Source organism: Alteromonas infernus (genome assembly GCF_902705815.1).
Window position 1 is genome coordinate 1 of record NZ_CACSIG010000063.1, and the last position, 57,457, is coordinate 57,457.

53 protein-coding genes and 1 pseudogene (1 of these 54 cut by a window edge) are annotated in these 57,457 nt (G+C 44.5%); 27 read left to right on the forward strand and 27 right to left on the reverse strand.

From position 1 onward, the window contains the following. The first annotated feature begins 308 nt into the window (after positions 1 to 308). Complete coding sequence (locus ACX5J7_RS15270; protein ID WP_475370045.1) at positions 309 to 1,196, forward strand: WYL domain-containing protein; 888 nt, start codon at positions 309 to 311, stop codon at positions 1,194 to 1,196. Positions 1,197 to 1,357: 161 nt separating this feature from the next. Here ACX5J7_RS15270 and ACX5J7_RS15275 read toward each other — a convergent pair whose 3' ends face one another. Continuing rightward, a complete protein-coding gene (locus tag ACX5J7_RS15275; RefSeq protein ID WP_498707423.1) occupies positions 1,358 to 3,238 on the reverse strand; it encodes an ATP-binding protein in 1,881 nt (626 codons plus the stop codon). 523 nt (positions 3,239 to 3,761) lie between these two features. On the opposite strand from ACX5J7_RS15275, the gene ACX5J7_RS15280 reads away from it, so the two are divergent. Then, positions 3,762 to 5,627 carry an alkaline phosphatase PhoX gene (locus tag ACX5J7_RS15280; protein ID WP_498707425.1) on the forward strand — a complete coding sequence of 622 codons (1,866 nt, stop codon included), beginning with the start codon at positions 3,762 to 3,764 and terminating at the stop codon, positions 5,625 to 5,627. Positions 5,628 to 5,692: 65 nt separating this feature from the next. Further along, entirely contained in the window at positions 5,693 to 7,435 is a 1,743-nt protein-coding gene (locus tag ACX5J7_RS15285) for an Aq_1262 family (lipo)protein (RefSeq protein ID WP_498707426.1), read from the forward strand. A 40-nt stretch (positions 7,436 to 7,475) separates the two neighbouring features. Here the strand turns inward: ACX5J7_RS15285 and ACX5J7_RS15290 are convergent, their stop codons facing one another. From ACX5J7_RS15290 to ACX5J7_RS15300, 3 genes are read right to left on the reverse strand one after another with little or no spacing between them, the layout of a single operon-like run. Further along, positions 7,476 to 8,069, reverse strand: coding sequence for a DUF1989 domain-containing protein (locus ACX5J7_RS15290; protein ID WP_012518808.1), 594 nt, complete (start codon positions 8,067 to 8,069; stop codon positions 7,476 to 7,478). Positions 8,070 to 8,086: 17 nt separating this feature from the next. Further along, positions 8,087 to 8,761, reverse strand: a complete 675-nt coding sequence (gene gntA / locus ACX5J7_RS15295) for a guanitoxin biosynthesis heme-dependent pre-guanitoxin N-hydroxylase GntA (protein ID WP_498707429.1) — start codon at positions 8,759 to 8,761, stop codon at positions 8,087 to 8,089. Positions 8,762 to 8,784: 23 nt separating this feature from the next. After that, positions 8,785 to 9,768, reverse strand: coding sequence for a glycosyltransferase family 2 protein (locus tag ACX5J7_RS15300; RefSeq protein ID WP_012518806.1), 984 nt, complete (start codon positions 9,766 to 9,768; stop codon positions 8,785 to 8,787). 433 nt (positions 9,769 to 10,201) lie between these two features. On the opposite strand from ACX5J7_RS15300, the gene ACX5J7_RS15305 reads away from it, so the two are divergent. After that, complete coding sequence (locus ACX5J7_RS15305; protein ID WP_015067470.1) at positions 10,202 to 10,750, forward strand: hypothetical protein; 549 nt, start codon at positions 10,202 to 10,204, stop codon at positions 10,748 to 10,750. A gap of 33 nt (positions 10,751 to 10,783) precedes the next feature. Here the strand turns inward: ACX5J7_RS15305 and ACX5J7_RS15310 are convergent, their stop codons facing one another. Beyond that, a complete protein-coding gene (locus ACX5J7_RS15310; protein WP_024016475.1) occupies positions 10,784 to 11,761 on the reverse strand; it encodes an endonuclease/exonuclease/phosphatase family protein in 978 nt (325 codons plus the stop codon). 455 nt (positions 11,762 to 12,216) lie between these two features. Here ACX5J7_RS15310 and ACX5J7_RS15315 point away from each other — a divergent pair, with 455 nt between their 5' ends. Further along, the gene (locus ACX5J7_RS15315; protein ID WP_015067469.1) at positions 12,217 to 12,816 is read left to right on the forward strand and encodes a BON domain-containing protein; all 600 of its coding nucleotides are present in this window, start codon (positions 12,217 to 12,219) and stop codon (positions 12,814 to 12,816) included. A gap of 94 nt (positions 12,817 to 12,910) precedes the next feature. On the opposite strand, the gene ACX5J7_RS15320 is transcribed toward ACX5J7_RS15315, so the two are convergent. Together ACX5J7_RS15320 and ACX5J7_RS15325 are read right to left on the reverse strand one after the other, a co-directional pair. After that, positions 12,911 to 13,174, reverse strand: coding sequence for a hypothetical protein (locus ACX5J7_RS15320; RefSeq protein WP_498707430.1), 264 nt, complete (start codon positions 13,172 to 13,174; stop codon positions 12,911 to 12,913). An 8-nt stretch (positions 13,175 to 13,182) separates the two neighbouring features. Then, positions 13,183 to 13,407: a hypothetical protein gene (locus ACX5J7_RS15325; protein ID WP_043959879.1), complete on the reverse strand. Its 225-nt coding sequence runs from the start codon at positions 13,405 to 13,407 to the stop codon at positions 13,183 to 13,185. 622 nt (positions 13,408 to 14,029) lie between these two features. Here ACX5J7_RS15325 and ACX5J7_RS15330 point away from each other — a divergent pair. After that, positions 14,030 to 14,407 (forward strand): hypothetical protein, encoded by a 378-nt coding sequence (locus ACX5J7_RS15330; RefSeq protein WP_020743794.1) that lies wholly within the window; start codon positions 14,030 to 14,032, stop codon positions 14,405 to 14,407. Between the two features lie 55 nt (positions 14,408 to 14,462). Here ACX5J7_RS15330 and ACX5J7_RS15335 read toward each other — a convergent pair whose 3' ends face one another. From ACX5J7_RS15335 to ACX5J7_RS15345, 3 genes are all read right to left on the reverse strand, one after another. Continuing rightward, positions 14,463 to 15,368, reverse strand: coding sequence for a 5'-methylthioadenosine/S-adenosylhomocysteine nucleosidase (locus ACX5J7_RS15335; protein WP_498707431.1), 906 nt, complete (start codon positions 15,366 to 15,368; stop codon positions 14,463 to 14,465). A gap of 181 nt (positions 15,369 to 15,549) precedes the next feature. Continuing rightward, positions 15,550 to 16,986 carry a pyruvate kinase gene (gene pyk / locus ACX5J7_RS15340; RefSeq protein WP_012518798.1) on the reverse strand — a complete coding sequence of 479 codons (1,437 nt, stop codon included), beginning with the start codon at positions 16,984 to 16,986 and terminating at the stop codon, positions 15,550 to 15,552. A 239-nt stretch (positions 16,987 to 17,225) separates the two neighbouring features. Further along, positions 17,226 to 18,083, reverse strand: a complete 858-nt coding sequence (locus ACX5J7_RS15345; protein WP_498707432.1) for a MurR/RpiR family transcriptional regulator — start codon at positions 18,081 to 18,083, stop codon at positions 17,226 to 17,228. Between the two features lie 280 nt (positions 18,084 to 18,363). Here ACX5J7_RS15345 and zwf point away from each other — a divergent pair, with 280 nt between their 5' ends. Genes zwf through ACX5J7_RS15370 form a run of 5 tightly spaced genes read left to right on the forward strand, consistent with a single transcriptional unit; the run spans position 18,364 to position 23,988 of the window. Continuing rightward, positions 18,364 to 19,857: a glucose-6-phosphate dehydrogenase gene (gene zwf / locus ACX5J7_RS15350; protein WP_020743792.1), complete on the forward strand. Its 1,494-nt coding sequence runs from the start codon at positions 18,364 to 18,366 to the stop codon at positions 19,855 to 19,857. Between the two features lies 1 nt (position 19,858). After that, on the forward strand, positions 19,859 to 20,551 hold the full coding sequence (gene pgl / locus ACX5J7_RS15355) for a 6-phosphogluconolactonase (RefSeq protein ID WP_012518795.1): 693 nt from the start codon (positions 19,859 to 19,861) through the stop codon (positions 20,549 to 20,551). Positions 20,552 to 20,560: 9 nt separating this feature from the next. Beyond that, entirely contained in the window at positions 20,561 to 22,387 is a 1,827-nt protein-coding gene (gene edd, locus ACX5J7_RS15360; RefSeq protein ID WP_498707437.1) for a phosphogluconate dehydratase, read from the forward strand. Then, positions 22,387 to 23,340, forward strand: a complete 954-nt coding sequence (glk, locus tag ACX5J7_RS15365) for a glucokinase (RefSeq protein ID WP_498707439.1) — start codon at positions 22,387 to 22,389, stop codon at positions 23,338 to 23,340. Before edd ends, glk begins: the two co-directional genes overlap by 1 nt. A 3-nt stretch (positions 23,341 to 23,343) precedes the next feature. Beyond that, positions 23,344 to 23,988: a bifunctional 4-hydroxy-2-oxoglutarate aldolase/2-dehydro-3-deoxy-phosphogluconate aldolase gene (locus ACX5J7_RS15370; RefSeq protein ID WP_012518792.1), complete on the forward strand. Its 645-nt coding sequence runs from the start codon at positions 23,344 to 23,346 to the stop codon at positions 23,986 to 23,988. Positions 23,989 to 24,133: 145 nt separating this feature from the next. On the opposite strand, the gene ACX5J7_RS15375 is transcribed toward ACX5J7_RS15370, so the two are convergent. Then, a complete protein-coding gene (locus ACX5J7_RS15375) occupies positions 24,134 to 24,985 on the reverse strand; it encodes a D-hexose-6-phosphate mutarotase (RefSeq protein WP_012518791.1) in 852 nt (283 codons plus the stop codon). Positions 24,986 to 25,208: 223 nt separating this feature from the next. Then, positions 25,209 to 26,204, reverse strand: a complete 996-nt coding sequence (gene gap, locus ACX5J7_RS15380; RefSeq protein WP_498707441.1) for a type I glyceraldehyde-3-phosphate dehydrogenase — start codon at positions 26,202 to 26,204, stop codon at positions 25,209 to 25,211. A 236-nt stretch (positions 26,205 to 26,440) separates the two neighbouring features. Here gap and malQ point away from each other — a divergent pair, with 236 nt between their 5' ends. The 5 genes from malQ (at position 26,441) to msrB (ending at position 35,529) form a co-directional block, all read left to right on the forward strand. Beyond that, positions 26,441 to 28,639, forward strand: a complete 2,199-nt coding sequence (malQ, locus tag ACX5J7_RS15385; protein ID WP_498707443.1) for a 4-alpha-glucanotransferase — start codon at positions 26,441 to 26,443, stop codon at positions 28,637 to 28,639. A 162-nt stretch (positions 28,640 to 28,801) separates the two neighbouring features. After that, positions 28,802 to 30,994, forward strand: coding sequence for a 1,4-alpha-glucan branching protein GlgB (glgB, locus tag ACX5J7_RS15390; RefSeq protein ID WP_498707445.1), 2,193 nt, complete (start codon positions 28,802 to 28,804; stop codon positions 30,992 to 30,994). Between the two features lie 71 nt (positions 30,995 to 31,065). After that, on the forward strand, positions 31,066 to 33,111 hold the full coding sequence (gene glgX / locus ACX5J7_RS15395) for a glycogen debranching protein GlgX (RefSeq protein WP_414631241.1): 2,046 nt from the start codon (positions 31,066 to 31,068) through the stop codon (positions 33,109 to 33,111). Between the two features lie 319 nt (positions 33,112 to 33,430). Further along, positions 33,431 to 34,984, forward strand: a complete 1,554-nt coding sequence (gene gnd / locus ACX5J7_RS15400; protein WP_012518786.1) for an NADP-dependent phosphogluconate dehydrogenase — start codon at positions 33,431 to 33,433, stop codon at positions 34,982 to 34,984. Positions 34,985 to 35,100: 116 nt separating this feature from the next. Continuing rightward, positions 35,101 to 35,529 carry a peptide-methionine (R)-S-oxide reductase MsrB gene (gene msrB / locus ACX5J7_RS15405; RefSeq protein WP_498707447.1) on the forward strand — a complete coding sequence of 143 codons (429 nt, stop codon included), beginning with the start codon at positions 35,101 to 35,103 and terminating at the stop codon, positions 35,527 to 35,529. A 162-nt stretch (positions 35,530 to 35,691) separates the two neighbouring features. Here msrB and ACX5J7_RS15410 read toward each other — a convergent pair whose 3' ends face one another. Next, positions 35,692 to 36,576 (reverse strand): DUF2989 domain-containing protein, encoded by an 885-nt coding sequence (locus ACX5J7_RS15410; protein WP_498707448.1) that lies wholly within the window; start codon positions 36,574 to 36,576, stop codon positions 35,692 to 35,694. Positions 36,577 to 36,769: 193 nt separating this feature from the next. Between ACX5J7_RS15410 and ACX5J7_RS15415 the strand changes: the two genes are divergently transcribed. The 8 genes and pseudogenes from ACX5J7_RS15415 to ACX5J7_RS15450 all read left to right on the forward strand — a co-directional run bounded on the left by ACX5J7_RS15415 (position 36,770) and on the right by ACX5J7_RS15450 (position 45,315). Further along, the gene (locus ACX5J7_RS15415) at positions 36,770 to 38,215 is read left to right on the forward strand and encodes a glyceraldehyde-3-phosphate dehydrogenase (protein ID WP_012518783.1); all 1,446 of its coding nucleotides are present in this window, start codon (positions 36,770 to 36,772) and stop codon (positions 38,213 to 38,215) included. Positions 38,216 to 38,408: 193 nt separating this feature from the next. Next, a complete protein-coding gene (locus ACX5J7_RS15420) occupies positions 38,409 to 39,548 on the forward strand; it encodes a M14 family metallopeptidase (protein ID WP_024016467.1) in 1,140 nt (379 codons plus the stop codon). A 112-nt stretch (positions 39,549 to 39,660) separates the two neighbouring features. Beyond that, the gene (locus tag ACX5J7_RS15425) at positions 39,661 to 41,319 is read left to right on the forward strand and encodes an alanine/glycine:cation symporter family protein (RefSeq protein ID WP_012518781.1); all 1,659 of its coding nucleotides are present in this window, start codon (positions 39,661 to 39,663) and stop codon (positions 41,317 to 41,319) included. A 260-nt stretch (positions 41,320 to 41,579) separates the two neighbouring features. Beyond that, positions 41,580 to 41,907: pseudogene (locus ACX5J7_RS15430) on the forward strand (zinc-ribbon domain-containing protein). Then, the gene (locus ACX5J7_RS15435) at positions 41,908 to 42,201 is read left to right on the forward strand and encodes a YeaC family protein (RefSeq protein WP_012518778.1); all 294 of its coding nucleotides are present in this window, start codon (positions 41,908 to 41,910) and stop codon (positions 42,199 to 42,201) included. Continuing rightward, a complete protein-coding gene (locus ACX5J7_RS15440) occupies positions 42,191 to 42,439 on the forward strand; it encodes a hypothetical protein (RefSeq protein WP_498707450.1) in 249 nt (82 codons plus the stop codon). Before ACX5J7_RS15435 ends, ACX5J7_RS15440 begins: the two co-directional genes overlap by 11 nt. 95 nt (positions 42,440 to 42,534) lie before the next feature. Next, entirely contained in the window at positions 42,535 to 45,096 is a 2,562-nt protein-coding gene (locus ACX5J7_RS15445; RefSeq protein ID WP_498707451.1) for a DUF349 domain-containing protein, read from the forward strand. Next, positions 45,097 to 45,315, forward strand: a complete 219-nt coding sequence (locus ACX5J7_RS15450; protein ID WP_012518776.1) for a hypothetical protein — start codon at positions 45,097 to 45,099, stop codon at positions 45,313 to 45,315. It abuts the gene before it with no gap. A 66-nt stretch (positions 45,316 to 45,381) separates the two neighbouring features. On the opposite strand, the gene ACX5J7_RS15455 is transcribed toward ACX5J7_RS15450, so the two are convergent. Both ACX5J7_RS15455 and ACX5J7_RS15460 read right to left on the reverse strand, forming a co-directional pair. Next, positions 45,382 to 45,576 carry a hypothetical protein gene (locus tag ACX5J7_RS15455; RefSeq protein WP_012518775.1) on the reverse strand — a complete coding sequence of 65 codons (195 nt, stop codon included), beginning with the start codon at positions 45,574 to 45,576 and terminating at the stop codon, positions 45,382 to 45,384. Between the two features lie 45 nt (positions 45,577 to 45,621). After that, positions 45,622 to 45,798 carry a DUF1328 domain-containing protein gene (locus ACX5J7_RS15460; protein ID WP_012518774.1) on the reverse strand — a complete coding sequence of 59 codons (177 nt, stop codon included), beginning with the start codon at positions 45,796 to 45,798 and terminating at the stop codon, positions 45,622 to 45,624. Positions 45,799 to 46,054: 256 nt separating this feature from the next. Here ACX5J7_RS15460 and yfbR point away from each other — a divergent pair, with 256 nt between their 5' ends. Further along, positions 46,055 to 46,708 carry a 5'-deoxynucleotidase gene (yfbR, locus tag ACX5J7_RS15465; protein WP_012518773.1) on the forward strand — a complete coding sequence of 218 codons (654 nt, stop codon included), beginning with the start codon at positions 46,055 to 46,057 and terminating at the stop codon, positions 46,706 to 46,708. 35 nt (positions 46,709 to 46,743) lie between these two features. Here yfbR and ACX5J7_RS15470 read toward each other — a convergent pair whose 3' ends face one another. The 9 genes from ACX5J7_RS15470 to ACX5J7_RS15510 form a co-directional block, all read right to left on the reverse strand. Further along, positions 46,744 to 47,319: a CC0125/CC1285 family lipoprotein gene (locus ACX5J7_RS15470; protein ID WP_474369495.1), complete on the reverse strand. Its 576-nt coding sequence runs from the start codon at positions 47,317 to 47,319 to the stop codon at positions 46,744 to 46,746. A 26-nt stretch (positions 47,320 to 47,345) separates the two neighbouring features. Further along, complete coding sequence (locus tag ACX5J7_RS15475) at positions 47,346 to 47,603, reverse strand: hypothetical protein (RefSeq protein WP_012518771.1); 258 nt, start codon at positions 47,601 to 47,603, stop codon at positions 47,346 to 47,348. A gap of 59 nt (positions 47,604 to 47,662) precedes the next feature. After that, on the reverse strand, positions 47,663 to 48,175 hold the full coding sequence (locus tag ACX5J7_RS15480) for a hypothetical protein (RefSeq protein ID WP_498707454.1): 513 nt from the start codon (positions 48,173 to 48,175) through the stop codon (positions 47,663 to 47,665). Positions 48,176 to 48,178: 3 nt separating this feature from the next. Then, complete coding sequence (locus tag ACX5J7_RS15485; RefSeq protein ID WP_012518769.1) at positions 48,179 to 48,508, reverse strand: hypothetical protein; 330 nt, start codon at positions 48,506 to 48,508, stop codon at positions 48,179 to 48,181. A 188-nt stretch (positions 48,509 to 48,696) separates the two neighbouring features. Beyond that, complete coding sequence (locus ACX5J7_RS15490) at positions 48,697 to 50,805, reverse strand: response regulator (protein WP_012518768.1); 2,109 nt, start codon at positions 50,803 to 50,805, stop codon at positions 48,697 to 48,699. 12 nt (positions 50,806 to 50,817) lie between these two features. Then, positions 50,818 to 51,270 (reverse strand): response regulator, encoded by a 453-nt coding sequence (locus tag ACX5J7_RS15495; protein ID WP_012518767.1) that lies wholly within the window; start codon positions 51,268 to 51,270, stop codon positions 50,818 to 50,820. Then, positions 51,260 to 52,771, reverse strand: coding sequence for a sensor histidine kinase (locus ACX5J7_RS15500; RefSeq protein WP_474369496.1), 1,512 nt, complete (start codon positions 52,769 to 52,771; stop codon positions 51,260 to 51,262). The genes ACX5J7_RS15495 and ACX5J7_RS15500 overlap by 11 nt, the downstream gene beginning before the upstream one ends. 4 nt (positions 52,772 to 52,775) lie before the next feature. Further along, a complete protein-coding gene (locus ACX5J7_RS15505) occupies positions 52,776 to 53,000 on the reverse strand; it encodes a hypothetical protein (RefSeq protein ID WP_012518765.1) in 225 nt (74 codons plus the stop codon). A gap of 19 nt (positions 53,001 to 53,019) precedes the next feature. Continuing rightward, positions 53,020 to 54,351 (reverse strand): sigma-54-dependent transcriptional regulator, encoded by a 1,332-nt coding sequence (locus ACX5J7_RS15510; protein ID WP_012518764.1) that lies wholly within the window; start codon positions 54,349 to 54,351, stop codon positions 53,020 to 53,022. 487 nt (positions 54,352 to 54,838) lie between these two features. On the opposite strand from ACX5J7_RS15510, the gene ACX5J7_RS15515 reads away from it, so the two are divergent. Next, the gene (locus ACX5J7_RS15515; protein ID WP_012518763.1) at positions 54,839 to 55,444 is read left to right on the forward strand and encodes an exopolysaccharide biosynthesis protein; all 606 of its coding nucleotides are present in this window, start codon (positions 54,839 to 54,841) and stop codon (positions 55,442 to 55,444) included. Positions 55,445 to 55,466: 22 nt separating this feature from the next. Here the strand turns inward: ACX5J7_RS15515 and ACX5J7_RS15520 are convergent, their stop codons facing one another. Together ACX5J7_RS15520 and ACX5J7_RS15525 are read right to left on the reverse strand one after the other, a co-directional pair. Further along, a complete protein-coding gene (locus ACX5J7_RS15520) occupies positions 55,467 to 56,390 on the reverse strand; it encodes a LysR family transcriptional regulator (RefSeq protein ID WP_020746124.1) in 924 nt (307 codons plus the stop codon). A 51-nt stretch (positions 56,391 to 56,441) separates the two neighbouring features. After that, positions 56,442 to 56,795: a rhodanese-like domain-containing protein gene (locus ACX5J7_RS15525; protein ID WP_012518761.1), complete on the reverse strand. Its 354-nt coding sequence runs from the start codon at positions 56,793 to 56,795 to the stop codon at positions 56,442 to 56,444. Between the two features lie 197 nt (positions 56,796 to 56,992). Between ACX5J7_RS15525 and ACX5J7_RS15530 the strand changes: the two genes are divergently transcribed. Next, positions 56,993 to 57,304: an ArsR/SmtB family transcription factor gene (locus ACX5J7_RS15530; RefSeq protein WP_015067442.1), complete on the forward strand. Its 312-nt coding sequence runs from the start codon at positions 56,993 to 56,995 to the stop codon at positions 57,302 to 57,304. An 86-nt stretch (positions 57,305 to 57,390) separates the two neighbouring features. Here the strand turns inward: ACX5J7_RS15530 and ACX5J7_RS15535 are convergent, their stop codons facing one another. Further along, positions 57,391 to 57,457, reverse strand: partial view of a PRC-barrel domain-containing protein gene (locus ACX5J7_RS15535; protein ID WP_012518759.1) — the final stretch only. The gene runs 683 nt beyond the window's last position; only the last 67 of its 750 coding nucleotides appear in the window; its start codon lies beyond the right edge, outside the window — the gene reads right to left on this strand; the stop codon is at positions 57,391 to 57,393.

The following is a 57,457-nucleotide window of genomic DNA, read 5'->3' on the forward strand; positions in this document are numbered from 1 at the left end:
GTGCAAAATAAGTAATTGTAGTCAAATTTGGTAGATTGCCTCAGTGCTAGAACGCCAAACCCTGCAATGAAAGTTACCACAATGTTAGAAAATGAACGATGTCCATAGGGCGCACGATACTAGATTGCAAATTAGCATTGTGTCACTTAGCAAGTGATATGAAGTATGCAGGAGCCGTATACGAGGCCCGTACGTACGGTTCTGTGAGAGGGATGAGGCGCAAGCCTCACCCTACTCGATATTTCTTTTGCTATTTACATGCGGCTTTAAATGAACCACACTGAATAAAATTACAATAAGTGCGCACCATGTTAGAAACTATTTCTTTTTCTCAACGTCAGCGACTGGCGTATATCGATTTTTGCCTATTGTTTAAAGGGGCTATACATCGACAGGACTTAATAAATCGCTTTGAAGTCGGGTTATCGGCCGGTTCTCGCGACTTTACGCTCTACAAAGAACTAGCGCCCGATAACTTAATCTACGATCCAAGGGAAAAGCGTTACTTTCAAACAGAAAACTTTATTCCAGTTTTCGAGCACGATGCCAAACGTACCTTGGTAAAGCTTGCCAACGACATATCAGACGGGTTTGATGCCATTGGCGATTTGCACTTTCCGGTAGAAAGTGCGTCTTCGCTGAACGTACCTGATATTTTTGTGGTAGCGAAAGTAGTACAAGCCATAGTTAACAAAAAAGCGATGAGCGTTATTTACACGTCGTTATCTAGCGGCAGTGGCGCACGTGAACTTGTGCCCCATAGTATTGTTGATAATGGTCAGCGATGGCATGTTCGCGCATTTGACAGAAAGTCGCAGAGCTTTCGAGACTTTGTATTAACCCGCATTAGCAAGGTAACGGTTAAAGCAGAGCCTGAAGTGCATGAGTGCATTGAGCAGGATGAAGAGTGGGGAAGGTTGATCCCTCTTGAGATTGTGCCTCACCCTAAAAACATTAAATTCCCTACCGCCATTGAGCTTGATTATGCGATGGAAGAAGGCGTACTCACCTTAGAAGTGCGCGCCGCTATGGCGGGCTATTTATTGAGGCGCTGGAATGTAGACTGTACCAAGCATGCAAGTTTGCGTTCAGGTGAATATCAACTTTGGCTTAAAAACCGCCAAAGCCTTGCTGATACGGATAATCTTGCTATTGCGCCAGGGTATACTGCAGAACAAGCTGCCTATACGGCATAGCAGGCCTCGGGGTATGAGTAACGACTATCCGTGCACTCCATGCCCCTTAGCTTGCTAAGTGTTTTCTAATACAAGATAAAAGGGTGTCTTTGTCTATTGGCTTCGCCATAAAGTCAGTCATTCCCGCGGCCAAACACTCTTCTTTATCTTCTGCAAACGCATTAGCCGTAAGGGCCACTATTTGGCGTTGTAATATCCAAAGCGTTCCGCAAAATAGAAGACGCTTCGATGCCGCCCATTATGGGCATATTACAATCCATTAAAATGAGATCGAAGTTATGGCGTTTAACCACGTCAATGGCATCTTTACCATTTTTGACGTGCAGAAACTTATAGCCTTCAGACTGCATGATCGTTTTAACAATTTCAGCGTTAATTTCGTTATCTTCTGCAAGTAAAATACGTTTCTTTTTGTTAGCTGCTGCGGTATCGGTAGTTACCTGAGGCGTTGTATCAACAAGCTTATTTAGGTCGTGTTCTAGCTCTCTACGATTAATCGGTTTCACGTGAGTTCGCCAAATTAGCCCGATTATTTCATCGTCGCTTTCCTCTTCTAATCTTTCGAGCTCCGCAGATATTAAAATAACCTTCGGAAATGGTTTGGGGTTTAATGTCTTTAATTGTTTGAGTAAATCAACACCGCTCATTTCCGGCATGGATAAATCCAAAATGATAACGTCAAAACTTAACGGAGTGTCTGACAGAAACGCTTTTGCACTACCGTAGCATTTAGATCTGATAGACATTGCATTGACCACGTGCTCAAAATATTCGCGACTGGTCTGCAAATCATCTACAACAGCGCAGCGCACGGAAGAACCTGGCTGTACGGTTATCTCAGGCAGGTGGCACTCTTTTGCGGCCATTGTAAAACTAAACGTGCTGCCTTGACCGATAAATGAGGTGACAGTGATATCGCCATTCATTAATTGAGCAAGTTGTTTTGCGATGCTTAAACCTAGCCCGGTACCGCCAAAGTCTCGGGTTGTCGTTTTGTCTGCTTGTTCAAATTTTCTAAAAATATTGTCTAGTTTCGATGACGCTATACCTATACCCGTATCGATGACATCAAAGGACAAGAAGTTGCCGTTTGGATGTTTGGTATATCGCACTTTAAGCTTTACCGAACCACGTTCGGTAAACTTAATAGCGTTGTTCAATAAGTTATGTAAGATTTGCGAAATCCGCGTTATATCACCTTCCACGACATGTGGTAAATCTGGGTCTTTCAAATAGATAAATTCAAGACCTTTTCGTTGACAGTACACACGTTGTAGTGACACCACGTCATCGAGTATCTGCAACAAGTCTACTGGTGCTTGCTCTATTTTTATTTTGCCCGCTTCAATTTTAAATACATCTAATATGTCGTTGATCAGTACCAGCAGTTGACGCCCCGCTGTTTTGGCTTTTTTTAGATAGATACTACTTTTTTCAGGGTTATCAATGGCTAGCTCTATCATGCCGAACAGCCCATTCATCGGGGTACGAAGTTCGTGGCTCATGCTAGAAAGAAACTCAGATTTTGCTTTACTTGCTTTTCGTGCTTTTTCAGCCGTTTCTTCTGCTTCTGCCTTCAAACGCGTAAGTTTCGAAAATGCCTGTTTTACGGTTTGTTCCATGGGGGAAAAGATAAAAACCGCTTCTATGCAAAGCAGTGCTAGCGTGGCTAACCATAAGTAAAACTCTATGGATAAGACCGTATCTACTTGGTTCGACGCATCTTGCTCGAAAAGCGTTACCACGTAATCGAGTTGCTTCAATAATTCGGTGAGTGCCTGAATATCTAACGGCGCAATGGTTTGACAATTGGTGGCTGTTATAGCGCGTTCGACATTTTTGATGTACTGGTTAACGCTTCTATCTAATTTCCCCTCGACGAAATACACATTGAAAATAGGAAGGGGAAGGTTGTTTTTCGAGACTAGCTGCTGGTGGTTTGCTTTAAATTGTGCCAGTGCTTGTTCTAGATACTCCCGCTCCGGGCCGCTGCTACACGTTTTGCCGGTAGATAGCATTAGCGCTATACGCTGAGAAAGCATACGCTGTTGACCCGCAACATTAATAGTCTAAGCATCTTGTTTTTGCTCGCTAATCAAGTCGTCCATCACTATAAATGAAAGCGTGACAAGTGTAGCTATAAGCACGAGGGCAGCGATGTAACGGACACGTATAGACATAAAAGTAAGTTTGGCGCAGTGGTAACTAAAAGATAATAGATACCAAGTAGTTACGCAATGTAACTACTAAACTAAATAAAAGGTTCCCCTTTTAACTCCAATATCGTGGTTAGCAATAAAAAATTCACAAACTGACCGAATGGTTCAGCTTTATTGAATGTCTATTCAATAACCTCAGTAACCTCGCTGGCTGCAAAGGCATTTTTCTTCACGATTTTCTATTTTTCTATCGGGCTGTCAACAAATCGTCATTTTCGTGTCAAGACTATGTCACTGAAGTGTCACAAATGTCATCCACACTTTTGGCCGCTAAGACCGTTTACAGAGGTAAGTCTTCTGCTTTCCTCCACTCAAATTAGAAAACAAATATAAGCAAGGAACCATAATGAAAAGCGAAACTCTTCGTGGGATAAAGTATTCAGCGATTGCATTAGCGGTAACAGTGGGTATATCAGCCTGTTCACTGGAAGGTGATGACGGTGAAGACGGCGCACAAGGCGCTCAAGGCCCAGTAGGTGAGCAAGGCCCAGTAGGCGAACAAGGTCCAGTAGGCGAACAAGGCCCAGAAGGCGATACTGCGGGAACGCTTACCCGTATTGCTACGGTGCCCCTTGGCGCAGAAGTAACGGGTATTTTTCTCACTGACGAAGGCGATTTGTTTTTTAACGTACAGCACCCGTCGGGCACGAATGCGGCAACAACAAGTGTAAACGAAATGCCAATCAACACGGGTACGGTAGGAGTGTTAGCAGGCGCAAATTTCAACAATTTACCCGTTACTTTACCCAACTCTCCAGTACCTAGCTCTGACGAAGAAAAAGAGTTGGTGGTTTCTGCCATTGGTCAATACCAGGTACTCGGCCAAACAGGCGACACTTTTGGTACAGATTTACCTGAAGGCCTTGGCCACATCTACACCCTTGATGGCGAAGAGTTAGTGCTTGAAAACGATATGCCAGACTTCAATGGCTTCATTTCAACAGCAGAAGGTGAGGGTTACCTTTTTTCTAACTGGGAAGAGCTTCCCGGTGGCATGAGCCGCATGAAGGTAGTAAAAGATGAATTTGGCATGTGGGAAGTTACAGAAGCCATGATGCTAGACTTTTCGCCAGTATGGGGCACTGCGGCAAATTGCTTCGGTTCTATGTCGCCTTGGGGCACGCCACTTACCTCGGAGGAGTGGGTCGTTAACTCTTCTGTAGATTCAACCACATCACCTAGCTGGAACAATCCTGAAGCGGTATCAACTGACGCTCGCTTAGGTCGTATGTGGCAGATGACCGCGCCTGATGCGCCAAACCCATACAACTACGGTTATATCGCAGAAGTGACCGATCCGCTTGCCGACGAGCCAGTAATTGTTAAGCATTTTGCCATGGGTCGCTACGAGCATGAAAACTCAACGGTGATGCCCGATGGAAAAACGGTTTATCTTTCACAAGATGATACCGGCGGCGTGCTGTTCAAATTTGTAGCAGACACAGCAGAAGACTTATCAGCAGGTACGCTTTACGGCGCTAAACTTACCCAAGATGCGGGTCAAAACGACCCAGCGACAACGGGCTTCGCTGTTGAGTGGGTTGAATTGGCAAGTGGCGATAATATGACAATTCGCGCGTGGATTGACGAATACAACGGTATTGGAACGGACGACTACGTGGACGGCCAAAGCTCGTATATCACCTTGGCTGACGTTCAAGCATGGGCAGACGGCGATGCGACTTACCCCACAGTAGAAGAGGGTGGTTCAAGCGTAACTGCGGGAGAGCCAATGGATAACCGTGTTGCTTTCCTTGAAAGCCGCGCCGCAGCGCGACTTAAAGGAGCAACGGCAGAGTGGAGAAAGCTGGAAGGTATCTCTATTAACCAGAAGCGCGCAAAAGAAGCGGTTGAGGGGGTCGATACCATTGAAGGTGAAGTTGTCGAGAATGCATACCTTTACATTGGCATTGCAGATATCGACAACACGATGGTTGACGGTGAAGGCGACATGCAGCTATCTGCCCGGGTAAAAGACTGCGGTGGTGTATACCGCGCTAAGCTTGAAGCAGGCTATAACATTACGCGTATTGAACCTGTTGTAATGGGCGGTACTTACCGCTCAAGCCTAACTGGTGCAGAGCGTTGTGACGTTGAGCAGCTTTCTCAACCAGATAACGTTGTAGTCATGAACGACGGCCGTATTCTTATCGGTGAAGACGGTTTCCAAGAAAACAACACGCTGTGGATGTATGAACCAGCAGATAAGTAAGTTTTCTTTTTAATTTAAAATACGCCGGGTGTTTACGCGCCCGGCTTTTTTCCGTTGTGACGATTATGAAAATACTAAAAATAATTCCAGGTGCAGGCATTCTGCTTTCACTACTTATCAGTGCAGGATGCACTGAAAGCACAAGTGCTGATTTAAGCAATCAATCAAATACCGGAGTAAGCGCAAGTACTTACTCTGCCAATGGAGACGGGCCTTCATCGGCTCAAAAAGATGCCGATAGCGCACATTCCTACCCATACCGAGAAGGGGACGATATTCCCGCTCTTGCGTATATTGAGCATAATGAAGTGTATAACCCTGAATCTGTGATCCCTCCCCAGTGCTATACCAAGACCGACGGGGTTAACAACCCGTGCTATGCATGTCACCAAAGTTACGATTCGATAGAGAAGCGTCCTAATCAAATGGGTGATGGTACGCTACAGGGTAATTATGAATTTTCCGATGTGGGGTTAACGAATAGCTGGAAGAACCTGTTTATTGACCGTACGTCGCTTATAGCGGGTATTGACGACGCAACGATCAAAAAATATGTAAAAGAAGATAATTATACGGCGTCGTTAGAAAAAGATGTCATGCCTGATTATATGCGCATTGAAAACCTCAGTTCTGCTGACAACGCGTTTGATAAAGACGGCTTCGCGAAAGATGGAAGCGGGTGGGTGTCTTATAATTACAAGCCTTTCCCAAGTACGTTTTGGCCGACTAATGGTTCGACAGGCGACGCCATGATCAGGCTTCCTGATGACTTTCAAACGCTAAATGGGGAGTACAACAAGGCTATCTATACATTGAACCTAAGCTTGGTTGAAATGGCGCTTAAAGAGCTTGATACATTAACTGTAGCGCCGGTCAATGAATTAGTACTGAACATTGACGTAAACCAAGACGGTAAGCTCACAAAATCAGTGACTGAAATTGCCCGTTCCTCTCATTATGTTGGCGATGCAAGAGCAGTTCCGCTCGCCCATATGCTTTACCCTGAAGGCACAGAATTCTTACATACCGTGCGCTATATCGGTGTCGATGAAGATGGCACTATATACAATGCACCGCGTATGAAAGAAGTACGCTACATGAAAAAGCACATGTTTAGAAGCCGTGAGAGCCTCGCTTCTGCCTATTATGCTGAGGCAAAAGATAAGCACTTTGAGAAGCTGCCTCAAACCCGTTATTTAGGTGAAAAAGGTATTGATAATGGCTTTGGCTGGACCATCAATGGTTTCATCGAAAACGAACAGGGCGAGCTTCGGGCCCAACACGACCAAGAACTCGCGTTTTGTAATGGCTGTCACAAGACTGTGGGCTCTACCTTCGATCAAACTTTCTCCTTTGCTCGAAAAGTACCAGGCCAAGCAGGGTGGGGTTACATTAACCTTAAAGAAATTGAAGACGTGCCGAATATCAATGAAGAAAAAGGTGAGTTTTTGACGTATATGGAGCGGGTCGGTGGTGGTGATGAATTCCGTCAAAACGGCGAGATGCTTGCTAAATGGTTTGATGAAAAAGGCATGGTGAAAGTCGAAGAAGTACAGCGTGCCAAATCAGTGTACGACATCATTACGCCTTCACCAGAGCGCGCTTATGCGCTTAATAAAGCCTATTTAACTATCGTGAAAGAGCAAAGCTATTTGTTTGGTCGTGACGCAACGCTCACTGAAGCGACGAATGTACTCAGCACGATAGATGCAGAGCAGCCCCCGCTTAAGCCTGAACACCGTTTTAAGTGGGATATGCGTCTTAACTGGCAAGCTGAAGCGCCTAGCGCTATCGCAGAAACGCGATAGCGCTTAAAGTTCAGTCTAAAAGTGAGCGTTTGCTCGTGAACTAAAGTGTGTTCGCGGGCAAAATTTCAAATTGGATAGGCTTATACCTGAAGTTGTTCGATTCACCGGCTGAGCATGCGGTAAGACCTACAATCATATCCATTTTCGCTTCAAATACGGTATAGTCGCCAGCTTTACTTTTCGGTGGTAACACGGCAATTTTCCCTGCACTGTCTACCTCTACATTCATAAACGTATTGAAGGTAGTACACACATGATGTTCAGGAATATCGAACTCTGAGAACGCTGCAACGAGGTTACCGTGACAGCCTGGCACAGGTGCTTCATCTGGGTAAAAGTGTTTGAACGTGTCAACGCTGCAAGGGGTTAAAAGGAAATCGTGGTCCTCTACCGTGTCCTCTACAATTTCAAACATCACATTACTTCGATTCGAATAAAGTTTGCTGCTTTTTTTAAATTGAATACTTTCGTTGTAATCTAGGCTTCGACCCGAAGAAATAAACTCTTCTTTGTCATGCTCATTAAATGCATAAAGGTCGGCCACTTGTTCCCCTTCTGGGTCGATTACTTTCAGCAGTTCGCCTTTTTTAATCGTAAATGCTGTACCGCTTCTTGGCTGAATTGTTTGTCTCATACTGGACCTTTTTGTCTTTATGAAGATTGATGTTTTACCTGTTTAAACGGGCATTCCCAATTTTCTGAATGTTTCTTTCCACTGTACTGGTAAACTTCTGAGCTATCGCCGTGGTTTGCTAACAACGTGTTTTTACTGCCGCAATAGGCGGCATCACGCTTCCTGATATGATCTCTAAATGCTTCAAAGCGCTTTTGATCTCGCAATAGCTCAAACTGTTCGTGTAAGTTAAATACAATAGCGGGGTTGGAAAAGCGTCGACTTTTACGCGACGCATTTGGGTGTAAGCCGATAACGAAAAAACCTTTTCCGCCTAAACTTAAACTAAATTGCGCACTGTGTGGATCGCTGGAAACTTTACTATCCCAAGACTTTAAACAGGCATCCACTTCGTGCAGGCGTTGTAGTTTTTCCCAGAGCACTTTATCAAATTCGCTCTCGCTAATCGTATCAGGCTGCTCAAAGGTAACAACAAGTGAAGAGTACATATCGCGCTTTAACGTAAACGTTTCTACGAATTTGTGGATGGACGCCAAAATGTCAGTTTCGTTGGAATCACAGCGAAAATCATCATACTGATTTATATGAATTTGTTGCTTAGTAAGCGCGCTTTTAGCCCCTACGCAGGGAAACTCATCGTCCCCCACGAAGGAGAGAAAACGGGCTTCTAAGTCCGGCTTTACTATAGACATTCCATATCTCCTTTCCTACGTGTTCAAGCCGTTGTGCTTAAAACCTCTTGGTTTTTAGCCGGCGAATGAAAAGAGGTGAATGCGACTGTATTAGCGTTAGAACTAGGGCTTAAAGTATCTACAGAGGGGGTTATAGCCGCCTCGTCTTCATGTTCAGGAAGCTGAACTATCTTCACACCATTCGCTTTAAAGTCTGCGTTGATATAGCCTTCTTCTGCATAGGCATTAAGCACATTTTCGCAAGGGTAAAAGCCCCATTTCGAATAAAAACGCTGGGCGTTATGCACAAAGTCCAACAAATGATTTACCGGACATTGATAGTTAGGGCGCTGCGGCGCAAACGTGCGGGTAGGTAATTGCTCGAGTGAATATCCTAACGCTCGGCAATTAGTAAAAAAGTCTTCGTCGTTTAGTCCGAAACCCGCGTAGCCTTCATCGAAGCCGCCGGTTTTCTGAAAGTCTGCCTTACGAATAAAAAACACTGTAGAACAAATACTATCGTCACTAAACTTTCCATGATGGTTTTCCTTTTCTCTCGAAGGTATTTCGTTGTTATCATCTTCCGGCAACGTTTCATCGTTACTCGCTAGATAACCAATTTGCTGTTCATTTTTTGAAATGTCTGAATAAGTCTTATTGCAGCGTTCACTGGGTAAAAAGACTACTGAAGTAAAAACTACTGAGTTGTCCTTTAAAGCCAGCAAACCATCTCTAAATAGTGATGGCGAAATCACGGCATCAACGTTTAAATATGCGAGGTTTGCATGTTTAGCTGCTTGCATACCTTTGTTTCGCGCTTTCGCAATGGGTAATTCGCCTTGCGTTGTAAACTTGTGCACGATGTCGAATTTATCGCTTTTAATCAGCGAAAGGTCTGACGGTGGGGCCATCCAAACGAGTACAAGCTCGTCAGGCGTTGGAGAGCACTGCTCCAGTTGCGAAATTAAATTGCAAAGTTTTTCGGTTCTACTTTTAACAATAGTTACTGCACTTACTGGCGAACGCATACTCAACCTCCTTTGATAACCCTGTGAATGCTTATTAGCTTCAACGGTGCACCTTGCACGTTATACTTTCGTAGTAAGCAAGGTGCGTTCCCAATATTTAAGTTGTTGAAAGTTATGATTTATTTTTCTTTTTTGTGGCAATTTCGCTATTGGTTACTCGCGCAAGCGAGCAATAGGTGCAAAGAAGGAGAAAAATTTACAAAGCAAACGCAATAGCTTTGCCCCAGCCTCTTATTTTGCTATGCTTTGATAGTAGGTTTAAGCATTACAATTCAACAATTTAAATGTCCCTACATGTATCATTAAACACGTTGTTTATCGAAAAACTTGGGGTTCTTTTCTAAGAGTTGTTCGGTCTGAGTGTAGGTAAATCTTCAGCCTTACTTGTAACGTATTAATTTAGGTATTTCTTTTTCTTCGGTGGACAAAGGCTGTGGAATCACAATCGTCTGTAATTATAAGGCAGTACGACAAGCAATCGCTTAAAGTCGTGGATGTCATATCGGGTATTTCTCCTAACGCAATGCGTCGGGTGTTTGGTGGTTGGATATTTTTTGCCGCTGTTGTCGGCGTCATCATTAGTGTGGCGCCAGATTTAAGTACGCAATTTATCGGCCTAACGCTTTTTGTGCTCGTTGCTTTCACGCTTATTATGTTCGGTCAAAGCCGGATATCAGAGGGGTGGCCAGCTATTATTTGCGATGACGACTTGATTGGCGTGGTACGCGATCCGGTTAAGCGCGAGTATATTTGTGTGAAGTCTTCGCTTGTTAAGGCGGCGAATCCAACGCTTATCAAGCCAAACAAGAAAGCAATAGAGATTGTTTTAGACACTGACCAGCTGTCAGAGGAAGAGCAAAGGGTACTTGACCAAGCTGTTTGGCCCAGAGAAGGGAAGCTTATCGGCTTAGCGCATTTTAAAAGGCGCGAAGACGCATGCGAAAGCCTAATGTGGTGTGTAGAACACAGAGGCTCTCACTAAAAACAAACAATAGTTTGGTTCGCGCTTATAGGTTTACTGTTCAATAAACGCGAGCTCCGTGTATAAAGGGTAATGGTCAGAGCCAATGCCCTCTAATTTTTCAATATGAACGAGCGCAAAGTGCCTAGAGTGAAATACATGGTCAAGGGGCCATTTTACTAACGGGTACTTAGCGTGGAATGTATTATAAAAGCCACGCCCCTCTCTTGGGTCTAATAGCCCGCTAATTTTTTTAAATTTACGGGTGGTAGGAGACCAGGCTACGTCATTAAGGTCGCCCGCTACAATTATCGGCCCTTCTGTTTTAGCTATTTCTTCGCCCACTACCGTTAACTCAATGTCCCGCGGCTTCGCGTAAGTATTTTCTGTAGGGCTAGGCGGTTTCGGATGAAGAAAATAGAGTAACGCATCTTTACCTTTGTGCTTTATTTTCACTTTCATTGACGGTACATCATCCTCAATCAAGAAGTTCAATGTGGCCTCTTCAAAAGGGATCTTACTGTACAAGTGCATACCATAGAGGTTTTCTAACGCACAAAATTTTCGATAAGGGTATTCCGATTCAATTTCGCTAATCCCTTTTTGCCATTTCTCGTTGGATTCTAGCGTAACCAAAAAATCAGGCTGCTTATTTCTAACATGCTCAATAAGTTTACGAAAATCATTATTGGGCATATACACGTTGCTAGACAACACGCTGAGGGTGTCTTGTGGTTTCGCGTTTTTTATTCTAGTAACTTCACGCTTGTAAAACGGCGTGTAGGGAATAATCCAGATAATTTGGTAAACAAGGCTTATTGTTAAGCCACTTACGGCTAATGCGTTAACGAAAAAAGGAATATTGGTAGAAGGCCAATTAACCACGTGGCATATAAGCAGGAAACCTATAATAACGGAAATTTGAAGACGCGGAAATTCCCACACTCTCACTAACCAATGGGAAGAAGGAAGTAACGGGGTAAAGCTGACTATTATAAAGAGTAGCGATGCGATAATGAGCGCAATATCCATCTTTTGGGCGTCCTTGATTTAAAATTAAGTGTCTTGCTTGTCTTTAATCTGCATCAGAGTTAACTGCAGACAATAGCGATATATTAAGAAAAGTGTTCGATACCTTAGTTAATTGAAGTATCGAAACTATGCCAGCTATCATTACGCGGATTTTGTTAAATCAGTTTAATCTTCCTTGTTGTACTTCGCTTGCTCGTTACATTATTCAAGCATTAACTCATCGATCAACTTAACTAGCTACTCAACTACCTACTCAACTACCTATTTAACAATCAGACCACCTTTGATAACCGCAAAATCATCAAGTAAAAAATTCTCGACCTAAGGCAAAGTTTGCAATCAGTGGGGTAGAGTATGGTGACAAATAATCAACAAAAATTAATGATTTCAATGTTTTATTTTGTTGGCAAGGTTCTGGCATCGCTAAGTTCGAGTTTCGACAAAGGAGAAATGTTATGAAACGTTCAATACTTTCGATGATTGTTGCCACATCTTTAACTACTGCTGCATATGCAGGTGATATGGACACAGATAATAAATGGGAAAAAGGTGCCAAAGACGCATGGATAGACGGTAAAGCCGAGGCGACGCTGTTATTTAACGGCAACCTTGACTCTTTTGACATTAATACAGACGTTAAAAACGGTAACGTCGTTTTAACCGGTAAAGTAGAAAACTCTGTCGATAAAAAACTGGCAGAAGAGCTAGTAGCAAATATCGACGGTGTAACTTCTGTAGACAATAAGCTTACCGTTGTTGCTGATAACGATATGCATTCTGACATGTCAGATGACATGGAAGAAGGCGTAGAGGAAGGTACGAGTGAATTGACAGATGCAAAAATTGCAACAGTTATAAAAACTCGTCTATTAATGGACACCGACATTTCGGGCTTCGACATAGATGTTGACGTAGAAAACGGTGTAGTAACACTGACTGGCGAAGTTGATTCCGACGCTGAGCGTGACCTAGCAGTGGAAATTGCTAAAAACGCGTCAGATGTTAAAGACGTTGAAAGTGACCTACGTGTTGTTACTGAAACTGCAATGAATTAAGGGTTTCTTTATTCGACTTAATGGAAAAAGGGGCGCTCGCCCCTTTTTTCTTGCCTGACGTAAGTAAGGTAGAATGGTTAGCACACCGACATAACTAATGTTTCCACTCTTCATCCAACAAGACAACTTCATCATTTTCAGATTTAATTTCTTTACGGGATTCAGTGCCATTTTCTGCCACAAGATAAAATTCATAAATCGTAATGTCAGTGCCGTATTGCTTACTTTCAATGATACGCCTAACTTGATCAGAGTTTTCCTGCTTCTTGATAAGTGTTTGTACAGCGGAAGGTAAATCTTCCATAGTCATATCCCGCTGCACTTCAACAATTTGCCACCGCTCGCCATCTTGCAGCATATCGAATTCTATTTCATTTCCGTTAGCGTCTTTACCGACACTTCATCGACTTTGCCGTTTTCATCATTATCGGTAGGCAGTGTAATTTTCCACTCACTTAAATCGAATTTGTCTGCGGGTTTTAACTCCTCACTTATACTCGTGTTAGAAAATGCAAACGTGAGTGCCACCCATAGGGAAGCTGCATATTTCCATAACGTAGGGGACTTAGATTTTCCTTTAAAGCGATACATTGAAACCTCTTGTTGGGCAGGGGCTTACCTTATTCACTTATACTAATGTTTATAATTTAGGTAAGGCCAGATTTGGGTTTTAGTTTTTTATGTGTAAGGCCGATTTAGCGTTAATGCAAACCAATTTCAAAGTGTTGTTAACTTCTAGTTTTAAAGGGGAGAAGGGCGAAACTATTCCCTGTAGGTTAATGATATCAGCTGTATTATGGCCGGTTATTTTCCTACTAATGTCTAATGTGGATAGGTCGTTGTGCCTAAAAAGTAAACCTTTTGGTAATACCAAATATGCGCAAAACGCTATATCTTCTTTAGTATTTTTAGGTCAGTAGTTGTTACTTAAACAATATGCAGAATAGACAGGGTAAATTTTCTCTTAAAGCGTGTAGAAAGTTCCTTCTACAGGTTTTGGTGTAGTGGTTAATTTTCATATCCTTTTGATTCTAATAATAAATTTATATGGTATGAAAGCTGCTTTCCTTTGAGTATTAGTCGCAGCTAGACAATGAACTTCAACCTGCGAAAAGCGATGTGTATAAACGCATAGCTAGAAAGAGTGCCCTAATTAATGCATGGGTACTTGGTAAAAACCAACGCAGTTTAAAATTGGTTCAAGGAGTGAGACATGAACTTATTAAAGTGGATATATTCAGGTATTGTAGTTTCTGCACTTATTGTTGTAGTTGGTGTGTTAGGGCAGGGGAAACTGTCTGTAAGCCAAGCAACGGCCGATGACGTAGAGCGCCCCCTTCACGCTGATATACAGAAAGTTGAGAGAAGGTTTTCATTAGTCGAATTCGACTTGAAGAACAAAGCGCACCTACTAAGAAAAACCCGTTTAGACTTTTATATTGCCCAAGCAAAACAAGCTGACCTGCGCGGGTGGAAGTTTAAGCGAGATGAGTTTGTCGAGCGCGCTGACAACATCTTAAGTCATCATCTAATGCAGTACGCAAACGATGTTTCGAAAGAAGCGGAAATTTATACCGCCCAAGCAATTTAACGAGAGGCCCCTAACAAGGGGTCTTTTTCATTGCGAAATTAGGCATCTAGTTTATTTAATTTAACGACTTGATGTACGCTTTTACCACGTCAGCGACAAACGCTTGGCAATCTTTCGCCGTAGTGGGGTCGTATTCACCGTGATTAGTAATATTATTTGATAACACGCGGATACCTAAAAACGGTGTGTGGTATGTATGGGCAATTTGTGCGGCTGCAGAGGTTTCCATCTCTTCAACACTAGTGCCCATGTTTTTGTGTAACCAAGCTATCCTGTCTATCTCGTTATTCCAAAAGTTGCCGCTGCCAATAGTACCTGTCACAACCTTACCCCGTTTATATGACGAAGAAAGTGATGAAGCCAGCGCAATCAGCGTCTTATCACCAAGGTAAAAGCGTAGCTTTTCAGCGTCTTTAGCGCTACTGCCTTCACCAGCACTTTTCTCTGAGGCCATAAGATCCATAGGTAGCCATTGAAATGGCTTTGAACCTTCACCCTTAGCAAGTTTTTGGGTTTTAAAGTTTGATGCGTTCACGCTGCGTTCGCCAAGGACTATATCGCCTACGTTTAAATCTGGGTCATGACCACCTGATGTACCTTGGTTAATGATAAGACGTGGACGGTATCTTTCTATACCTATTGCTGTGGCGGCTGCCGTATTTTCAAGTCCTTTGCCGGTTTTCGCCACGACGATAGGGTAGCCGTCTAATGTACCTCGGTAGAATACGGCATTGCCCGAATACTCAATGTTTACATTGTCTAAAAGCGCGGCGAAATATTCCGCTTCTATGGGCATAGGGCCTTGTATCATAATAGGTTGTAAAGGTACCACTTGGGTGCTTACCTCTGTACTCTTCATTGCAGTTTGTACAGTCGTGTTTCCCCACACTACGCCTGTAAGCATTAACGCTAGTGTGATTACCTTTATCGAGTAACGGAAAATGTTTTTAATACTGTTCATGCTTATCCTTGTTATTATCGCTCTGACTAATTATCAGTTAGGTATATATGTAGCGGTTTTGGCGCTTTAGATTAAAGAATAAAAACGCCCGATTGCTTATTTTTTGGCGTGTGCTGAAGTATCAGCAGATTTTAGGCAAAAAAAAGCGAAGCATTTGCTTCGCTTTAATACCCGAGTGGTTTTATTCCACTTCAACAATTTTCAATGTGTTCGTTGCGCCCACTTTTTCCATCTCATCGCCGTAGGTTAAGATGATGCTGTCGCCACTTTCGACTAACCCTTTCTCTTTTAGCGAAGCAATGACGTCGTACTTCAGTTTACCCGGCTCGCTGTTTGATGAGTCAAAGTAAACAGGCTTAACGCCGCGGCAAAGTGCCATAGTATTAAGTGTTGACTCGTGACGAGACATCGCAATGATTGGAAGCGACGTAGTAATGCGCGACATTAAGGTTGGCGTAGTGCCGCTTTCCGTTAAGCCTACAATCGCTTTAACGCTTGAAAGGTGGTTTGCCGCGTATACTGCAGACAGTGCAATTGACTCGCTCGTTGATGAGAACTGCTGATCCATGCGGTGCTTAGAAATCTTCACGCTTGGGTGAGTTTCTGCGCCTTCACAAACACGGGCCATTGCAGCAACAGTCTCAATAGGGAAGTTACCCGCAGCGGTTTCAGCAGAAAGCATGACGGCATCTGTACCATCTAGTACAGCGTTTGCTACATCCATTACCTCAGCACGTGTTGGCATAGGGCTATCGATCATCGACTCCATCATCTGGGTCGCAGTAATAACCACTTTATTTAACTGACGTGAACGGGCGATAAGTTTTTTCTGAACGCCAACAAGTTCTGCGTCTCCAATTTCTACACCCAAATCACCGCGAGCTACCATTACAGCATCAGAGGCTACGATAATATCGTCCATGGCTTCGTCAGAAGCTACGGTTTCAGCACGTTCAACCTTTGCACAAATTTTTGCGTAGCAACCTGCAGCTTCTGCAAGCTCCCGTGCGTAGTTTAGGTCTGCTCCGCTACGCGGAAACGATACCGCTAGATAGTCAACGCCAATTTTAGCGGCCGTTTTAATGTCTTCTTTATCTTTTTCAGTAAGCGCATCGGCAGAAAGACCACCGCCTTGACGGTTAATGCCTTTATTGTTTGAAAGTTTACCACCTACCGTTACTTCGGTAATTACTTTACGACCTTCAACACCGGTTACTCTTAATTGAATGCGACCATCGTCAAGAAGCAAGATATCACCCGCAGAGACATCATCAGGTAGGGCTTTATAGTCGATGCCTACCTGGTTAATATCGCCTTCGTCTCGCCCTAGCTCAGCGTCGAGAATGAACTTCGCACCTACCTCCAAACGAACAGCGCCTTCAGCAAAGCGTGCAACACGAATTTTAGGGCCCTGCAGGTCACCTAATATTGCTACATACTTTCCTAAGTTCTTCGCTGCCTCGCGTACGCGCTTTGCACGCTCGATGTGATCTTCAGCCTGGCCGTGGGAAAAGTTCATGCGCACCGTATTTGCGCCGGCGGCTATTAACGCCTGAATTTTTTCTAAAGAGTCGGTTGAAGGTCCTAGGGTGGCAAGAATTTTCGTTCTTCTGGTCATGTGATTCCGTCGCTGTTTCTAAGTTAGAAAAGACAAAGAGTGATAGGCAGTGCTTCTTAACGGCACGCCTGTAATCGCTTTACGTAATTTTATTACAGAATAATAGTTTAATTTGACAAAAATGTGAATGAAATAAAGAAAAACGCCTAACTGGCTCGACCAGTTAGGCGTTTTCGTTATATTTATAAGCCTATTATTTGTACGGTGATAAAACCTACAATGATCAGTTACGGCTAACGCTAATCGCCACGCTTTTCGTAGCGAGATCCACGCAGTGTGTCTTTCACGCGCTTTAGGTTTTCTCTGAATTTATTACCACGACGCAGGGTAAAGCCTGTTGCCAGCACGTCGATAAGCGTCAGTTGGGCAATGCGTGATGCCATCGGCATGTACATGTCCGTGTCTTCAGGCACCTCTAGAGATAGCACATAGCTACACTCTTGCGCTAAAGGGCTTTCCGCAGAAGTAATGCCCACAACGGTGGCGTCGTTCATGCGCGCTATCTGGGCAATCTCGACCAAACTTTTTGTGCGTCCCGTGTGACTAATAAGTACAACTACGTCGCCGGCTGAACAGTTCATGCAGCTCATTCGCTGCATCAGAATATCTTCAAAGTAAACAACAGGTACATTGAAGCGGAAAAACTTATTAAGTGCATCGTGAGCAACTGACGCTGATGCGCCAAGCCCAAAGAAAGAGATTTTCTGTGCTTGGGTAAGCAAGTCGACAACGCGATTGACGACATTAACATCAACTGACTGGCGCGCTACTTCCAGCGATGCCATAGTCGATTCGAATATTTTATTAGTATATTCGTCTGGACTGTCGTTTTCATCAACGTGTCGGTTAACATAAGGCGTGCCGTTAGCTAGGCTCTGCGCTAAATGTAATTTAAAGTCTGGAAACCCTTTTGTGTCGAGTCTTCGACAGAATCGATTTACGGTCGGTTCACTAACATCCGACATCTTAGCGAGGGTTGCTATACTAGAGTGAATGGCAGTTTGAGGGTTAGCGAGAATTACTTCTGCTACCTTCTTCTCTGATTTACTGAACGCGGCTTGATTTTGTGTAATTTTTTCTATAAAATGTTCATACATATATAGCAATTAGTTGGCACAATTTATTGTAAGGTACAGGGGTAATAGTACCCAATGTGACGACTGTGACAAGAAAAATGTAATTTTTTGACAATTTTTGTTGTTTCTAACAGGGTAAATGCAGGTAAACTTAAGGAAACTGTAAAGAATCAGATCCTATAGTTGGTTCAAGTTGTAATTTTACTACATTTGGTGTTAACTATACGGTAAAAATAGTCGTTGGTGTTGTAAATAACTGTACAATACACCGCGAACACATACATTTAAAAGGTCGACGAATATGGTATTGGATAATTCCTACGAACCCTGTGATTTTGTGCTTTTTGGTACGCTGGGAGATCTTTCACGACGCAAGTTATTGCCTTCTTTATATCAGCTTGAGAAAGCGAACTTGATGCACCCAGACACCACCATTGTTGGTGTTGCGCGTCAAGAGATGGAGCTGGACACGTATATAGAAGAAGTGCACGCTAACTTGGTTAAGTTTGGCGAAAAGAACCTGTGTGAAGAAACTTGGGAGCGCATGAAAGCTCGCTTGCATTATGCCTGCGTCGACATGAAAGATGTTGGTAGCTACTGTGTTCTCGACGACCATGTTAACCCAAACCGCACCATGGTGTGTTACTTAGCAACACCTCCTGCTATATACGGCGATATATGCCGTGGTCTGCACAGCTGTAAAATCATCGATTCAAGCGTACGCGTTGTACTTGAAAAACCAATCGGTCACGATTTGGAATCGTCAAAAGTTATCAACGAACAAGTGGCTGAGTACTTCGATGAAAAACAAATTTATCGTATAGACCATTACCTAGGTAAAGAGACCGTTCTTAACCTAGTGTCACTGCGTTTCGCAAACTCTATTTTCGCGACAAACTGGGATCATAACTGTATTGACCATGTTCAAATTTCAGTCGCTGAATCAGTGGGTATTGAAGGTCGTTGGGGTTACTTTGATGACGCAGGTCAAATGCGTGACATGGTTCAAAACCACTTACTTCAAATCTTGAGCTTGGTAGCAATGGAGCCGCCAACTACGCTTGACGCTGACAGCATTCGTGACGAAAAGCTGAAAGTGCTTAAGGCGCTGCGTCCTATCAATTCGTTCAATATTAACGAAAGCACGGTTCGCGGTCAGTACACCTCTGGCTTTGTGAAGGGCGAGGAAGTACCTGGGTACCTTGAAGAAGAAGGTGCCAATACGCAAAGTAAAACAGAAACCTTTATTGCGATTAAAGCCGAGATCGACAACTGGCGTTGGGCGGGTGTGCCGTTTTACCTACGCACCGGTAAACGTATGCCAACCAAGGTGAGTGAAGTTGTTATTTACTTCAAGCGTCAGCCGCACAACTTATTTGGCGATAGCTTTAAAAACCTTCCGCCGAATAAACTGGTTATTCGCTTACAGCCTGACGAAGGTGTTGAAATCACCGTTATGAACAAAGTACCTGGCTTAACCAGTTCAGGCTCTATGGACCTTCAAAAATCTAAGCTTAACCTAAGCTTCTCTGAGGCGTTTGCCGATGAGCGCATTCCTGATGCGTATGAGAAACTGCTGCTTGAAGTTATGCTAGGTAATCAGGCGCTATTCGTACGCCGAGATGAAATCGAACAGGCCTGGACATGGGTAGATTCAATCCTCGAAGCGTGGAAGCAGTCAAGCGAGCCACCAGAGCCTTATCAAGCAGGCACATGGGGTCCGGTTGACTCTATTGGCCTTTTAGCTAGAGAAAATCGCAGCTGGTACGAAAGTAAAACAGGGAAGAAAAAATAATATGGCATTAACAACTCTATCATTTGAAACACCTGACGCACTTACCGACGCCTTTGCGCAAGACTTGGTGAGTATTTTAAAAACAGGGATAAAAACTCGTGGTCGTGCATCGCTTATCGTGAGTGGCGGTCGTACGCCCCTTGCGCTTTTCAAGCAGCTAAGCGAAACCGAACTTGAGTGGGATAAGGTTGATGTAACGCTTGCCGACGAACGCTGGGTTGAAGAAGGTCATGAGGCCAGCAATACCAGCTTAGTAAAAAATAACTTAATTCAAAATAAAGCCGCAGCAGCACGTTTTATCGAACTTAAAAGCGATGCTGATGATGCAAATGAAGGCGTGAATGCTGCTGAGTCTAACTTAGCTAGTATGTCGCAGCCTTTTGATGCATTAATTCTTGGCATGGGGGAAGACGGTCACACTGCATCGCTTTTCCCTTGTTCTGAGCAAGTACTTGACGGTTTAGATATGAGCAGCGGCAGAACCTGCATTGCTGTTCAACCTACAACAGCACCTCATCAACGTATTTCATTAACGCTGCCTGCGTTACTTAATAGTCGAAATATCTTTTTGCATTTAACGGGCGAAAAGAAGAAGCAAGTATTGCTTGACGCTATTGACAATGCCACCGAAGCGCAAAAGCCCATCACAGCCGTTGTTAACCGAGCGCCGGTTACCTTGATGTGGGCGCCATAGGAGACAAACATGAATCCAAAAATTGCTGAAGTTACGCAACGAATTATCGAGCGTAGTAAAGAGACGCGTAAAGCGTACTTAGAAAAAATCGAAGAAGCACGTCGTCAGGGGCCTCATCGTGGCGTGTTGTCATGTGGTAACCTTGCCCATGGCTTTGCTGCCTGTGGGACAAGTGAAAAATCCGATCTTCGCTCAATGACAAAAGCCAACGTGGCTATTGTGTCTGCATACAACGATATGCTTTCTGCGCACCAGCCTTACGAAACTTACCCTGCGCTTATTAAAGACGCCGTGAAAGAAGTAGGCAGTGTTGCTCAGTTCGCGGGTGGTGTGCCTGCAATGTGTGATGGTGTTACCCAAGGTCAGTCTGGTATGGACTTGAGCCTAATGAGTCGTGACAACATTGCTCAAGGCGCGGCCATCGCACTTTCGCACAACATGTTTGATAGCACATTGATGCTAGGTATTTGCGATAAAATCGTACCTGGTCTACTAATGGGGGCACTTACCTTTGGTCACCTACCAACAGTATTTGTGCCAGCCGGCCCAATGCCATCGGGTTTACCAAACAAAGAGAAAGCGCGGGTTCGCCAAGAATTTGCAGAAGGCAAAGTAGGCCGTGATGCACTACTTGAAGCAGAGTCTCAGTCTTATCACTCTGCAGGGACCTGTACTTTTTACGGTACCGCGAACTCTAACCAGTTAGTGGTTGAAATGATGGGCTTGCACTTACCTGGCTCTTCATTTGTTAACCCAGGCACGCCGTTACGTGATGCACTAACAAAAGCCGCTGCTGTTCAAGCAACGCGCCTAACAGATCTTGGCGATAACTACACGCCAATCGGTCATATTGTCGATGCTAAAGCGATTGTAAATGGCCTTGTTGGTCTATTAGCTACAGGTGGTTCAACTAACCACACGATGCACCTTATTGCTGTTGCTCGTGCCGCTGGCTATATCGTGAACTGGGATGACTTCTCAGATATTTCAAACGCTGTTCCTTTGCTTACCCGTATTTATCCTAACGGCTCTGCAGACATTAACCACTTTGTGGCTGCGGGCGGTATGGCACTGCTTATCAAACAGCTGCTTGATGCTGGACTTCTTCACAACGACGTAAAAACGATTGTGGGTGAAGGCTTAGATTTCTACACCAAAGAGCCTGTGCTTAAAGACGGTGAACTAGAATGGCGCGATGGCCCAACTGAATCACTCGATAAAGAAGTACTCGCAACGGTAGAACAACCGTTCAAACCTGATGGTGGTTTAAGCGTGCTTGACGGTAACCTTGGCCGAGGCGTAATCAAAACGTCAGCGCTACCTACACCACATTGCACTATTAAAGCGCCTGCGGTTGTTTTTGAAGATCAGTTTGAACTGGATTACGCGTTTAAATCTGGCAAGCTAGATAAAGACTGCATTGTTGTTGTTCGCTTCCAAGGCCCATCAGCGATTGGTATGCCAGAGCTTCACCGCTTGACGCCTCCGCTAGGCGTGCTGCAAGACCGTGGCTTTAAGGTTGCGCTTGTTACAGACGGACGAATGTCTGGTGCGTCAGGTAAGGTACCAGCTGCAATCCACGTGACTCCAGAAGCGTATAAGGGCGGCCTACTTGCTAAAGTGCACGAGGGCGACATTATAGAGCTAAACACAGAAACTGGTGCGCTTACCTTACATGTCGATGAAGAAACGCTAGCTGCTCGTGAAGCTGCGCCTGCTAGCTTGGCTAAACACCATGTTGGTATGGGACGCGAAATGTTTGCAGGTATGCGAGCCATTCTAACTGGCGCTGAAGAAGGTGCGTGTTCACTGTTTTACACGCAGGAGCAAGCGTAATGAGTCAGAAGTTTGTGGCTGATGTTGGCGGAACGAACATTCGTGTTGCGAGAGTAACCGACTCAGGTGTCGCTGACATTAAAAAATACATGTGTAACGACTTTGCCAGCATTGATTTAGCTATAGGACAATACTTTGCTGACATGCCGCAATACAACTTTACTCAAGGTTGTATTGCCATAGCTTGTCCGGTACTTGGCGATCAGGTCGAAATGACCAATCACAGCTGGGCATTTTCACAAAATGCCTTGCGCACTCAGCTTAAGTTAGACGCATTATTTGTGATAAACGACTTTACTGCGGTAGCGCACTCCTTGCCTGTATTAGGCGAAGACCAAGTCGTTCAAATTGGTGAAGGCATAGCGAAAGAAAATGGCAATATTGCTGTTTTCGGGCCTGGGACGGGATTAGGTGTTGAGCACATCACCATGACCTCGTCAGGCTGGCAAACCCTGGATGGTGAGGGCGGTCATGTCGATTTTGCTCCCGTTGATGAGACTGATGTAGTGGTATGGCGTCATCTACAAACAACATTAGGCCGAGCGTCTGCTGAAGAAGTCATGTCTGGCCGTGGTTTACACAACATCTATACCGCGTTAGCTAACGATGCGTCTGCACCGGTAGCATTTACTGAGCCAGCGCAAATCACCGAAGCTGCACTAAACGGAGCCTGCAAGATAGCAGAAGCCACTTTAACGCAGTTCTGTCGCATAATGGGAAGCTTTGCAGGTAATCTAGCCCTTAATATGGCGACAACAGGCGGTATCTTCATTGGTGGTGGCATTGCCAACCGTTTCCCTGAGTTTATTCAAAACAGTGACTTTAGAGCGCGTTTTGAAGCAAAGGGGCAAATGAAGCATTACGTGAAAGACATTCCCACCTTTTTAATTGCAGAGCCTGATCATGGTCTATTAGGTGCGGCTGCATATCTGAATCAAAATACAGCGAGCTAAATTATGACATCGAAATGGAAAACCTCTCCAGAGGAAATTTTTGCGGCCGGCCCAGTTGTACCTGTGTTGGTTATCAATGACGTAGAAAAAGCGGTACCTCTGGCGAAAGCGCTAATGGAAGGTGGTATCAAAGTGCTAGAAGTAACCTTACGTACACCAGCGGCCATTGACGTGATTAAGCGAATTGCCGATGAAGTGCCTGATTCTTTAATCGGTGCAGGTACGGTAACTAATGCACAACAGCTAAAAGCTGTTGTTGAAGCCGGTGCTAAGTTTGCTATCAGCCCGGGAATGACTGCAGACCTGCTTAAAGCGGGTATGGATGCGGATATTCCTCTCATTCCGGGTATTTCTTCAACGTCTGACCTGATGAAGGGTAAAGATGCGGGTTATACTCACATGAAATTCTTCCCTGCAGAAGCATCAGGTGGCGTAAAGGCGATTAAGTCTATCAGTGGCCCTTTCCCTGATGTGACATTCTGCCCAACAGGCGGTATTGGTCCGAACAACTACAACGATTACCTAGCGCTTAAAAACGTGAAGTGCGTAGGTGGTTCGTGGTTAGCACCTGATGATGCAATCGAGTCAGGTGACTGGGCGCGTATCACTCAACTGGCTAAAGAAGCCGTTGCTGGTGCTAAGCAATAAACCAAGTATTGCTTCGACATTTTTAAAAAAACCTGCCTTGCGGCAGGTTTTTTCTTTTTAGCTATTAAGAACGTATAAAACGTTATTTTACCAACCCAAACTATCTATAGCCAAACACTTGTATACGCAAACTTTAGACGTTGGCTTATCGTGGAACGATAGTTTGTTTCAGCGTGTGGCACTCGCTAGGTGCTAACGTTTTCCCTTGCGTTAATGATGTCTCTACGCACAGCATATGCTTGTAACCAAACGGGTCCATGTCTGAAATAGAGGCGGCACTTTGCCATGGGTTCCATACTACAAGTGAGTCATTACCCTCAGAAACGACTTGAGTAAAAGCATTACCGTCCACTTCAATGTCGGCCGTTTTGATTGGCGCTAAGTGAATGCGGTCAGTTTCACCGGTAATGGCGTAAGGGGTGGGTGTTGCTTTTAACGCCCAGTTATCCAGTTTATCTTTGTACTGGCCTTCAATACCACTAATTAGCGTATGTTGAATATGGTCAACATGGAAATAAGTGTGAAGCGCACAGTTAAATTCGAAAGGTGCCACGCCGGTATTTTCAGTAATTAAAGAGATGTCCATTGTATTGCCCACCTTGATCACCATGGACACGTTACACTCATTTTCAAAGCCATCTGCCCGTGTAAAGCTTGGTGACAATTCGATGGTTGTGCCGCTATCGTCGTCTTTTGAATCAATCAACTTCCACACTTGGGTTCTTAAAAAGCCATGGGAGGGAAGGGCACCTTTTTCCCGCCCGTGGTCGTCACTGAACCACGGCCAGCAAACGGGAATACCGCCGCGAATTGGCCGCTCTCCGTTTAAATAGGCGTGAGGGCTGACCCAAAGGCGTTCTTTATCATCGCTTTTAGGTACATAAGACAAGATATGGCCGCCAAACAGGCTTATTCGCGCCGTGGCTAATGCGTTATCGACATCTAAAAAGGTAAGTCCATTAGACTCGCTAACAGTGACTGAACTAACGGGTGGCATAAGCCCTCCTTGGACGAATAAAGAAACAGGTAAAGAAAAAGCGACAGGAAAGCTCTTGGGCGAATTAAAACTAAATAGCAAATAACCCAAGTATCGCTTTTGTTAAGTTTTAGTAATGACTAAGACCACTTAAAACAAAAAAGGTGCAAACGCAGTGTTTACACCTTTAGATTAACTCAACTTTAAAGCAAATAGTTTAACTATTTGATCTAAATTTTATTAATTATTTGGAAATGTGCGCTACAAGGTCTAGAACCTTGTTTGAGTAGCCCCATTCGTTGTCGTACCAAGACACTAACTTAACGAAAGTGTCTGTTAGCGCGATACCGGCTGTAGCATCGAATACTGACGTACGTGCATCGCCTACAAAGTCATTCGATACAACAGCGTCTTCGGTGTAGCCCATGATACCTTTAAGCTCGCCTTCTGATGCGTCTTTCATCGCCGCGCAGATTTCATCGTAGCTCGCCGCTTTTGCTAGGTTAACAGTAAGGTCAACCACTGAAACGTTTGGCGTAGGTACGCGGAAAGCCATGCCTGTTAGTTTGCCATTAAGCTCAGGGATAACTTTACCTACTGCTTTTGCTGCACCGGTTGATGATGGAATGATGTTTTGACCAGCACCACGACCACCACGCCAGTCTTTCATAGAAGGGCCATCTACCGTTTTCTGCGTTGCTGTAGTCGCGTGAACCGTTGTCATAAGACCATCAACAATACCAAACTTGTCGTTTAGTACTTTCGCTAGCGGTGCAAGGCAGTTAGTGGTGCACGACGCATTAGAAACAATAGTTTCGCCAGCGTAGCTTTCTTGGTTTACACCCATAACGAACATGGGCGTGTCATCTTTAGAAGGTGCAGACATAACAACTTTCTTCGCGCCAGCTTCGATGTGCTTCGCGGCAGTTTCTTTAGTCAGGAACAGACCTGTTGATTCAACAACCACGTCAACGTCTACTTCATCCCACTTAAGTGCAGCTGGATCTCTTTCAGATGTAATACGGATAGTTTTACCGTTTACAACTAGGTTATTGTTATCTACTGTTACTTCACCGTCGAATAAACCGTGAGTCGAGTCGTACTTCAATAGATAAGCAATGTAGTCTGTGTCTAGCAAGTCGTTAATAGCTACAACTTCGATGTCGTTGCGCTCTGCTGCTGCACGCATTACTAGGCGACCAATACGGCCAAAACCATTGATACCGATGCGAATTGTCATAACGTACCCCGATTGTTTAAATAAAATGAAAATAAATTACGTAAAGTATGGATCAAAATGCCATAATTAGCAAAATAAATTGCTAAAGTGTTGCAAAATTACGAATTAATGCTATTGCAATCGTATTCAGATATCGCGAAGCCCTTGTTTCTAGAATAATGTTAAAAATTTGTATGTGGACGTATCTTGCTGCTTCAGCCTTTGCGTCTTTCACCGAATAACAGGAATGACACACCATGACACAACAACTTCTGCAACAACTGGTTGAAATGCGGGGAATAGAAACCCAATACGTAGACGCATGGGGAAAACCAGCAACCATCGCAGAATCAAGCAAAGCGAAATTGCTCAATACACTTGGCTATGACACCAGCAGTGACGAAAAAATTCAGTCACAAATTACACAAGATATAAAGTCGGTGTGGTTGTCGCCACTAAATCCTGTTCAGGTGGTGCGCAACACTCAAGAGATCAATCTAGCCGTGCGCTTACCTATTGAGTTGGTAAACGATGTACACACCCTAACTGTTACCTGTGAAGCGGGTAACGTACTTACTCATGACTTCACGCCGGTTGACCAAGAAATGACAACCATGGCGCACATTGATGATGTTGAATTTCATGAATACGTTGTAACGCTACCTTTAGATTTGCCGTTGGGATATCACGATGTCGCACTAAGTGCCGATGACGATGAATTTGCCCGCTCTCGCATTATTGTTGCACCAGAAGCGTGCTACACGCCAAACGAAATTAAAGAAGGCAAAAAAATATGGGGCTTAAGCGTTCAACTTTACTGCGTTCGCAGTGAAAAGAACTGGGGGATTGGTGATTTTTCTGATTTAGCACTGCTTATTGAAAAAGCCGCTGGCGTTGGTGCAGACTTTATCGGACTCAATCCTATTCATGCGCTTTACCCCGCAAATCCCAACGCGTGCTCGCCTTATGGGCCAAGCTCACGTCGCTGGCTTAATTATTTGTATATCGATGTGACTGCCATTGACGGCTATGACGATGCATCAGTACAAACCGTAGTTAATAGCGATGAATTTAAAGCCACGCTTGAACATGCACGCAACGTAGAACATGTAGACTACGAGGCAGTCGCCCATGTGAAATTGGCTGCGCTTAAGGCTGTATTTGAAGTGTATGAAGCCAAATACCTTCGTAAGAACACAAAGCAAAACAAAGCATTCAAAGCGTTTGTTGAAGCAGGCGGTGAAAGTTTAGATATGCTTGCGGTGTATGATGCGCTGCAATCTCACCTTAAGGGTGAGGGGAAAGAAAGTTGGGGGTGGCCTGTATTCCCAGAAGAGTTTAAAGATTATCACAATCCAGCCGTCGCTAAATTTAAGCGCGCCAACGAACACGAAGTGAAATTTTACTTGTTCTTACAATGGATTGCTGCGCAACAGCTAGAGCAGGCGAGCAACAAAGCCAGTGATGCTGGCATGACCATTGGCTTGTATCGCGACCTAGCGGTAGGTGTTAGCGAGGGAAGCGCGGAGATTTGGGGCAATAAAGACCTTTACTGTACTGATGCCAGTGTAGGCGCGCCACCAGATATTTTAGGCCCCCTTGGTCAAAACTGGGGTCTTCCACCAATGGACCCGCGCAAATTATATGAACAAGGCTATCAGCCCATTATCGACTTATTTGCTTCTAACATGGCGTCATCAGGTTCGCTACGAATCGACCACGTAATGGCGCTTCTGCGATTATGGTGGGTCGTTAAGGGTGACGATGCAAAAGAAGGCGGTTATGTTTACTATCCGGTAGATGATTTGTTAGGCATTCTTGCGCTAGAAAGTCATCGTAACCAAAGCCTTGTAATTGGCGAGGACCTAGGCACAGTACCTGAAGAGATTCGCAGTAAGCTTGCTGAAAATGGCGTGTATTCGTATCGCGTTTTCTTCTTTGAGCAAGCCGAAGACGGCGGTTTCTTCTCGCCTAGTCACTATCCGGTTCAGTCGATGTCGACGTTAACCACTCACGATATGCCCACGCTTATCGGGTACTGGCATTGTTTAGATTTAGAATTAGGCAAAGAGATTGGGCTGTATCCAACAGAAGAAATCCTGCAAACCTTGTATACAGATCGTCACAAAAATAAGCAGGCTATTCTAGATACCTTGCATGGGCATGGTTCAATTAACGATAGTATCAGTCACGATGTTAATTTTACGGGTATGAACCGTGAATTAAACAACGGGATGCAGGTACACATGGCAGGGGGCTCTAGTGCTCTGCTCAGTCTTCAATTAGAAGACTGGCTGGAAATGGACAAGCCAGTTAATATCCCTGGTACTTTTGACGAATATCCTAACTGGCGTAGAAAGCTGACAGAGAATATCGAGTCGATGTTCGAAAGACATGATATAAACGAATTAGCATCTAAACTTACTCATGCAAGAAAGCAAGCCAGCCAAGGTTAAGCTTTCACTATTAAAAAAATGTTAATAGGCAGTTGCCTAGTTAACTTAATCGAGTAAGATAAAGTATCACAAGGGTGCTTTTGATAGAGCTTAAACACAAAAAGACGTGCTTAAGCTCTCAATTCAACCCGCTGCCATGCGGGTTTTTACTAGGAGTAGCGAATGCAATTAGCGCAGCAGTTCGAACAGGTAACATGTTCCCAACCATTTTCTCATCTTGGCGTCATTGCCAGCCAACAAGGTGCGATGCTTCGTGTTTGGTGTCCTGACGCCAGCGAAGTAACGATAAAATGGGAGAATTCTGCGCTAGCTGATCGAGTTATTAAATCGGACAATGCGAATGGCTTATTCGAAGCGTCACTTCCCGCTGAGTACAACGGTGAAATTTACCGCGTAGTCGCTAACAAGGGGAGAGGGGATAATGGTTATATCGACCCTTATCAATTCACTGAACAGGCTTACCATGCCGTACATTATATTGATAGCACGCCAGCAAATTTGTACGAACAAGCGGGTGCGCAGTTAATTGATATCTCTACACCACAGGGCAATACGGTAAGTGGCGTAAGGTTTTGTGTATTTGCGCCAAATGCAAGCGCGGTATCACTCATTGGCGATTTCAACCAGTGGGACGGACGTACTCACCCGATGGAGAAAACGTCGATGGGGTATTGGGTGCTCTTCGTACCCGAGCTCACTGAAGGCGAACGCTATAAATACCATATCAAAGACGCCAATGGTCATGATTTACCGCATAAAGCTGACCCCTTAGGATTCTGTGCTGAGCAGTATCCTTCTCATGCGTCGAAAATTTATAATCACCGTTCCTATCAGTGGAGCGATAGTGATTGGATGGAAAATCGCAAAGGGGATAAATACGCCAGCCCTATGAGCATTTATGAGGTTCACTTAGGCTCATGGAAACGACCTGACGCTGCTACAGAGGCGCGGTATCTTACCTATAAAGAACTTGCCGATGATTTGATTGGTTACGTTAGCGATATGGGCTACACCCATGTGGAACTGCTACCAATATCAGAGTTTCCTTTCGACGGATCGTGGGGATACCAACCGGTTGGTATGTTCGCGCCTACCAGTCGGTTTGGCAATCCAGATGACTTCAAATACTTTGTCGATAAATGTCACCAAGCCGGCGTGGGCGTTATCATCGATTGGGTACCTGCTCATTTTCCTGAAGATGGCCACGGTCTGGCAAGGTTTGACGGTTCGTGTGTGTATGAATATGAAGACCCTCGTAAAGGCTGGCACCCAGATTGGAACTCATGTATCTATGACTTTGGCAAAGATACCGTTCGTCAATTTTTAGTTGCCAATGCTCTTTACTGGCTTGACAAGTTTCACGTGGACGGACTTCGGGTTGATGCGGTAGCGTCTATGCTTTATTTAGATTACTCCCGCAACGAAGGCGAGTGGATCCCGAACGTTGACGGCGGTAATGAAAATTACGAAGCGATAAGCCTGCTTAAATGGATGAACGAGGAAGTATACAAGCACTTCCCAGACGCTATGACTATAGCGGAAGAGTCCACGTCATTTCCCAAAGTATCTCGCCCTGTTTTCGACGGTGGCTTAGGCTTTGGCTTTAAATGGAACATGGGCTGGATGCACGACTCGCTGCACTACATTGCAAAAGACCCTGCATATCGGAATTACCACCACGGTGATATTACGTTTAGCATGGTTTATGCCTTTGATGAAAATTTTGTTTTACCCATTTCCCATGATGAAGTCGTACATGGTAAAGGCAGCATGTTACACAAGATGCCGGGCGATGAGTGGCAACAAGCCGCTAATTTGCGCTGTTACGCAGGTTTCATGTATGGCCATCCAGGCAAGAAGCTTAACTTCATGGGTAACGAACTGGCGCAAGCACGGGAATGGAATCACGATAGCAGCTTAGACTGGCACTTGCTTGACTTCGAAAAGCACGCAGGTATTCAAGCGCTGTATAAGGCGTTAAACCATTTGTACACCTCAACCCCAGCCCTTTATGAACAAGACCATGACCCGGCGGGTTTTGCGTGGCTTGATCACAGCAATGCGGATCAAAGCGTTGTGTCGTTTGTTCGCACTTCAAAAGATGCAAAGCAAAAAGTCTACGTGGTGTCTAACTTTACGCCTGTCCCGCGCAAGAACTTTAGAATTGGTGTGGATGAAGCCTGCACGTTGACGCTGGCGCTGAACACCGACGATGGGGCTTATTGGGGTAGCAACTACGAAGTCGTTGCCAACACAACCGCACAACTTATTCCGTGGAATGATCGTACACATTCAGTAGAGATAACCTTACCGCCACTTGCTACGGTGTTTTACGTTGCTGATTTGAGTGAATGAGCTTAGCTAAATAATAAGTCGAGAACGCTGTGAAAGAGATACAAAACGCTGCGCCAATTAAACAGAGTGGAATGGGAAAAGCGTTCCCTCTTGGCGCCACAATTACACAAGAAGGCTGTAATTTTGCTGTTTATGCCCCCGATGCAAAAGCGGTGGTGTTGTGCTTCTTTAATAGTGATACAGAAGAAGCGCTAGAAGAGTTCCCGTTACCCGAAAAAACAGGCGATGTGTGGCATGGTCTGTTTACTGGCGTAAGCGCCGGGCAGTACTATGGTTACCGGGTTGAGCGCAATGAAGCTGGTTTGCACTCAGTACCTACAGACAAATTGCTGATAGATCCCTATGCGAAAAAAATAAGCCGTGCAATAAAGTGGGACGCGCGACGATACAAGCATGACTCTCAATTTATGATCCCCAAGTGTATTGTCATCGACGACAGTGATTACGCTATCAGTCACGCCAGTGCACCAGTCATCCCTAAACACAAACGGGTTGTGTATGAGGCTCACGTTAAAGGGCTTACCAAGCTTCACCCCGATGTTCCTAAAGAGCACAGGGGGAAGTTTATCGGGGCGGCGCATTCAAGCGTTATTAAACACCTTAAAGCGCTGGGTATCACAACAGTACAATTTATGCCGCTGTGTTCATTTATGCCAGAACCCTTCGTCACCGATAAGGGATTAACGAATTACTGGGGTTATAATCCGGTAAACTTTTTCGCGCCTGAACCTCGCTACGGTGTGTCAGATGCCTTGGCCGAGTTAAAGGAGATGGTTGATGCTTATCACAGCGCGGGGCTTGAAGTCATCGTCGATGTGGTATTTAACCACACGGCAGAGGCAGGCAATGGCGGCCCTATTTTATCGTATAAAGGGTTTTGCCCGTATCAAGCGTATTTACTTGAGCAGACTAAAACCGGAGAACTGGTGTATTCCAACCATTCAGGCTGTGGCAATACGGTGAACACCGCGCAACCTTTCATGATGGGCCTTATTCTCGATGCGATGCGTCATTGGGTTACGGTCATTGGGGTTGATGGCTTTAGGTTTGATTTAGCCGTATGCTTGGGCCGAGAGCCGCAGGAGTACAATAAAAAGTCAGGACTGCTACGCGCAATAAGTAGCGATCCAGTGTTGCGAGATAAGGTTTTACTTGCTGAGCCGTGGGACATTGGCCCAGGTGGTTATCAAGTGGGTAATTTTCCTTCTCCGTGGCTAGAAGTGAACGATAAGTACCGCGATACGGTTCGCGCCTTTTGGCGCGGCGATGACGGTGTAACGGCAGACTTTGCTACCCGGCTGATGGGCTCCAGAGATATATTCCACAAAGGCCATCGACATATTAGTACCTCGGTAAATAACGTAACCTACCACGATGGTTTTACGCTACACGATATGGTGACTTATGCCGAACGTCATAATCTCGATAACTTAGAAGACAACAGAGATGGCCACGGCCATAACCTCTCGGCAAACTATGGCGTTGAAGGCGAAACCAACGACGAATCGATTATCGACATGCGCGAACGTCAAAAGCGAAACCTTTTTGCTACGCTAATATTTTCTCAGGGTACACCTCACATTCTTGGGGGAGATGAGCTAAGTCGCACTCAAAACGGCAATAATAATGCGTACTGCCAAGATAACCCTATTAGCTGGTTAAACTGGGAGATGAATAAGCGTAAACAAGACTTTCTGCGCTTCTGCCAATACGCTATTCGGTTGCGTCAGTCGTCTACCTTGTTAAGTGAGTTAAAGCTTCATGATGATGCATTCACACTGTCTCGAAACGTGAAGGAAATCAATTGGTATAAGCCGGATGGTTCTGATAAAGCATCTGAAGACTGGAATGTGCATCACAACAAAGCGTTTGGCGTTGAAATTAAAGGTTGTATCGTGGGCGACCAAAAACCAGAACACTGGTTTTTATGCGTAAATGCCAGTGAAAACGACGTGCGGTTTCACTTGCCTTCCGTGCTTCCTAAAGGGGGGTGGACGATGCATCTTGATACGCGCTATAACTCTCTTGAAGAACAACCTTCAATTTGTATACAAAAGGTGTTTTTACAAGCAAGCAAATCGCTCACGTTATTTAGCTTTGCGCATTTTTCCGGTTGAGAGACTGTTTTACAAACGTAGTCAGCGTCACTGAATGTATGTTTTATAATAACGCAGGTCAATCGGGCGCTAAACGAGAGGTTTAAAGGGCGCTATGAAATTTTTGTAGCCCACTCTTTACCTTTGTATTATTTTTGTACAGGCGTGATTCAAAAGCGCGAAATAGGTGGTGTAAATAAAGCTTAATTCGCCTGCTCAACCTGATTACCTTTACCGTTGGTGGCATTTACACCAGTGCGCACTAAATTATTAGGTTTGACTGTTCTTTATTCTTTCAGGTGGTATCATGCGCAGCCATCTGAAATGTGAGGGTGTTCCTATGCAAAATAAAGGTGGTAATTCTCACGACGACAAGTCGTGTGATATTGGTTTTATCGGTTTGGGGGTAATGGGAAGTAACCTGACCATGAACCTAGTAGACCATGGCTATCGTGTCGCGTGTTTCGATTTAGATCAAAATAAAGTTGAGTCTATTCTGGCTAAAGACGCAAGCGAAAGAGCTGAAAATACTGAGCCTCGTGTGGAAGGCTGCAGTTCTTACACCGAGCTTTTGAGCAAGTTAAAAGCCCCGCATCTTATCATTATCTCTGTGCCAGCAGGCGCCCCCGTTGACCACGTGTGTAATCATCTTATCGATGCCGGTATTCACGCTGATGATATCGTTGTAGACACGGGTAATAGCTTATGGACCGACTCGGTCGCGCGTGAAGAGCAATACAAAGGCAAATTCATTTTCTTCTCTACTGCGGTTTCAGGTGGCGAAGTCGGCGCGCGATTCGGACCCTCTTTAATGCCGTCGGGTAACCCGTATGCTTGGACGCGTATTGAACCTGTGCTTACCGCCATTGCTGCAAAAGTTGATCCTGAAACAGGTAAGCCTTTAGAAAGTCATATACCTGGCCAACCTGTGGTAGAAGGTGAGCCGTGTGCAACGTATATCGGACCAGTTGGTGCTGGGCACTATGTGAAAATGGTGCATAACGGTATTGAATACGCCGATATGCAGTTGATCTGTGAAACGTATCACGTGATGCGTGAAGCCCTGAATATGAAACCTGCCGACATTGCCGACGTATTTCGCAAATGGAATGAAGGTAAGCTAAATAGCTATCTGATGGAAATTAGTGCAGAAGTACTAGAGCAGATGGACCCTGAAACTCATGTGCCCCTTGTTGATGTTATCTTAGACAGAGCAGGGCAGAAAGGCACAGGGCTATGGACAGCAGTGAGCGCTTTACAAGTAGGTAGCCCTGCACAAACCATTACATCAGCAGTGTTCGCTCGCAGTATTTCAAGTTTGAAAGACGAGCGCGTTGCTGCTAGTAAAGTACTCGCGGGCCCAGATACCCCCACGTTTAGCGACGAGCAAAAAACCGCTATCATCGACAAGCTAGAACAAGCGCTTTATTGTTCTAAAATATGTGCTTACGCGCAAGGCTTCCAGCTAATGGCGATGGCGGGCAAAGAACATGGTTGGACGTTAGAGTTTGGCGAAATTGCTAAAATTTGGCGTGCTGGCTGTATTATCCGTGCGGTGTTCTTGCAATCAATTTCCAAGGCCTATGAAAACAATGAAGACCTTGCAAACTTGCTAATGGACCCCTTCTTTGCCGAGCAAATTACGCAATACCAATCAGACTGGCGCGAGTCTATCGCGCAAGCCACGCTGGCAGGAGTGCCATGCCCAGCGATGATGTCTGCATTGAGCTATTACGATTCGTACCGCACTGCGGTATTACCTGCAAATTTATTGCAAGGTCAACGCGATTATTTTGGTGCTCACACCTATCAACGTGTCGATAAGCCAGCAGGCAAAAAATATCACATTGAGTGGAGTGATCCTGCGCGGCCTCAAACCGCTATCAAAAGATAACGGCTGACGATTATTGCAATCAGCGCTAGGGTCACTAAAGCCTAGCCAATATGCGAAAGTTGGAAAAAGGTGTATTTGGTCTCAAATACACCTTTTTTAATGATAAGAGGTAAGTTATGTCGACAGATAAAAAACAAGACGAATCCATTGCTGAAAAAGATTGGAAAGTTGAATTAAGCGAACAGGAGTACTATGTATGCCGCGAAGCGGGAACTGAACGTCCGTTTACCGGTGTATTGCTTGATGAACAGCGAGATGGGCTGTATGTATGCAAGTGCTGTGAAGCCCCGTTGTTTCCCTCAGATACGAAGTTTGATGCAGGCTGTGGATGGCCTTCTTTCTATAAACAGCTTGATGATGGAAATGTAGATTATAGAGAAGATCTGTCTCACGGTATGCGTCGTGTTGAGATTTTCTGTAAGCAATGTGGCTCGCACCTCGGCCATGTTTTCCCTGATGGCCCAGCACCTACAGGGCAACGCTATTGCGTAAACTCTCTATCTATGACGTTTAAAGGGGAAGATAACGTTGAGGTTAAAGGGTGAATAAGCTTTTGGGCGCCTTCGCGAGAAACAACTAAAGGTAAACATCTGGTCAAATTATAACCTTGTTGGTGTCGCCTGTTTTGAATTTGTAAAAAAACCGCCCATAAACGGCGGTTTTTTTAATTATTTAGCATTAAAATCATGAAAGTTAATTTCAAAATACTAGAGCTTTTGTAATTTTAGCGTTTCTGCATTAAAGGTCGCGCTTTCTAAATGGTTGGTTATCTCATCAACGATATTATTTAGGATTTCTGTGGGAAGGTGGTATTTCTCCCCTAGCTGCAATCGCTGTGTTTCATCAAGCCTTTCATCGAAACTTTCGGCAACGCCGTACCAAACATACGCAAGTCGATAGTTATCTAAGTCCATTCCAATTGAGGCCAGTGAATAAAAAATGCTGACATCGATATCGTCGCTATCTGTATACAAACTCAATGCCCGATACAGCGTTTCAACAGTGCGCGGTAGGTCAGTCTTTATTTGGACAGACGCTAGGGATACCAGTAGTGCAGGATCAGTAACCCGATTACTTGCCGCGTAGCGTTCAAAGCGATGAAATGCCGCCTTGTCATTGAAGCGAGTCCAGTGGTAGTACGACAGGTAGGGGTCTAAGGAGTTTTTGGTTTCTCTGCTTAGTCGCTTAATCTCTCTTTGAGCCGTGATCACGCCTTTAAGCCGGGTCGCTTCTTTTCCTTTGCGCTTTACATGTTCAATGTGCTGCACTTCTTCCACACAAGTTAGGTATTCTTCGAAGTTTAATAGAAGCGGGTACTTATACGCATCATTTTCAAGGTCTTGATTGTAATACCGTATGCGTATTATTTCAGCGCGTTCGGCCCGGCAGCGGGCATCTAAACTTAGGTCTAGGCATAATTCACTGTGCGATTCACATATCTCACTGATCGTTGGCTCGAAAAGATCGCCACAGCCACTAAGGGCAACGGCCGATATTAAACCCATCGCTGATAAGCGCTTTTTTGTTGGAAACTTACTAAATAAATTCTTCGTAGTGTGAGTTTTCATGGTGGTTTTGAAACTTATCAACAATTTGGTCTTCCTTGCTTGTTTATTTAAGATACTGCTCGTCACCGTCAGACGAAAACTCACCTAGTGTACCCTAAAAATAATAAAAAACTGACGCGTAATTAGGATTTGTTATAGGCCGTAGCCCACTATCAATGGTGGACAAAGCTATAAACAACGACAACACCGTTAATTTAATATCGATGAAGGCAGAAGCATGAATCAACAGTTTGAGCAGGAGTTACAAGGCAGCTGGCAAGAGCGTCAGGAATACGCAGAAATGATGTTGCCCCTTATTGGCAAGCTATATCGCAATAAGGCAGTTGAAATTTCAGTTTATGGACGCTCGCTACTCAATGCCAGCGCGATTGATATTATCAAAGCGCACCGCAAAGTGCGTTTGCACGAAGGGATCAAATTACGCCTACGTGAAAGCTATCCAATTTTGGAAGCGTTGAGCGCTATGCAATTGGCGCCTGCTCAAATTGATATCGGCAAACTTGCTTTCGATTTCCATTACGGTTCTGCGGTTGACAACAGCGACCTTACGGCCTACCTCAATGAAAAACTAAACGACGTTGCAGGCAAAGCGGACGACCAGAAACCGCAAGACGTTGTACTTTATGGTTTTGGCCGTATAGGTCGCTTACTCGCTCGCTTACTGATTGAACGTCAGGGAAAAAACAACAAGCTTCGTTTACGCGCTATTGTAGTGCGTGGAGGCCGTGAAGGTGATTTAGAAAAACGCGCAAGCTTGCTTCGCCGCGATTCAGTTCACGGGCCATTTAACGGCAGTATTACGATTGACCACGAGCGCAACGCGCTTAAAGCTAACGGCTCTTACATACAAGTGATTTACGCTAACAGCCCTGATGAGGTTGATTACACCCAGTACGGTATCGACAACGCCATTGTCGTCGATAATACAGGTATCTGGCGTGACCGCGACGGCCTAGGGCTCCACCTTAAAGCGAAAGGCGCGGCTAAAGCCATCCTTACTGCACCGGGTAAAGGCGACATCAAAAACATCGTTCACGGTGTTAACGATGAAGAAGTAACGCCAGAAGATACTATCGTTTCTGCGGCTAGCTGTACCACTAACGCGATTACGCCGGTACTTAAAGCGCTAGATGAAGAATATGGTATTGAAAATGGTCACGTTGAAACGGTTCATTCTTACACTAACGACCAAAACCTTATCGATAATTATCACAAAGGCGACCGTCGCGGGCGAAGCGCGCCGCTGAACATGGTAATTACCGAAACAGGTGCGGCTAAAGCCGTGGCGAAAGCGTATCCAAAGCTTGATGGCAAGCTAACGGGCAACGCTATTCGCGTACCAACCCCTAACGTATCGTTAGCCATTTTAAACCTGAACCTTAAGACGTCGGTAGATCGTATTGCCGTAAATGAGTTCTTACGTGATACGGCACTGTTTTCTAAATTGCAGCATCAAATAGATTACACAGCGAGTAAAGAAATCGTATCGACTGATTTAGTGGGCTCACGTGCCGCCTCAGTCGTTGACTCGCAAGCGACTATTGCCGCTGATAGCCGGCTGACACTGTATGTGTGGTACGACAATGAGTTTGGTTACAGCTGTCAAGTATTGCGCGTGGTGCGCGATATGGCAGGATTGAGCTTCCCAACGCTGCCTTTATGAAGGCAAGCCATTAATAAGTGAAAGCGATAACGGTTAAGCGTTAAATTGTATAAAAAACCGACCCAAGTGGTCGGTTTTTTAATGGTGTAAACATTTTGTATACTTTGGTCAGTACAAAACCCGTCGAGTGCGTGGAATTTTTGTTTACGTCTATGCTAAATTAGCGCTCAAATAATGAGGAAAACGACAGTCTATGCATATTTCCAGTCAATTCGACAGCGGTAACATTGAAGTAGTTAGCGCACAATCACCAGATGATATCCGTCTAACCATTCCCAACGACAATCAATCTGAATTTGCGCAGTGGTTCCATTTTCGTCTAGTGGGCGAAACGTTTGTCACGCACACAATGACCATTGGTAACCTAGCAAAATCAGCGTATCCCGAAGGTTGGAAGGGATATAAGGTTTTAGCGTCTTACGACCGCCAAACGTGGTTTAGAATTCCAAGTGAATTCGACGGTGATAATTTGTCATTTTCGTTAACGCTTGAACAACCCAGCGTGTATTTTGCTTATTTCATTCCCTATAGCTACGAACGCCATTTAGACCTTGTTCACGATGCGCAAATGTCTTTATTGTGTGAGCATAAGTTTTTAGGCCTTACCCTAGACGGCCGCGATATGTCTTTACTTGTTATCGGTGAAGAAACGCCAGAAAAGAAAAAAGTGTGGATAACGGCCCGTCAACACCCAGGTGAAACCATGGCCGAGTGGTGTGCTGAAGGTATTATATATCGCTTGCTCGACGAGCAAGATGGCTTGGCGCGACAGTTGCTTGATAATGCCGTGTTTTACGTAGTACCAAATATGAACCCAGATGGGAGTGCCCGAGGCCATTTACGTACTAACGCTGTAGGTACCAATCTTAACCGTGAATGGGCGACACCATCGGTGGAAAAAAGCCCTGAAGTGCTTTACGTTCTCAATGCAATGAGTGAAATTGGTGTAGATATGTATCTTGATTTGCACGGTGATGAGGCATTGCCGTACAACTTTGTGGCAGGAACTGAAGGTAACCCTAGCTACACCGACAACATAAAAATGCTTGAAAACACGTTTAAAGATGCACTGTTAAACGCAACGCCTGAGTTCCAGGATGAATTTGGTTACGATAAAGACGAGCCAGGCAAAGCTAACCTTACCGTTGCATCGAACGCGGTGGGTGAGAAGTTTAAGTGCATGGCCTACACGGTTGAAATGCCGTTTAAAGATAACGCAGATGTGCCTGACGATATTTATGGCTGGTCAGTACAGCGCAGTCGTCAGTTAGGCGAAGATTTACTTATTGGTGTTAATGCTGTTGTGAAAAAACTGAAAGCAGCTAAACAGTAAAATAGGAATCAGGAAGTGAAAGCTTCCGTAAAAAGGCCTCGACAAAAAGAGGCCTTTTAATTATTAAAATAAGACAAAAAATAATTAAACATAATAAAAAAGGGGAATTACCTTGGAAGGGTTATATGGTTTTCTAACTATGCTCGATGGTTTCTTAGGGGGGGCGTTCTGGTTCCCTTATGTGCTGTTAGGTGTAGGTCTTTTCTTCACAGTTTATCTCAAGTTTCCGCAAATTCGTTTCTTCAAACACGCCTGGCAAGTAGTTACCGGTAAGTTTGATAAAGAAAGTGATCCAGGCGATACCACGCATTTTCGTGCCTTAACCACGGCGCTGTCTGGCACCGTAGGGACGGGTAATATTTCAGGTGTGGCCTTTGCTATCTTCTTAGGTGGCCCAGCAGCGTTATTTTGGATGTGGGTTACCGCCTTTTTAGGTATGACAACGAAATTTGTTGAAGTGACCCTTTCGCACAAGTACCGCGTTAAAACGGAAGATGGCACCATGGCGGGTGGGCCCATGTACTATATGGACCGACGCCTAAACATGAAGTGGCTAGCTGTTGCTTTCGCGATTGCTACGGTAGTGAGCTCATTCGGTACAGGTAACCTTCCGCAAAGTAACGGCATTGCACAAAGTATCGAAGCGACTTTTGGCTTTGAACCTTGGGCGGTAGGCAGTGTACTTGGTATTCTTCTGGCCTTGGTTATTCTTGGCGGTATTCAGCGAATTGCGGCGTTTACTGCTCGTGTAGTGCCGGTAATGGCGGTGATTTACCTTATTGGTGCACTCGCGGTTATCTTCGCAAACCTTGAAAACATCGGGCCGTCGTTTGCTGCGGTTATCGGTGATGCTTTCACTGGCTCTGCGGCTGCGGGAGGGTTTTTAGGGGCCTCGCTTGCTTATGCATTTAACCGAGGTGTAAACCGAGGTCTATTCTCAAACGAAGCCGGCCAAGGTTCTGCACCTATTGCACACGCTGCAGCAAAAACAAAAGAGCCAGCGTCAGAGGGGATGGTGTCATTGCTTGAACCTTTCATCGATACCATTCTTATTTGTACAGTGACAGGTTTAGTTATCCTGTCGTCGGGTGTTTGGAAAGAAAAACATGAGAACGTGTTTGACCGTTCTGACATGTATTTCGTTGCCGGCCAGTATGACGACACGAACCAAGCGGATGTCGATAAACTTTATGGCTACCTCAATGAGGTTGAAGGCAATGTGGTTGAGCCTTACACCGGCTCTATTACGGTTGTTAACGGCACCGCAGTCAGTGACGGTTTCACACTACTTAACGCGCGCTCAATTGCTGAAGATGTTAAGTACGCGGTGGGAAGTGAAGATCTGTTTACAGGTACGCTAAAAGTTGTAGACGGTAAGCCAGTAAAAGAGAATTTAGAAGTAAGTGGTAAGTCGCTGGTTCACTCTGCGGCATTGACAACCATTGCGTTTACCCGGGGCTTCTTCGGTGACGCGGGTCAATACATTGTTTCTATTGGTCTAATGCTGTTTGCTTTCTCTACCGCTATCGCGTGGTCTTACTACGGCGACCGTGCCATGACATACCTTTTAGGGCCGCGCTCAGTGATGCCTTATCGCGTTATTTACGTAGCCGGTTTTGTATGGGCGGCGTTTTCTGATACAACCTTAGTATGGGCACTTTCTGCAGTGGCAATTGTCGTTATGACCCTGCCGAACTTATTCGGTATTATGCTGCTTTGCAAAGAAATGAAAGAGACCGTGAACGACTACTGGGCTCGCCATAAAAAGTAAGTGTAAATAGGCTTATCGCTCGCTTTTGTCAGAAACAGAGCAAAGGCAAAAACGGTAGGTCAACCCATTGAAATGCGCGGAAGTGTACTTTGTTCAAAAGTTAACACCCCGCGCATTTTTTGTTTTGCGGTTGTCAGCTTAATCAACATAATCGACTTCATTGTTGTGCTGAACTTAAGTATGATACTCGTCCGCGTATAAATGCTCAGCACAGATAGCGCGAGTATTTCCATTTCGCACCCAATCAATAGGAGCAACATATGGCATTAGTTGACTGTCCTTCGTGCAATAAAAAAACCGTCTGATAAAGCCCAGACGTGCCCTCACTGCGGTTTTAAGATAGGCGATGCGACTTCCGAAGACATCGAGCGAAAGCAAAGCTTACAAAGATTTAAAAAGTTGCAGAGTATCCAGAACCAGTCACTCCTTGCTATGCTGATCTTCGTAGCAAGTTTTGGATTCATGTACTGGGGCGGAACGCGCCCTGGCGACTTGCAACATAACCTGGCTATTTTGGGCGCAGTGGTTGGCTTTGTATGGTACTTAGTAAACCGCGCGCGAATTGTATATATAAAGCGTTTTTCCTAAATGAATATAGAAGCACTTGTAGGCAGCATGACGCCAGAAATATATGAGCGTTTACGTCAAGCAGTTGAAACCGGAAAGTGGCCCGACGGTACGCCACTTAATGAAGAGCAAAAGGCTAGCAGTATGCAGGCCGTAATGCTTTATCAAGCGAAAATTGAAAAGTCCTCAGAGCACATGACTGTAGGGGAAAGCGGTGAAATTGTTCATAAAAGCAAAGCCGACTTTAAACGCTCGTTAAGTAACGAGCATGATGATAAAAATACTATAGCGCGGTTTAAACAGGATGATATTTAGTCGTATATTTACGCCTTCACACCAAAGCCCAAAACCAGAGAAACGCATTCAGGCAATTGAAAGTCTCTCTCCAGTTAAGGCACAAGAAAAAACAATTCTTCACGAATTAGCCTTCAATGACGAAGACAGTAATGTCAGTTTGGCTGCTCTTGAAAAGCTTAATAGCTTTGTTCTTTGGCTTAAAATGTCGCAAATTGCAAAGCAAACACGAGTAAAGAAAACCGCTGAAAAAAGGTAAACGAAGCGCTTGTAGGGGAAGGCGACCTCTCACTTTCATCTCAGGAAAAGTTTTCGTTTTTAACCGAAACGGCCAGTGCTGACTTAGTGGTGCAGATGCTACCGCAAATGCTAGCAAAAGACCCCGCGCTTTTATCAGACGATAGTCTTGCGAAAGCGTTAATCGAAAAAGTCGACAAGCCCTCGTTTACGCAATACGTATTTCTGGAAGGGGCGAGTGCGGGTTTACAAACCCAGCTCATCAATGCTCAAGATAAAATATCCGAGTTGCAGAAGCTGGCCAAAAAGGTCTCAGATAGCGAGTTACTTGCGCAGATTGATACGCGAGTAGCGGCGATAAAAGACGCTCAGCGCCGCCCCGTGGAGCTTAAAAAACAGCTTACGTTAGTGTTGTCTAAATACCAAGCGCTGCTCGATAAGTCTGACGTGCAATTCATCGATGAAAAACAGCGGGAATTCGACAGCGAGTTAACGGGATTATTTGCGCAACTTGATTTACTCACTCAGGACGAGCGCGCAGAGTATGACGAAAAACGCACCCGTATATCTGAACAGGTCGAGCGTTATTTACAACGTATTCGTCCGGCGTGGGAAGAGAAGCAGCAGGCCGCGCAGCTTGCCAATACGAAGGCTTTGTGCGAGCAACAGCTAACATACGCTAACGAGCAAGTATCTTGGCTATATAATAATCGTCTTTGTGAGGCTACGCTTGCCGATGTCGCCACGGTCAACGAAAGTGTACGCGGCGTAGAAGCGACGTTAGAACAGCTTTCTCGAATGGAAAGCGAAAACTCAAACGAGAAACGTATTGCAGAAATTAAGCGCGAAGTGGACGGGTTGAATGACCAACTAGAGCGGTTTTCAATGCAGCAGCAATACGGGCAAAAGCTGCTTATTAAGCTGCAAACGTTAGAAGATATTGCCGCTAAAATTGTTGATGCTTCTCAAAACGATGTGATCGAAGATAGCGCTAGTGAAGGTCTAGCAGCAGAAAGTAATAACGTGGCCAGCCTTAACGGTGCTTTCATTGAAGCGCGAAACGATTATCAAGTGTTAAGCCGTGAATTAGCGACTATTCCAAAAGCGTTGATGAAGCGCTTTAACGCTGCGACTAAACGGGTGAACGCTAACGAGCGTGCGAAGAAATCGAAAGAAAGTGAGCAAGTGAAGCACGTTAGAAAGCAAATTAGCGTTATCGATAACCTTATCGGGCAGGGTAAGTTCCGCGTCGCTATTGCTAAGTTTGCTAAGCTTGACGAAAGCTATCATGCGCTGCCTAGTAATGCGAAAAAGCAGGTCGAAAAACGTTTTGTAAAAACAGCTGAGGAGGTGTCGCATTTGGAAGGCTGGCAAGATTACCTTGCGGCGCCAAGAAAGCCCGCGTTGGTTAAAGAAGCCAAAGCGCTAGCCTCAACACAGGCCGACAATATAAAAGCACGAAGCGAAGCAATTAAATACTTGCGCAAGCAGTGGCTGTCGTTAACCCCCTCATCTACCAGTAATGGAAGTGACGATGGTGAAGACGCTGCATTACAGCAGCAGTTTGACGAAGCCCTTGAAAAAGCGTTTGAGCCTTGCCGAGAACATTATGCCAAGCTTGATGAGCAACGCGCTCAGGCTTGTGAAAAGCGTATGTCGATCATTGCAACTGTTAAGGCGATAGACATCAATACGCCTGAATCAGAGTTGGTAAAAGTGTTCGATAAAGCTGCGAAACAATGGCATAGCGCCGGTCAAGTTGAGCGCGAAATATACGAACCACTTAAACAAGAGTGGAAAGCGGTATCGTCGCCAATTCAAAGCAAAATACAGCAGTGGCAAAGTGGCAATCAAGCGCAAAAGCGCGCCTTGGTTGCACAGGCTCAGCAACTTGCTACGGAAGATGATGTGCATAGCGCTGCCGACAAATCACAGGGTTTACAGGCTCAGTGGAAGCAAATCGGGCATGCAGGCAGGCGAGAAGAAAGTAAGCTTTGGGCAGAGTTTAAAGCGGCAAATGACGCGGTTTTCGAGCGACTTAAGGCTGAGAGAAAAGTACAAAGTAACGCGTTTAATGCGCAAGTCGATGAGCTGCTTAGTAAAGTCGATAATATCGATATTAAGAGTGACAGCGCGGCTTTCGATGAGATAGTAAGCGAAATCAACGAACAACTTCGTGATTTACCTAAACCACAACGCAGTAAAGTGGAAAGAAAGTTAGAAGCCTTAGAGGCAAAACGTGTTTCGCTCGCGAAAAGCGCTCAATCTCAAGCTCGGGTACAAAAAGCACAAGCGCTTAGTTCATTACTTCTTCTTAACGTAGGGGAGGGCGGCACCGTTCGGGAAGGCGATGAAGAGACCTTACTTGAAACAGTGGGCAGACGGTGGTCAAGCCTTCTTAGGCAATCTGATGGTCATGCCAGCTGTCAGCACGATAGGCAGTGGCTAACGGTGGCGTTAGAAGTTGCTACAGATATGCCAAGTCCGGCCGCTGATGCATCAATACGTTCCAGCGTACAGTTACAAATGATGACGGCGAAATTAGAACAAGGGCAAGCCGCTACAGCGCCCGATATTTTGGCCGATTGGCTATCCTTTGATGTGCTGTGTGAAAAGGACAAACACTTGGCGCAACGGGTTGTTGCGGTTATTGATGCGTACCCAGAGGTGGTGGCTTAAATGGAAAACGCGGTTGAATATCATTTCGAGACAGAAATGTCCGCTTATCGATTTTTAAACACGGTTAAACATATTGATGCTGAAGGGCTAAAAGTGAAATTTGGGCGGTCAGATCATCACGTAAGCGTTAAATATCGCTACGTGGTAGGCGTGTTCGATTCCACACTGTCCACTCTTGATGATTTAGCCAGGGAGTTAGGCGGTGAAGAGGTGGCGTAACCGTTAGCCTTAACACAAACTAAAAGGGCCAGACATATGTCTGGCCCTTTGGCGATAAAGTGCTGATTAACAGTCTTTATCTTCAGCTTCTACGCCTTCTTTCACATCTTCACACGCGTCTTCAACGGCGTTACCTGCGTCGGTAACCATCTCGTCTAGCTCTTCGCCTGCGTCTTCTGCTTCACCATCGCCACATGCGGCTAGTGATAAAGCAAATGCTGATGCTACTAGTACTTTTGATAGATTTTTAAATGAAAACATATCCTTACTCCTTACTCCTTTTTCCTACTAAAATAATTATTACTTTTAGGCTTTTGGTGCTCTGCCACGAAGCGCGTTAGCGATAAGTGAGATTACTAGCAGCGCGATAAACACAAAGAATAAAAACTGTGCTATACCTGTTGCTGCACCAGCGATGCCTCCAAAACCAAAAACTGCTGCAATAATGGCGATGATAAAAAATGTGATTGCCCAACCTAACATAACTAAATCCTCGTATTGCTTCCGTTACTTTCACTATGAATAATGCTAGCTTCGTGCCGAGTTTGTATGTTTATGATATATATGACTAAATTTTAATTTGACCAATATTTGGTTTAGTTTATTTCCAATTATGGAAGTCACGATTACACGAAAAAATGCATTTTTTACAGGCTCGTGATCACCTATGGTATTAGCAGTGTGTTTGCTAAGGTGATAGGTTAGAAACGTCTAAGATGAAAGTGAAGGAAAAAAGTTTATGGCAGAAACACATTCTGCGTTTATCGGTCTTATGCAGCGCGCTCGCAATGTGAAACGGTGGCCGCTTATGGCACAATTCCAGGAAGAGATGTTATCAACCCACATATACGAAGCCTCCTTTGTGGCCCACATGCTTGGTGCGATAGCGTGCGATGTATTTAACGAAGACATCAACCCTGATAGGGTTGCGGCAATGGCTATCTTTCACGAGGGAAGTGAAATTGCAGGGATGAGTGATATACCTAGCCCGGTTAAATACCACGACCCGGAAACCACGGCTGCAATAAAAAAGCTAGAGCGTCGCTTTGAGCTAATGCTCATTAAGACTTTGCCCGAGGAATTACAGGCTAGATATATTCCGCTAATTGAGCAAAATAAAGATGACGATCACGTAACGCTAGCAAAAGCTGCCGATGTCTTATGCGCATATTTAAAGTGCGATTATGAACTGTCAAAATCAAATTCTGAGTTTTCTAACGCGATGAGAGAAATGGAAGTTCAGCTAAAGCGCTACCGCGAAAAGCTGCCCGCGGTAGACTATTTCTGTCAGGTCTTCTTAGAAGATGCAAAGGGTACGTTAGACGAGCAAACCAAGAGCCTAGAGTGGATAGAGCGCGCTAATACGCTTCACCTCACCTCAGATGACGCTTAGATGCCTAAAATGGAAAGGTCCGAGTATTTACCGGTTTAATTACTGCCTTTAGTCTCAAGCGGCTCAGCAAGCACTTCTTCTACAGTGAAGGCGTTTTTACCTAAGCTTGCCATATCATTTGCCATTTTAACGACGATGGTAAAATAAATATCGTTGATCTGTGTTTTTACCACGTCACTGGAATTAGGCACGGACATCGGCTGTGCCACTTCTTCACATCCGGACATGGTGCATTGTCTATCAATTTGAAATGTTGCCGGCTTTTCATTATTAGCCACAATTTCTCGTGCCAATACAGGCTTTTTATCTACGTTAGTTTTTACTATAGATAAATAGCTGTACCCCTGCTTTTGCGCAATTTGTGCAGCGCGATGGAGGGCGTATTGCTGAACTTTATCTGCAGGAGTTTTGTCTGTGGCCTTAAAGAGAACTTTGTATTCGCTGCCCGAAAGTTTCTCACTAGAGTATCCATAACCGGCTTTTGTGTTTGCCGATTTATAAGGGGTAGGCGCAGCGACTGGCGTCGATGAGCAACCTACTATTACAAGACTAAATGCTATACCAATACCAGCAAGCATCTTGCGACTTTTCGACGTAGGTTTTCCGGTCATCTCACGTACTCCTTAGATTATTTAGGTCATTGAAACAATGACAATAGCGCGGTTCTGCCTAGCGCCATCATGGCCTGATTGCGTTTTGCTTTAGGCTTAGCATCAACTGCACCTTTGTAACCGCCAAATGCAGCAATACCCAATAGCGTCTCGGGTTTGCCCATTAATAGCTTACATTGCCTTTTTGCTTGCGTAACTGCAACATCTGCATGATGCTTTTGCGAAAAGTAAGCATGCTCCTTTTCTGCGATGTCACGCATATTAGCCTTTAAAAAAATGTTCATCGTGGTTACCTTACGCTATTTTTGACAAAAAATATGAATTAGTTTGTAGCAAGGAGTAGCTAACCGAAAACTCGTCTCCACGTTTGTACAAGCCGGTGAAAGCTGATATACCCAAACGCGTTTTGGGCAAGTCTAAATAGTCCAAATGCTGTTAACACATTAATAGCCAATAGCACTAACGGTACTATCACGTAATGCACTCCCATACTGTGAAGAAAAGCGCCAATAGCGATGTTTAAGATAAGCCAGCAAACAGTTCCTACCGCAAAAGCAGCTAAGCAAGCGAATACCGTAACAAAAATACTCTTTTTTATGAGCATCAATTCACTGTTAGTCAGTTCTAAAAACGCGAATCCTTGTGCTTTTCTTTGAGAAAATGCTTCTTTAAGCGCAGATATGATGCTTGAGAAGGAAGGGTCGGGGTAGTTTTGCTCAGCAGTAGAATTTGCTGATTTATTAGCGCTTGAATGTCTATCGGCGTTAAGCGTCGCCTGAGCGCCAGGAGGCGTCAGGCGAAACGGATTTTCTTCACACAATGAAAATTGTGCTTTGTGAAAATCAGGCACTGTCATCGGTTATTTCTTGCGAAGTAGTGAAGTTACCAACATGCCTGCGGCGAATGCAATACCCGCAGTGGTTACCGGGTTTTCTATGGCGTATTTACGTACTTTTGACGCTTGCCATTTTTGTTCTGCAAGGCGCTTTCGTGCCGACATATTTTCCGCAGAAGACGATGCTGTTTTACGAATGTTTTCTTCGGCGATACCGGCACTGTCTGCTAACTTGTCTACCGAAGAGTGAAGAGATTCTTTCAGTTGATCCGTTACTGGGTGGCTCGGCTCAGTTACGCCGTTAGTCGTACTCGTTTTTACCGTTTGCGATTTTGCTGATGCTTGTGTAGCCATAATACTCTCCTTAATATTTTGGGTTCAATATTAAGGGTGCAACCTGTATACCATGTATGTAAGCTATTGTTTTATTTGTTTTTTATGTATATATAGGGTTTGGAAAAAAGGAGAGGGTTTGCAAGTCTCACACGTTCGTTTGCAAACCCTTGTAATATTTTCTTAGTCTTTGCGCCATTGGATTCGATTTAACCTACTACGGAGGCCAAATCGTCTTTAGATACGGGTTTTAAAAGCGCACTATCTATGCCAATAGATGACATGGCATCGGTGTCTGCTTCGTGGCCGCTTACAATCGTTAGTACGGCATCAGGGAGTTTCTGTTTCAGTTCTGCGGCAAGGTCGTAGCCATTATAGTCAGGCAGGGTTAAATCCATCAGGATATGATCAAAATTCTGACCTTCTGCTGTGTTTAACGCGTCAGCCCCACAATACTCTGTGGTGACGGCGTGGCCTAAATGAGTGAGAAAAAGCTGTAGCAATTCAGCTGCGTCTTCGTCGTCTTCAATGACAAGAATGCGCTTATGTTTTGGCGCAGCCTCGCCATTTTCTGGGTGAGTATCGTTTGGCTTATTGTCCGAGCTTTGCACTGTTGTTTCACCTATGTTCTCTAGATAGAGGTTACTTTTAGGCGTCTTGTTTTCTTCCGGTGCATAGGGCTTTTCCATTGGCATATCAGCGACTTGACTCTCTACATTAGTAAAGGTTACATAATTGCCTGGAGGCAAATATTGAGAAAGCAAATTTGCCAATGCAAAGCGGTCTATAGGTTTGCCTATAACATCGTTAAACCCTTCTCGAATTAGCGACTCCCGCAGGCCTTTACGGCTCGCGGCGGTGACAGCAATAACAGGAATATCTTGCCCGTGCCGGCGGATAGCGTGGAGGGCTTCAATACCGTTCATTACGGGCATGTGAATATCCATAAGAACCAAATCGAAAGGTTGATTGTGTTCATCAGCTTCTAATACGGCTTCCAGCGCTTTTACGCCATTTTCAGCGTAGCTTATGTCGGCTTGTGACTGACTGACAAGGTGCCCCGTTAGTCTGCGTATCTCTCTAAGGTCATCTACAATTAGCACTCTCCCCGTAACACACAGGTCAATGCTGCTCGACTCCACCGGTTGAATTTGACCGAGCTGTAAGTCAACCAGTGGTTGTGAAGATAGCTCACCGGGGTTTATATCAAAGGTAAACGTACTTCCTTCGCCAAGTCGAGAAGTAACCGCAATATCCCCGCCCAACTTAGAAACTAACTCATTACAGATTGCAAGCCCTAACCCTGCACCTCCGTGATTGGCACGCATAACATCTTCAATTTGTTCAAAGGGCTGGAAGATATTTTTCAATTTATCTGGCGCCATGCCAATACCTGTATCATCAACGGAAAACCTGAGTAGAGGAGGGGAGCCATCCTGAGGCGTGTATTCATCTAGTTCGATGGTTAACGTTATACTTCCTTTATCAGTGAACTTTACGGCATTCGATATTAAGTTCAGCAGTACCTGACGCAGGCGCGTTGGGTCGGTTTGGATAAACTCTGGAATTTTGGTTTTTGACACAACGTTAAGGCTAAGACCCTTATCTTTGGCATTAAGCCGCATCAACGAATGAATATCGGTTAAAAAGGCTGATAAATTAACGTCTTGAATATTAAGCTCAAGCTTTTCCGCCATAATACGGGACATATCAAGTAAATCATTTAGCAGGCTTAACAAGTGTTTTCCGTTTGAGTGGATAATCGATAGCTCCTGTTGAAAAGCGCTGTTGCGCGCGTCATCAATAAGGAGCTCTGTGTACCCTAAAATGGAGGTTAGCGGTGTTCGAAGTTCGTGGCCTAAGTGGGCAAGAAACTTGTCTTTCGCCTTGTTCTTCTGCTCGACTTTATTACGTTCAATGCGTTCGTTTTCAATATCGCGGCGCACCATCGCGTAGCGAATAGTACGCATAAAACGAGGCGTTTCTATTTCTGATTTTTGAAGATAGTCTGCAGCACCAGCACGCATAACCATTTCATCAACCGCTGAGTCAGACTGGCCAGTGAGGATCACCACGGGTAAGCTAATTTGATTAGATTTCAAAAGCCCTAGCACGTCGATGGCATTTTCAGCACCCAACAAATAATCTAGCAAGCACAAATCAAAATTATTAGTTTTGAGTGCCTCTACGGCATCTAGACTATTAGTCACCCAGGTTAGTTCAAACGAAGGTGACTCACATTGTGCTAGATAATCAGAGGTTAAGAAGTAATCATCTTCATCATCCTCTACTAACAGAATTTTTATAACCTCTGTCATCTAGTACTCCAATTATTCGCTTGGTAACTCAACGAACTCAATCCAATAGCGTCCGAGGGCCCGCATTAATTCCACCAAACCTTCGAAGTTTACGGGTTTGGTAATGTAAGAAGCACACCCTAGGTCATACCCGCGAAGCATATCCTCTTCTTCTTTCGACGTTGTCAAAATAACAACAGGAATGCTGCGCAACTTCGGATCGTTCTTTAATTCTTGAAGTGCTTCGCGACCATCTTTTCTAGGCATGTTTAAATCGAGCAGAATTAGGCTTGGTCGCGGCGCAGAAGCTGGGTCTGTATATTTGCCCTCATGGCGCAAGAATTCTAAAAGCTCAACGCCGTCTTCAACGCAAAACAAATTGTTTAATACTCTGCTTTCTGCAAGCGCATCGACAGTGAGTAGACGGTCATCCTCGTCATCATCTGCCATTAATATATTGATTGGTTGGGTTTGTTTACGCGTCATTGTGTGTATCTCCATTATTATTGTTTGAAAAAGGATCGCTATCTTTAGGCATAATCATCAAGAACGTTGCCCCTTCCCCGGGGGTGCTTTTCGCGGTTATGTGGCCATTGTGTCGTTCAACAATGCGTCGGCAAACGGCAAGTCCAATGCCGGTACCTTTGTACTCACTTCTACCATGCAGACGCTGAAAAGGAGCAAATATTTTTTCTGCAAAAGACTGTTCGAAACCAATACCGTTGTCAGATATCGCTATTTTTATCCATTCGTTTTCCTCATGCATCAATATATCTTTCAAATCTTCTTCCGTCGCATCAGTAACGGTTATATTGACGATGGGCACCACGCCTTCGCTTTGAAATTTAAGCGCATTAGAGATGAGGTTCAAAAAGAGCTGTTCGAGTTGGGACTTGTCCCCTCGAATTGTTGGCATTTCGCAAACGTTTATCTGCGCCGACTTTTCTTCAATGGCTATCTCTAAATCTCCAAGTACGCTTTTTATAACCCGATCTAGGTTAACTTCTTCAAACTCTCTACCTCGGGTTGATACTCGAGAAAAAGCCAGAAGATCAGAGATAAGCATAGACATACGCTCAGCCGCATTAAGCATGCGAGCAAGGTAATCTTTGCCCCTCTCGTCAATCACGTCGTTGTAGCCGGATTCTAACCTATTGCCGAACGCCCTGATTTTTCGCAGCGGCTCCTGAAGATCGTGAGAGGCGACAAAAGCGAAGTCTTCAAGCTCTCTGTTACTTCTGGCAAGTTCGTCAGAGTAAACGCTGAGTTCCTGAGTACGCTCTACAATCCGCGACTCCAAATCTTCATTTACAGACTCAAGGTCAGCTTGATACTTTTCATGCTCACGGGAGTTAATTTTTAATAATAAAAATACGGTGATTATGAGAAGAAGCGTTGTCGCTGATGAAATAATCAGCGTATTTACAGAATCACGTCTTAAACTCATCAAGTTGGCAAGGTGTGTTCCCTGCATATCTCTTTCTGAGTTGTGAATATCATTAAATACGGTTTCAAAACGCCGATAAAGGGCAATGCCTTTATCACTATTTAATGATTCTATGGCTTGTTGTTCATTGCCTTCTTTTATGAGTTCAACAACTCGAATCACCTCATTGACTTTCGCTTTAGTAAGGTTAAGTAACTCGTCAATCCTAATCGATTGGTCATCGATATCGGAAGAAAAAGAGCTGACTTCGACTTCGCTCATCAGCTCGCCAATAACACTTAATGATTCGCTGTAGTCCGTCAGGTATTTTTCATCGTCTGTTAGCATATAGCCACGCTGTCCAGACTCTACGCGCAAAACGGCTACGTGTAGCCTGTTTATGGCATTAATAACACGGTTCGTAGTAAACAATCTGGCTTCAAGCGCAGAGAGGTCATTTAGTGTGCTTACCACATAAAATGAATTTGCCGTTATCACAACGATAACGAGCACAACGATAACAATCCAACTGTATATTGAAGACAGTACTTTTGAAATCATCTATTTATTCCGAAACATTTTCGCCCAGTTCTGAAGTCATTTCAGTCAGGGTGTGGCTGCAGTCTTTTGCGCTGCTTATTATTTTATCCAATGCCGTTAACGCCTTTTCAGGCGGAACGTCTCCGTTTAATGCCATTTTTACTAGCTCAGCTTGCATCGAAATCCTGTTCAGCGGCTTACGCGCGTCGTGAACAAAAACACTAAGTTGAGAAAACTCGTCGCTAGTCATACTAAATACCTCATTGTTTTTATTCGTCTTTACTTAAGTCACCATATGCGTGAAGGCGGTTGTAGAGGGTCTTAGTACTGATCCCCAGCATTTCAGCAGCCGTTGTTTTATTGCCGTTGACCTTTTCTAGCGTGGCGTAAATAAGCTCTTTCTCAACGTCTTCAATGGTGCGTCCTGCCTGAAGTGCCGGTGTCGTACTTTGCTTTTGAGCGAAAGGCGATTCAATGGTTTTTGGTAACTCTATTTCACTTTTTTCGGGGTCACTCATGATAGCTGCACGATGCACAAAGTGTCTTAATTCACGAACATTGCCCGGCCAATCGTAGGCTTGAAGTGTATCAAGTTGAGCGTCTTCCCACCTAAAGTTAGAGCCATTATCCTTATTAAATTCAGCGATGAACGTTTTAGCTAACAAAGGAATATCTTCTTTGCGCTCTCTTAGTGGGGGGATAGTGATGGGAAAAACGGCAAGCCTAAAATATATATCCTCGCGCAGCACTTTACTTTGCGCAATCTCTTCCATTGTCCGGTTTGTTGCAGATACAACGCGACAATTAACGGGGATAGTTTTAGTGCCGCCAACGCGAAGCACGACCTTGTTTTCTAAAACGCGAAGCAGGTTTGGCTGCATATCTATGGGCATTTCAGTAATTTCATCCAGAAAGAGTGTTCCCCCCTCGGCTTGTTCGAATACCCCTTCTTTTCGACCCACAGCGCCAGTGAATGCGCCCTTTTCATGACCGAACAGTTCACTACCAATGAGTTCTTTAGAAAAGGCACCACAGTTTGTGGCAATGTAGGGGCCTTCACTTTCTGAAGCGCGATGAATGGCGGCGGCGACCACCTCTTTACCCACGCCACTTTCACCGAGCAGCATGACATTTGCGCTTGTTTTACTTACACGAGAAATTAACTTATAAAGCTCTTTCATTATCGGTGACTCACCGATAAGCAAATCGAAATGTTTTTCTATCTTCTCTTCTTTAGGCGCTTTTTGTTTGTTTTTCTGACTTAAAACCGCCTCAATTTCTTCTCGTTGTATAGGTTTAACGAGATAGTCAACCGTAGGCCCACACAGCCCTTTAATAACGCTTTTGACAGAAGGGTGGCCGGTTATAAGGGTAACTCTTGGTCTTTTAGGAAGCGCGTCTAGTTCATTAAATAAATGCGCGCCACTACCATCTGGTAGCATAAAATCGAGTAATACGTGGTCGAAGGTTTCTTTTTCTAACCAGTCTCGGGCTTCTTTTAATGTTCCTGCGGTAAGCACTTCATGACCCAAGAATTCAATAATGGTACAGGCAACTTCTGTGAACTCAGCGTCGTCATCAACTAAAAGTACGGTTAGCACGTGGATGTCCCTCTCTTTAGATTCCTATTCGGAAAAATTCGGAATAAAAACAATGTTATAGTTTTATCATAATTTAACAGTCTTTGGGTATCAAAGCGCAAGTTTCGACTATTTTGATATCCAAAAAGTGTGTTAATTGGTTTTTCAAAACGAAATAGCTAACGCACTTATCAATGACAAGGTTTTTATAACCATTTCACGACTTTATTTGTCATTAGCGTTCGTAAATATTTCCCCTTGTTATTACAAATTTACTCTGTAACAACTCTGTCGTTTTTACAAAAATTGCAAAAACTATTCCTACACGCGCAAAAAGGGCCGTTAATCGTCCAATGGCATATTTTTCGCACAACAAGGGGCTATTAACTTCTTTTTACATACAGCCCACCTTATATAGGCCAATTGGGTTCGGCTGCCGTTTTATAGATAAGGATTGTGCTTAACCGCTTGGCGGACGATTCGAGTTGTTAAATCAAAGGAATTGAATATGTTAGGAAAAACAGCTGAAAGATCAATGACCTTGTATGAGCTGCTTGGGAAAATGCAACCCCATGCGAGGCGGGACGAGTTTCTTTTTGCTGACTTCTGGACCGTAATGGAAAAGCGCGGGTTTGGGCCAATGCTAGCTTTGCCGTCGTTTATCGCCTGTACACCCATTGGCGCCATTCCAGGCATCCCATCTTTAGCGGGTGCGACGATATTACTCATCGCTTTGCAAATATTACTCGGTCGTCGTCACCCTTGGCTACCGGAAAGGGTAATGGAGTTAACATGTGATGCCGACCAACTTAGATACATCGTTGAAAAGGTCAAACCGCTCGCAGTGCGCGTGGACAGGTTTTTAGTTCCGCGTTGGTTTTTCATGCGCCAGCCAGTTGTTCGCTCATTCATTGCGTTGAATTGCGTAGCATGCGGTCTTGTGATGATTCCTTTAGAGCTCATTCCTTTTATGGGGCTAATCCCTGCTTCTGCTGTGTTTATTATGGCAATAGGAATGGCCACCGATGACGGGGCAGTGGCACTTGTCGGTGTTTCAATTTCGTTATTTGGCTTTGTCTTGGGGTTTGAACGACTCGCTGCCCTAATCGTCTAAACCATTTGAACGCGTAAGTTCTCTAATTTTTGCATTCGTCCATAATAAAGTCCGAAGAGGGCAGATGCATCGTTTGATACCTGAGCTCTCCGATGAACGCGCGAGCTGCGGGGCCTAAGGTATCACCATCTTCAAACGACAAATACAGTAATGCTTTTCTTAGCGCGGCATTATTGTCTAAAGGGAGTGGTTGCAAAGTACCGCTTTCTAGCTCTTCTTTAATAATAGCAATTGGTAACCATGCAAATCCTAATCCTTGGGCAATGATATCCAGTGATGTTCTTACATGGCTTACTGTCCAGCGCTGTTCGGCGCCTAGCCACCCAACGTCTGCCTTTCGCTCGGCGGAGGAGTCGCGCACTACTATTTGCCTATGTGCCTTTAAATCTTCAAGGGTGAGTGTTCGGTTTAACTGATGTAGCGGGTGGTCTACATGAGCAACAGCGGCAAACTCAATTTCACAAAGGTCTTCGCTGAACCCATTGGGCAACACGAAAGGGGATATTCCTAAATCTACTTTTCCACTACTTAACAGTGAATTAGCGCCACTTAATACGGTTTCTTCTATCTCAATGCGCAACTGGGGAAATTCAGAAGAGACTTTAGCGAGAACGTTGTATAACAGCTCAGAGGGAAAGATTATGTCCACCGCTATACGTAGTGTTGTTTCTGTTCCGGCCTGTAGGCTATCAGCCACCGCTTCCAACTTATGGGCTTCACTAAGCAGAAAAGAGGCACGGCGGTACATAAGTTCACCCTGTGGAGAAAGCTTTACTTTGCGGCCTATATTTTCAAATAAAGTAACCCCAATCGCGTTTTCTAGCTTTTGTACTGCGTGGTGAACGCTTGATTGACTTTTATGTACTTCTGCAGCGGCTTGATTAAAGCCGCCTGCATCTACAACGGCTTTAAACATACGCCACTGTTCTAGTGTGGATTTAAGCATAAAACGCCTTTTGACTTCGTTTAGCGTCTCTTATAGCACATACGGCTTTACTTAGTCATTTGTGCTGGCTTGATTAATTGTAGGTACAGAACACGTGATAACCGACACATTCTCATAACCCATCTTTAATAGCTGTTCTGCTGCGAGCGTAGCACGCACGCCAGACGCACAGTGAATATAAAGAGGCGTGGAAGCATCGCTAAAGTGTTCCAATGCCTTCATTTCTAAAACGCCACGCGGGATATGAAGGGCGCAAGGGACGGGCTCTTTGCTGACCTCTGCTGCTTCCCTAACATCAATAAGCGTACCCCCATTATTTTTTTGCTCACTGACGGCTTGTTCTGCCGTTATTGTTCTTATGTCCAGGTCGATATTTTCTAGCCGTTTCTTGATATCAATTAGCATTATATTTCCTTTAAAAATCGCTTTCGCTGAAACTGAGGTATAAATAAGATAAAATCAATATTCATAGGGTAGCACTACAAAATTTCATAAAATACGGGAATTCATCGCATAAAATGGCAAGTCGGCAAATTGTCTTATACTTTAGTATAGTAAATGGATAAATTGACGTTGAAATACTTTACAGATAGAGAGTGCTTATGTCCGAGGATATGGTGATAGGTTCAGATGATATAATGGAACATGCGGTGGAGGCTGAGATCTTCCTTAAGCAATTTGCGAACAAAACGCGCCTTATGGTGCTTTGCTCGCTATTAAAGGAGGAGAAATCGGTAACCGAGCTGCTTGAGGTCGTTAGCGTATCACAACCTGTAATTTCACAACATCTTGCCCTACTGCGAGAATCAAAAATGGTGGCCACGAGAAGGGAAGGTCAAACCATTTATTATCGATTAGCTGACGAACGTGTTAAACGTTTAATTGCGTTAATGTACGAATTTTTCTGCGAGTAGTGTTTTTCTTCCTTTCTAAAGTGCAATGTCCGCCTTAGCAAACGGACATTGCATTATCTATCAGCATGAAATTTTCTCGTTAGTCCTTAACGCGTTTCACTATTTATTTGTGCGCATAATGTAGGAATATAAGATTCTTCAGTAATTTTATCA

What these genes read in the sequence shown, in the direction of transcription:
- ACX5J7_RS15485 (WP_012518769.1), bottom strand. Translation starts at nt 48,508, where the DNA reads ATGGCTACACAAGCATCAGCAAAATCGCAAACGGTAAAAACGAGTACG.
- malQ (WP_498707443.1), top strand. Translation starts at nt 26,441, where the DNA reads ATGACACAACAACTTCTGCAACAACTGGTTGAAATGCGGGGAATAGAA.
- zwf (WP_020743792.1), top strand. Translation starts at nt 18,364, where the DNA reads ATGGTATTGGATAATTCCTACGAACCCTGTGATTTTGTGCTTTTTGGT.
- ACX5J7_RS15495 (WP_012518767.1), bottom strand. Translation starts at nt 51,270, where the DNA reads ATGACGCGTAAACAAACCCAACCAATCAATATATTAATGGCAGATGAT.
- ACX5J7_RS15530 (WP_015067442.1), top strand. Translation starts at nt 56,993, where the DNA reads ATGTCCGAGGATATGGTGATAGGTTCAGATGATATAATGGAACATGCG.
- ACX5J7_RS15440 (WP_498707450.1), top strand. Translation starts at nt 42,191, where the DNA reads ATGATATTTAGTCGTATATTTACGCCTTCACACCAAAGCCCAAAACCA.
- ACX5J7_RS15470 (WP_474369495.1), bottom strand. Translation starts at nt 47,319, where the DNA reads ATGACCGGAAAACCTACGTCGAAAAGTCGCAAGATGCTTGCTGGTATT.
- ACX5J7_RS15450 (WP_012518776.1), top strand. Translation starts at nt 45,097, where the DNA reads ATGGAAAACGCGGTTGAATATCATTTCGAGACAGAAATGTCCGCTTAT.
- ACX5J7_RS15310 (WP_024016475.1), bottom strand. Translation starts at nt 11,761, where the DNA reads ATGGATATTGCGCTCATTATCGCATCGCTACTCTTTATAATAGTCAGC.
- gap (WP_498707441.1), bottom strand. Translation starts at nt 26,204, where the DNA reads ATGACAATTCGCATCGGTATCAATGGTTTTGGCCGTATTGGTCGCCTA.
- ACX5J7_RS15275 (WP_498707423.1), bottom strand. Translation starts at nt 3,238, where the DNA reads ATGCTTTCTCAGCGTATAGCGCTAATGCTATCTACCGGCAAAACGTGT.
- ACX5J7_RS15445 (WP_498707451.1), top strand. Translation starts at nt 42,535, where the DNA reads ATGCTACCGCAAATGCTAGCAAAAGACCCCGCGCTTTTATCAGACGAT.
- ACX5J7_RS15370 (WP_012518792.1), top strand. Translation starts at nt 23,344, where the DNA reads ATGACATCGAAATGGAAAACCTCTCCAGAGGAAATTTTTGCGGCCGGC.
- pyk (WP_012518798.1), bottom strand. Translation starts at nt 16,986, where the DNA reads ATGACCAGAAGAACGAAAATTCTTGCCACCCTAGGACCTTCAACCGAC.
- ACX5J7_RS15300 (WP_012518806.1), bottom strand. Translation starts at nt 9,768, where the DNA reads ATGCGTTCGCCAGTAAGTGCAGTAACTATTGTTAAAAGTAGAACCGAA.
- ACX5J7_RS15520 (WP_020746124.1), bottom strand. Translation starts at nt 56,390, where the DNA reads ATGCTTAAATCCACACTAGAACAGTGGCGTATGTTTAAAGCCGTTGTA.
- ACX5J7_RS15270 (WP_475370045.1), top strand. Translation starts at nt 309, where the DNA reads ATGTTAGAAACTATTTCTTTTTCTCAACGTCAGCGACTGGCGTATATC.
- ACX5J7_RS15480 (WP_498707454.1), bottom strand. Translation starts at nt 48,175, where the DNA reads ATGACAGTGCCTGATTTTCACAAAGCACAATTTTCATTGTGTGAAGAA.
- ACX5J7_RS15325 (WP_043959879.1), bottom strand. Translation starts at nt 13,407, where the DNA reads ATGTATCGCTTTAAAGGAAAATCTAAGTCCCCTACGTTATGGAAATAT.
- ACX5J7_RS15515 (WP_012518763.1), top strand. Translation starts at nt 54,839, where the DNA reads ATGTTAGGAAAAACAGCTGAAAGATCAATGACCTTGTATGAGCTGCTT.
- ACX5J7_RS15290 (WP_012518808.1), bottom strand. Translation starts at nt 8,069, where the DNA reads ATGAGACAAACAATTCAGCCAAGAAGCGGTACAGCATTTACGATTAAA.
- gnd (WP_012518786.1), top strand. Translation starts at nt 33,431, where the DNA reads ATGCAAAATAAAGGTGGTAATTCTCACGACGACAAGTCGTGTGATATT.
- ACX5J7_RS15315 (WP_015067469.1), top strand. Translation starts at nt 12,217, where the DNA reads ATGAAACGTTCAATACTTTCGATGATTGTTGCCACATCTTTAACTACT.
- ACX5J7_RS15435 (WP_012518778.1), top strand. Translation starts at nt 41,908, where the DNA reads ATGAATATAGAAGCACTTGTAGGCAGCATGACGCCAGAAATATATGAG.
- ACX5J7_RS15505 (WP_012518765.1), bottom strand. Translation starts at nt 53,000, where the DNA reads ATGACTAGCGACGAGTTTTCTCAACTTAGTGTTTTTGTTCACGACGCG.
- glk (WP_498707439.1), top strand. Translation starts at nt 22,387, where the DNA reads ATGAGTCAGAAGTTTGTGGCTGATGTTGGCGGAACGAACATTCGTGTT.
- ACX5J7_RS15475 (WP_012518771.1), bottom strand. Translation starts at nt 47,603, where the DNA reads ATGAACATTTTTTTAAAGGCTAATATGCGTGACATCGCAGAAAAGGAG.
- ACX5J7_RS15415 (WP_012518783.1), top strand. Translation starts at nt 36,770, where the DNA reads ATGAATCAACAGTTTGAGCAGGAGTTACAAGGCAGCTGGCAAGAGCGT.
- ACX5J7_RS15420 (WP_024016467.1), top strand. Translation starts at nt 38,409, where the DNA reads ATGCATATTTCCAGTCAATTCGACAGCGGTAACATTGAAGTAGTTAGC.
- ACX5J7_RS15455 (WP_012518775.1), bottom strand. Translation starts at nt 45,576, where the DNA reads ATGTTTTCATTTAAAAATCTATCAAAAGTACTAGTAGCATCAGCATTT.
- ACX5J7_RS15375 (WP_012518791.1), bottom strand. Translation starts at nt 24,985, where the DNA reads ATGCCACCCGTTAGTTCAGTCACTGTTAGCGAGTCTAATGGACTTACC.
- ACX5J7_RS15460 (WP_012518774.1), bottom strand. Translation starts at nt 45,798, where the DNA reads ATGTTAGGTTGGGCAATCACATTTTTTATCATCGCCATTATTGCAGCA.
- ACX5J7_RS15335 (WP_498707431.1), bottom strand. Translation starts at nt 15,368, where the DNA reads ATGAACAGTATTAAAAACATTTTCCGTTACTCGATAAAGGTAATCACA.
- edd (WP_498707437.1), top strand. Translation starts at nt 20,561, where the DNA reads ATGAATCCAAAAATTGCTGAAGTTACGCAACGAATTATCGAGCGTAGT.
- msrB (WP_498707447.1), top strand. Translation starts at nt 35,101, where the DNA reads ATGTCGACAGATAAAAAACAAGACGAATCCATTGCTGAAAAAGATTGG.
- ACX5J7_RS15285 (WP_498707426.1), top strand. Translation starts at nt 5,693, where the DNA reads ATGAAAATACTAAAAATAATTCCAGGTGCAGGCATTCTGCTTTCACTA.
- gntA (WP_498707429.1), bottom strand. Translation starts at nt 8,761, where the DNA reads ATGTCTATAGTAAAGCCGGACTTAGAAGCCCGTTTTCTCTCCTTCGTG.
- ACX5J7_RS15280 (WP_498707425.1), top strand. Translation starts at nt 3,762, where the DNA reads ATGAAAAGCGAAACTCTTCGTGGGATAAAGTATTCAGCGATTGCATTA.
- ACX5J7_RS15500 (WP_474369496.1), bottom strand. Translation starts at nt 52,771, where the DNA reads ATGATTTCAAAAGTACTGTCTTCAATATACAGTTGGATTGTTATCGTT.
- ACX5J7_RS15330 (WP_020743794.1), top strand. Translation starts at nt 14,030, where the DNA reads ATGAACTTATTAAAGTGGATATATTCAGGTATTGTAGTTTCTGCACTT.
- ACX5J7_RS15525 (WP_012518761.1), bottom strand. Translation starts at nt 56,795, where the DNA reads ATGCTAATTGATATCAAGAAACGGCTAGAAAATATCGACCTGGACATA.
- pgl (WP_012518795.1), top strand. Translation starts at nt 19,859, where the DNA reads ATGGCATTAACAACTCTATCATTTGAAACACCTGACGCACTTACCGAC.
- ACX5J7_RS15490 (WP_012518768.1), bottom strand. Translation starts at nt 50,805, where the DNA reads ATGACAGAGGTTATAAAAATTCTGTTAGTAGAGGATGATGAAGATGAT.
- yfbR (WP_012518773.1), top strand. Translation starts at nt 46,055, where the DNA reads ATGGCAGAAACACATTCTGCGTTTATCGGTCTTATGCAGCGCGCTCGC.
- ACX5J7_RS15320 (WP_498707430.1), bottom strand. Translation starts at nt 13,174, where the DNA reads ATGCTGCAAGATGGCGAGCGGTGGCAAATTGTTGAAGTGCAGCGGGAT.
- glgB (WP_498707445.1), top strand. Translation starts at nt 28,802, where the DNA reads ATGCAATTAGCGCAGCAGTTCGAACAGGTAACATGTTCCCAACCATTT.
- ACX5J7_RS15345 (WP_498707432.1), bottom strand. Translation starts at nt 18,083, where the DNA reads ATGTATGAACATTTTATAGAAAAAATTACACAAAATCAAGCCGCGTTC.
- glgX (WP_414631241.1), top strand. Translation starts at nt 31,066, where the DNA reads ATGGGAAAAGCGTTCCCTCTTGGCGCCACAATTACACAAGAAGGCTGT.